This is a genomic window from Bacillus mobilis (assembly GCF_001884045.1).
In the GTDB taxonomy this organism is placed as follows: Bacteria; Bacillota; Bacilli; order Bacillales; family Bacillaceae_G; genus Bacillus_A; species Bacillus_A mobilis.
Genome location: NZ_MACF01000130.1, coordinates 57672 through 114334 on the forward strand (window position 1 = coordinate 57672; position 56663 = coordinate 114334).

Sequence of the window (56663 nt, forward strand, 5' to 3'; positions counted from 1 at the left end):
ACCTAATTCTTTTGTCCATATGTCCTGTTGTATACATTCGCTTTTATAAGAAACATTCCCTTTTTCTTACTATACCATTATTTATCTAAAAAAACAGAAAAAAGGAAACCACGACGGTTCCCCCCTGCCCTTTTATTCCATTATTTGTAGGTAGTAAAACTCACTGAATGCGAAATTTTACTGCCTCAAAAACACAATTGGTGCTGGCTAATAATCAGTGAGAGATAGCCCCTCATCTTATACTAATTCTCGTTGCTTCGTTTCTTGCCCAAGTACAATTACAGCAACTACACCAATTAAAATTGATCCACAGAAAATCGTAAATATTAGTGATAATGAAGCCTGTGAAGCAACTAAATATCCTACTAATAGCGGCCCAAGAATACCACCAATACGACCGAATGCTGCTGCCATCCCTGCACCTGTACCACGAATAGCTGTTGGATACTGTTCCGGTGTATAAGCATATAAGGCACCCCAAGCACCTAAATTAAAGAAGGATAGTAACATCCCTGCTACGATCAATACTGTTAATGACTCCGCCACTCCAAACAAGTAAGCACTACACGCTGTACCGATTAAATACGTAACTAAAACAAACTTACGACCAAGCCGTTCAATAAACCAAGCCGCTGTGAAATATCCCGGCAATTGAGCTAACGTCATAATAAGTACGTACTGGAAACTTTTTATTAAACTAAATCCTTTTAATACCATTACACTAGGTAACCAAAGGAACATCCCATAATAGGAAAAGACAACAGAAAACCATAGAATCCATAACATAATTGTTGCCCTACGATATTCTCCAGACCAAACTGACTTTATATTTTCAATAACGGATGGTCTTTTTTCAACCTTTTGGAATCTCGGTGAATCCGGTAAATTCCATCTTAAATATAAAGCATATAGTGCCGGAACCGCGCTCAACACCATTGCAACTTCCCAACCATATTTCGGAATTACAAAATACGAGATAAGAGCTGCAATTAGCCATCCACCCGCCCAAAAGCTTTCTAATAGCACAACTATTTTGCCACGTTCATGTGCCTCAACACTCTCTGATACTAATGTAGAAGCAACTGGAAGCTCTCCACCAAGCCCCATACCAATTAAAAATCGTAACACAAGGAACATCGCAAGTGTCGTCGTTAAAGCAGTTAAACCACTACCGATAGAAAATAGTAATAATGTAATAATAAAGACTGATTTCCGCCCTATTTTATCTGATAGTATTCCAAAAACGAGCGCTCCGACTGCCATACCAATTGAATTAATGCTGCCTATCCAGCCCATTTCTTGCGTACTTAATCCCCAATCTTTTTGCAATGCCACCATTACAAATGAAAGCATTCCAACATCCATTGCATCGAATAACCATCCAAGTCCCGCTATTCCAAGTAGCTTTCGCTTCGAAATTTCTTTCACCTTGCCCACAAGAAGTCCTCCTTACACAGCTGTCTTTACACATCATTTTACATGTGTGAATTGTATAAGTAAAATACTTTCGTTCAAAAAATTCTCCTTCATCATTCCCCAAAAGTAAAATACTTATCACACTATTTGAGGGATGTAAGACTTCCACTTCAAAATTTAGCTGAAGCAAAGAGGTTAGATGGAAAATCAACTGCCGTTAAACGTCCAATTGGTGAAGGTTAACAATCAGTGGTGGATGAGTAAAACCCCACTTTATCAAAAATGGACAAATAAAAAAGTAGCGATATTCCGCTACTTTTTCGAACGCATAACTTCTTTTAAAAATTCCGCTAATACTAACTGACGACGCCAGCGTGTTGGATTACTACACAATCTATAAAACCACTCTAAGTTAATCGCTTGAATCCATTTTGGTGCACGTTTTACCTCTCCAGCCCATACATCTAAACTTCCGCCCACTCCAACAGCCATTTTCGTTTCTAAACGATGCTTGTTAGTTTGGATAAAGTTTTCTTGTCTCGGGAAACCCAGTGCGACAAGTAATAGATCTGGTTTTGCTTCTTGAATACGAGAAACGATATTCTCTTCTTCGTCTTGTTTAAAATAACCATCTTGTGTACCCACAATAGATACAGCTGCATACGTCTTCGTTAAATGATCGGCTGCAGCTTGTACAACATGCGGTTTTGCACCAAGTAAGAAAACAGATACCGGTTTATTCTCCTCTGATAACTTTGCAAATAGATTACACATTAAATCAAAACCTGCTACACGTTCCTTTACAGGTGTACCTAACATCCCACTTGCTTTTACAACTCCAATACCATCAGGTGTAATTAAATCTGTATTTAATAATGTTTGATGGAATGCTTCATCCTTTTTTGCACACATAACAATTTCAGGATTTGCTGTTACTACCTGAAAAGTATGAGCGTGCTCCAATTCTAGTTGTCCCTTCAAATATTGGACTGTTTCATCCATTGTCATTGTAGAAAAAGGAACACCTAGAATATCAACCGTTTTTACTTCCATGATTAACTATCCTCTCTATTTCAGTAAAAGTTTTTTATATGCATTATAAGTATCTTCATACAAATTCTTTAGCGAGAAATGAGTAGATGCGTGATTATATAAACGATTTCCCATCGCTTCTAATTCACCATTCAACCATTTTTCATGAGCATCTTCTAATGCGTTTGCTAACGAGTTTGCATCACCAATTGGTACAATCCATCCATACGTATCATCAACTATTAACTTTTTCATATCACCTACATTTGTTGCAATAGATGTTAAACGTTGATTAGCCGCTTCTAGTAAAACAAGGGGGAAGCTTTCGCTATAAGAGGTTAACAAATTAATGTGTGCAGATGCATATAGTTCTTTTGAATCTGTACGGAAACCTAGAAACATCACCTTATCCTCTAAGCCCTTTTGTTTCACCATCTCTTTTAATTCTGCTTCTATAGGCCCATCACCCAGCAAGAGCACCTTAATATTTGGAATTTTAATTTTTTGTAATGCTTCAAATAAAATATCATGACCTTTGACAGGATGAAGACGTGCTACTTGAACGGCTGTAAATACTCCTTCATCGATGCCAAATTCACTCTTATCATAAGGTTTTGCTGGAGTACTATCATACTCAATTCCATTATAAACCGTACAAATTTTCTCTTCTGGTACACCTAGTTTTATTATGTTTCTCTTAAAGTTTTCCGTAATTGCAAAGAATAAATCTACCTTCCTGAAAGAACGTAAATTTAACTTCGTAAATACCCATCCTTTTAATCCCCTCTTCATAAAATCCAAAGTTGGATCACTGTGGACAGTCATTATCCATTTCGCTTTTATACCTTTTTTCAAGAGGGAGAGATAGAAATTTGCTCGTGCGCCATGTGTATGCACAATGTCAAATTGATTTTCATTAATAAATGCCTTTATTTTTGAAAGAATTGATAGGTCGTACCGAGATGATTGGGTAAAAACATGCACTTGAATACCAAGGTTTCTCGCCTCTCTAGCAATTGCACCTTCTTCAAATACCATTAATTCCACTTCTTCCTTTGAAAATTGAGATAAAAGTGAAATAATATGTGTTTTCCCCCCACCTTCTTCTGCACCAGCATTCATATGCAACACTTTCATTTCTTACATCCCCCATTTTTTTCTTTTTATTTACTATAACAAAATAAAAGCTAACATATGCTAGCTTTTATTTTTCTATCATTCAATTTCCAAGTCAACGATTAAATATGCCATGATTAATACTAAGAAGAAACTCACTCCAGGTGACATTAAAATATGACCAGCTATAAATGAGATACCTAATCCAAGAAGTATTGCTGCAATCACCATTGCATATTTCACGGTGAATATTTGTTTAAATTTAGTAAATATACATGCAATAAATCTAATGCCAAAGTATAGGAATGGAATTACAAATAAAATGAACCCTATAATTCCGAAAGAATAGAACCAATCGTGAAAGTCACGTTCAATTAATTTCGGCTCTGCTTTATAGTTACCAGCATAACCCATACCTAATAATTTTTGAGACATTGGGGCTTCTTTATAGAAATCTTTATACATTTGTTCAAATAATTGACGCCCACTAAAAATAATAGCTTGCGTTTCTTCTTTTTTCTCTGCAACTTTTTCTTTTTCTTTTTCTTTCACTTTTTCTTTTTCTGTAACAGGAGGTTTATGCTCTTTAGCTTCCTCTTTCTTTTTCTCTTCCTTTTTCGCTGTCTGTTGTTCTTCAATTAATTGAACATGAATCCCCATATTTTTTAGAAATGGTGAAAAAGGTGTATATGCCATGATTCCTACAAAAACAGTCATTGCAATAAAACCATTTAATAAGTATATATTTTTCTTTCCTTTTTTACCTTGTATAAAACCTTGAATAAAGCACATAACAACTGCAATAGCCATTGTTGCATAGATTGCTCCTATACCAACCTTCGTACCAACTGCAAATAATGAAAAAACAACTAAAATAGAAGGAATCCAATAGTATATTTTGCTCATACTTTTTGTTTTTTCAATTGAATATAAAATAACAATCGGACACATGATGGCTAAAATAGATCCTAACTCATTACCTGCATAAAACCAACCGCGTGATCCTAATTTTAACCATTCATAATTATTGTAATCTGTTCCAGTTGCAATCGAAGCTACCATTACTATTCCAATAATTAATGATGCATACGTAATATAGTCACGCATTTTTGAATGACCTTTTTCTTTTAAGGACTTAAATACAAATACATAACAAGTAAGCATAACAAACGGATATAAAGCTTTTGCTATAAATTTAATTTCCTCTGAAAGTACCATAGGATCTTTTGTAAGCTTATTATTTACCAATCCAATGGTGAAGACTATTCCTACTAAGATTATATACAATATATATTTTATATTTCCTTGTTTCTTCGTTTGAATTAAAATATATATCCCACTTAGGAACATAACGAATAAGCGTGTAATAACTCCAATGGTCGTATCAATTTTTAAAACCATGATACAGAATGCCGTGAGCAAGTCTAAAATTGGTTGCAACAAAATAAAGATTAATAGAAAATTTTCAAATTTATTACCTTTACTATTTTCGCTTAACATCTAGAACCTCCATAACTATTACCTAATTTCAATCTATACTGTTAATATTTTTTCTTATCTCAAATATTTATTATAACATATATTTTTTAATTAAACGTCTCACATTTCTCCCCAATCTTACCTTATAGAAAAAAGCATATTTGCATTTTCAAGCGCTTTCTTTCCTCATTTTTTCTTTTTTTCTACATGTAAAGAAAATGCATTGTTATTTACATAACTTTAGTGTATATTTTTTCTCTGGAACATCTTTAGGAGGAAGGGATTACAGCAATGTTATTAATCGATATATTTACGTTTCTTGGCATTATCGCCGCTGCTATTTCTGGTACATTAGTTGGTTTAAAAAAAGATTTAGATTTATTCGGTGTCCTTTGTTTAGCTGTAGCCACTGCGCTCGGCGGCGGTATTATTCGTGATATTATGATCGGTAACCTGCCTCCTGTCGCATTTGTTAAACCCATTTACTTTTTCGTAAGTGTATTATCAGCATTATTTACTTGTATGTTTTTTGAGCGTATCAATAAACTGCAAGTCGTTATTATGCTTTCTGATGCTGTTGGCTTAGGTGTTTTTACTGCTATTGGTGCAAATGCGGCAATGTCACATCATGTTGACGCCTCATTTTTAGTTGTTTCAATGGGAGTCATTACAGGTATTGGAGGCGGTATTTTGCGTGACATTTGCGCTCAAGATATCCCCTACGTATTCCGAAAAGAGATTTACGCAATCGCTTCTATTTTAGGAGCAATTAGTTTCCTAATCACATATGCAATGGGGGCACACGTATTAGCTTTCTATGTCTGTTTATTAGTAACATTCATTATTCGTGTTGTCACTGTAATATATAATGTACATTTCCCAGTTTTCTTTAAAACACATGCTAAAATTAATAAAGGCCATTAAGAGAATTCTGCATAGAATTCTCTTAATTTATATACTATTCTACACACTAATGTAGAGTAATTGTATATAAAAATATATAATTATATCAGAACCAAAAATTGAAAACGCTTTACAAACAGGGGGAAGAACAATGCTTGGGGTTTTTAAAAAACATACAAATAAAACAAACGCCAGTATACTTGAATTAAGTAAGGATCAACAAATCACTTTTAACGTGCCTACTAATTCTGAACTAAAAATTCAAATGGATATGCTGCATATTTCAAAAGAAGATTTACAAATCGTAAAGGTACTTCAGCCCTTTATTTATGAAGAAATTGATTGGATTACGGAAAAATTCTATGCCAATATTACAAAACAGCCTAATTTAATTACTATTATTGAACGTTATAGCTCTATTCCAAAACTAAAGCAAACTTTAAAAACGCATATAAAAGAATTATTCAGCGGAGATATGCATGAAGACTTTATTGAACAACGCGTTAGAATTGCAAAAAGGCATGTACAAATTGGGTTACATAGAAAGTGGTATACAGCTGCTTATCAAGAATTATTCCGCTCTATCATGAAGATTTTAAAAACGAAAATCACAACAATTGATGATTTTTCTTATTCTATAAACGTAATAAATAAATTATTCACCCTTGAACAAGAACTCGTTATTGCGGCTTATGAATCTGAATATGAAAGAATACAAAAAGAACATGAAAAAGAAAAAGAAATAACAGCTATGACAATTACACATATTGCAACAGAACTAGCATCTGTATCTGAAAAAACGAGCGCTTCTATTCAACAGTTAACCGCTAAATCTGAAACGATTGTAGAAATTGCCAAAACAGGTACATCATTAGCTACAACATCGGAAGAAAAAGCGAATAAAGGGAAAGAACAATTAAATCAGCAAAATAAACGAATGGAATACATTCAAACAAACATGGAAACGATTATTACAGATACTCATGAACTTCTCGATATTTCTAACAAAATTAACGAAATTATAGATATTGTAAAATCAATTGCAGAGCAAACAAATTTACTCGCACTAAATGCTGCGATTGAATCTGCGCGTGCTGGCGAATTTGGTAAAGGCTTTTCTGTTGTAGCTGGAGAAATTCGAAAGTTATCAGAGCAAACGAAAGAATCCATATTCAACGTTACAAAGCTCGTTGAAAAAACAAATGAACAAATTATTCGTGTCTCTTCTTCAGTGAAGCAGATTAGCTCCCTCGTATCTGAAGGAACGGATAGTATGTCTGCAACAGATCAATATTTCCAAGAAATTGTAAAAGACATGTCTAACTCGAAAGAACAGAATAAAAAAATTGAAAATGAGCTAGAAACCATTTCACAAGTAATGAAAGGAATTCAAGACGATTCCTCAAAAATGGCTCTAACAGCTGATAGTTTACAACTAGAACTGAATCGATAAAGTGAAGCTTATGTCAGTAGAGGTTCTTCATCTCTGCTGACTCTTAGTCCTCATCTTCCATTCATACAAAAAAGAATCCAAACTGGATTCTTTTTATTTTCTGAAGAATATTTTTTGACAATACACATAGCTCATGTAAACACCAAAGCTTTGTAAAATAAACAAAGCTGGCACCATAAGGTTGTAATATGCCATATTTACTTGGAAGAGCCTTAACAATACGTATCCGCTAATTAACAATACGAACAACATATATCCTTCGTTTTGTTGTTTCTTAATAAGAAAGTGTAATAAAGCTATAGACATAAATAACGTTACCGCTATATATATAAGTTTTTCACATTTAAATAGAATAGAATGTATTCCCTCACCTGAAAATTGATTAATTACTGGCTTTAAAAGTTTAAATCTTTCTTCTTCAATCTCTTTTAGTTTTTGATCAATATGCTCTGTTACGCTTTGATTTTTTGTTATTTTTTCCTCATTTTTACCTTTTCCAATTAAAACAGATTGAACATACGTCTCATTTGAAATTGTATATTGTGACATTCCCATCGTTTGAATTCCATAACTCACACCAAAATGAGCACTATAAAATAGAATAAGTATCCCTATCATCTTTAATAGTACTTTTTGCTTCATTGCTGATTGAAAGAGTTCAATTAACAACACATATACAGCAATAAAAATAGGAAGAAATAATCCTATTGGGAAAATCATATTACTGCATGCAAATAAAATTGCTGAAAGTACCCACATATAAGGGTGATCTAAACCTTTATATAAAAGTATGTAGCAAGCCAAATAAAATAAAAATATTGCGAGTGATTCCGGTGTTAATAAGGAACTCATAAATATATTCGGAATATATAAAGCGTAAAATACAGACGCAATACGGCCGCATTCTTCTCCAAAAATCATTGCTGCAATACGATAAATGAAAAATGCAGTCCCTGTGCAAAATAAAATATTAAATAACTGTAATGCGAATACTGTATCGCCAAATACACGAATAATAATTGATTCATAAATAATAAAAGGTAACTGCGCTACATTCTCTACGTTATTACCAATTGCAATCTGCTTTGCAGACTCAAACATTGCTTTCATATCACCGATTATCGGAACATCTACAAATAGAACCATACTAAGTCTCACAACTATAGATGTACTTATAAGAAAAATAAGAAATTGTTTATCTGTAAAACGATACTGTAAAATCGATGCCACTAACAGCATGAGAATAACAAAAATAACTAATACGATTGATACACTTGTTGTACTATCGCCAAAAAATTGTTTACTTGTTTCAAACGCAGACCAACAACTATAAACAAAAAATGCGAGCATCGCACCAATCATTATTTTACTAAAGAAAGATGAAAAATTTGTTTGTATATGATTCATATATCTATTGCACCTCTATTTCCATTCATAACAAAACGATTCTATCATGAATAGGTACACAGCTGATAGGGAATTTCTATGACAAATACAGGGGCCTAATTTTTTCACTTGCAATGTAAGCGAATCCTCTTTTACACTACATTTTATATATGATAAATTTTCTTTCAGTTACATGAATACAAATACAGAAGTTTTGCTAACCCTCTTCTGGAATTCTTTACTTCGTTAAATATCTATAGATTTTTAATACTTTTGTACTCCACTTACAATACATGTCATTCTGATTGAAAACAGAAAATAGGGGCTGACCATATGGAAAAGAAATTCATGCGAGAATCCAAAGCAATTAAAACAACACGTGTTTTTCCGAATGATTTAAATAATCATCAAACACTTTTCGGAGGGAAATTATTAGCAGAAATTGATAGTATCGCTTCAATTGCAGCTGCAAGACATAGCCGTAAACATTGTGTAACGGCATCTATCGATTCTGTTGATTTCTTAACTCCCATTCACCAAGCGGATTCTGTTTGTTACGAAGCATTCGTATGTTATACAGGAAAATCTTCAATGGAAGTGTTCGTAAAAGTAATTGCAGAGAATTTATTAGCAGGCGAGCGTAGAATAGCTGCAACATGTTTCATCACATTCGTTGCATTAAAAGATGGAAAACCTTCATCTGTTCCACAAGTACTACCGGAAACGGAAGAAGAACATTGGCTACACACAACTGGTTCTGAGCGTGCAGAAAATAGAAAAAAAGGACGCTTAAAGAGCAAAGAAATGGCTGAAGTATTAACATTGAGCAAACCTTGGAATATGTAATAATTGATTTACCTTCCTTTTTACAAATCAAAAAGGAAGGTTTTTTTATATAAAATACATAGTGTTGATTTACAAAGTTTATATGCGGTAAACTTATACAGATGTTCTTGTAATCTTCTTCCTTGCAAAAGGCCTATATAATCTACAACATAAAAAATTTGAGGAGATAATAATTATATGATGGAACAAACTCAACTCGTTTCCGTTATTGTCCCGCTGTATAATGCGGAAAAATACATTGAAGAGACGATGGAATCAATACTGAATCAAACATATAAAAATATTGAAATTGTAATTGTTGATGATGGAAGTAAAGATCAATCATCTTCTATCGTTAAAAATTTCAAGAAAAAATACCCTGAACAAATACAATATATTTTACAAGAAAATCAAGGCGTTTCCGTTGCTCGTAATACAGGAATTGAAAATGCAAATGGAGAATATATTTCTTTTCTTGATAGTGATGATTTATGGCATTCAACAAAAATTGAAAAGCAAATCGAAAGTATGCACAAAAACAATATGAACGCCTGCTATTGTGGATTTATGAACTTTTACGAGGAAACTGGTGAAAAAGTTGAAAACACGACAAACTTTGTAAAAGGGAATATGACAAAGGCTTTCTTAACACATCAAGTTTTTGCCCAAACAAGTACTTGGATTTTCAAAAAATCAATCGTGATGAATCATAATATTCGTTTTACACCAGGATGTAGTTGGGGAGAAGACTTAGAATTTCTTTTTAAATTAATGAGTGTAACAAATGTATGTTATGTGGATGAATATTTAACGTATTATCGAATCCTATCTGGAGGAAGTCTTTCTTCAAATTATAAAGATTATGAATTAAAAACAACAAAAGAATTAGAAGTATTTAATCGAATGAAAGACTGGATTCATCATAAATCAAAAGACTTAATCACAAATGATTCTACAGAATTGATTGAGATCCTTGAAACTTACCTATTCCCATATACAGTCATTAACAATGCTTGTATATATATTAAAGGACACCCTAAACTAGATAAATCCAAGGTTCAGTTAATTAAAAGCGATATAAAGAAATATTGTCGCAAAATCTATTCGAAAAATGGAAAACGAAGTAAGAAGTTATATGCTATGCTTTGGTTTGTACGCATCAAATTTTTATTTTCTTAAATAAAAGTATATGCTTTTAAACATTTTTGCCGTAAACAAATTAAATTTACAAATAGGACAAGTATGTCCTGACGAATAGAAAGGTCTTTTTCCATGAAAACAAACAAAATCCTTAAAAACGCCTCCTACCTCTTTGTAGGAAATATTACAGTTAGATTTGTACTTGCTATTGCGACAATCCTCTTTGCAAGATATGTTTCACCAGATGAGTATGGGATGTTTACAGTTGCATTAGCAGTTTCCGCTGTCATTTGTTATTTTACAGATGCAGGCTTGACACATACGTTTATGCGTGAAGGAACAAGAAGCGGTGCTAACATTAGCGTACTAATAAGTAGTTATTTACGTATTCGTTTCGTATTAGCTGTCGTAATTTCTGTACTCTTCGCTATTTTTGCTCAGTTCTTCTATACGGATGCCTACTTACGTGCCATGGTATATTGGGTCGTACTACCGACGATGTTTGGAGCCACTTTACAAGGTGTTGGGATGGCTTATTTCCAAGTAACAGAGCGTATGCAATTTACAGCAATTATTTCTGTACTACAAGGTGTGACAGCCGCTGCCGCTCTTATGCTAGGGATGTCATTTAAATGGTCACTTATGATGGTCGCTGCTATGTACGGAATATCTAGCCTTGTAACAGGGCTTATCGCTTTCTTAATGGTACTCCGCCATACAAAAGTTCATAAAGGCTGGGACAAAGGAATTTTAGATCAACTGCTTATTTTCACAATCAATGGCATTATTATTATGCTTTTACCGCAGTTAGGTCCTATTATATTAGAAAAAGTTTCAGCGAATGAGCAAGTTGGATTCTTTGGGGCTGCCTATAAAATACCTGCCGTACTTTATCAAATACCTGGTGTAATTGCAGCAGCCTTTTATCCAAAATTATTCGCTTTCGGAAATGAAAAAAATATTGAAGAACATAGAAAGCTATCTCAGTTTGAATTAAAACTTATGTCCTTCTTAGGTATGGGAATTGCTATCCCATTTATCGCTGATCCGAGTTTTTGGATTGTTACTTTATTAGGTGAAAAATATGCACCAGCTGGTGACGCTCTTGCAATTTTAGCCTTTATGGTCATTTTACAATCTATCAACTATCCACTTGCCGATAACTTAACAACAATTGGACAACAGTGGAAGCGCGCGACAATAATGGGAATTGGATTGGCTGTTGCCATCGTAAGTTACATCATCTTAGGTAGCAAATTTGGAGTGATGGGAGCTTCTATAGCAGCTGTCCTTACTGAAGTTACTTTACTAATTGGATTTACTTTATTTGTCCGTAAAGGTTTCGGGCTATTATTTAAAGGAATTATATTTAATAGTCTCGCATTTATAATTAGTTTCGTTCTATACCGTACAATATTAATTAGCTTGCCACCACTAGTAGCTTTAACGCTTACTGGTATATTGTATGGCATTATCGGTCTTGCCATTGATCCACAAATACGCGCGTTACTTTTAGGGTTTGTAAATAAAAAGCTCGGCAAAAACATAGCATAAAGTGGAACTTTAATCAGTGGAAATTTTACAGCTTGTTAATGCGAGATAAAAGTCGCTTTCTTCCTCGAATTTATGAGAAAGAAAGCGACTTTTTATTTACTATTATTATTCGTATATCAAATTGTTTCTTTTAATCCCTCATAAATATGGAATTTTAGACTGAATGCCTACATATACCTCCAGAATAATACAAAAAATTCATTTTCAAAAATATACATTTTTGAAATGATAGCATTATATCAAAGAATTTAGTATCATGATTCAAGACACTATTTAGAAATGAACGGAGGACATTATGAGCTTATTAACTGTTGAAAAATTAGGTCATACATTTGGTGATCGTACATTATTTAAAGATGTATCTATGCGCTTACTCGCAGGAGAACATGTTGGATTAGTTGGAGCAAACGGTGTTGGTAAATCAACATTTATGAATATAATTACTGGTCAGCTTATCCATGACGAAGGTCGTGTAGAATGGACACCTGGTACAAATTACGGTTACTTAGACCAACATACTATTTTAACACCTGGTCGCACGATCCGTGATGTATTAGCAGATGCGTTTTTACCTTTATTTGAAAAAGAAAAAGCTTTAAATGAAGTTACAGAAAAAATGGGAACTGCCACACCGGAAGAATTAGAGGAACTTCTTGAGCAAATGGCAGAAATTCAAGATGCCCTTGAAGCAGGTGGCTTCTATTTATTAGATATGAAAATTGAAGAAGCAGCACGTGGTCTTGGAATCGACGCAATTGGCCTAGATCGTGATGTTGCGGCGTTAAGTGGTGGACAACGTACAAAAGTATTACTTGCAAAGTTACTACTTGAACAACCAGAAGTATTACTATTAGATGAACCTACCAACTATTTAGACGTTGAACATATTCATTGGTTAACAAATTATTTAAAAGAATATCCACATGCATTCCTATTAATTTCCCATGATACGGAATTTATGAATAAATGTGTCGATGTTATTTTCCATCTAGAGTTTACAAAAATGACGCGTTATACAGCGACATATGAAAAATTCCTAGAACTAGCGGAAATTAATAAAAATCAGCATATTAATGCTTACGAAAAACAAAAAGAGTTTATTAAAAAACAAGAAGATTTTATTGCGAAAAATAAGGCTCGTTACTCAACGACAGGTCGTGCAAAGAGTCGTCAAAAACAACTCGATCGTATGGAACGTATCGATCGTCCTGAAACAGCAATTAAACCTGAATTCTCATTTAAAGAAAGTCGTGCAAGTAGTCGATTCGTCTTTGAAGGAGAAAATGTAGAGATTGGATATACACATCCATTATTACCGAAATTAACAATGACAATTGAACGCGGTGAAAAAATTGCAATTGTTGGATGTAATGGTGTCGGTAAGTCAACACTATTAAAAACGATTTTAGGTAAAATTAAACCATTAAGCGGAAAAACAAGTCTTGGTGACTTCTTAAACCCATCCTACTTCGAGCAAGAAGTAAAAGCTGATAATGTAACACCAATTGATGATGTTTGGAATACATTCCCTAGCTTGGACCAACATCAAGTACGTGCAATGTTAGCGAAATGCGGTTTAAAAAACGAACATATCTCTCGTCCACTGAATCAATTAAGCGGTGGCGAACAAGCAAAAGTTCGTTTATGTAAACTAATGGGCGAAGAAAGTAACTGGCTACTCTTTGATGAGCCAACAAACCACCTTGATGTTACAGCAAAAGATGAGCTGAAAAAAGCGATGAAAGCATACAAAGGAACAATTCTTCTTGTATGTCACGAACCAGACTTTTATGAAGATTGGATAACAAAAACTTGGGATGTAGAAAAATGGGCCCAAGAAAATTCTTAATCACCTGAAATCATCCTTTTACACACTTAGTGTGTAAAAGGATTTCCCCTTAAAATAGCAATAAAATTCAATAAGGAGTTTTTAATTATAATGCAAAGTCCATTTTTTCTAAAACTCAATACATTTTGTGTAAAGTCCTTGTTAGTACTATGTCTCATTATTTCTGCAGCTATTACATGGCAATCCGTATACATAGTTAGAGGACAATCCCAAACTCGTTTACTTATTATAGTCCCAGTTATTATTCTAATTGGCCTTCTATTTTTATTAATCGGCTATATTTCCAACAAATATATGTCAAAACTAATATTCACTATTTTACTTATCATTTTAGCTTTCTCTATTCGATGCATCTGGGTTCTTAATATCCAAACTCCTGTCGAATCGGATTTTGCTATAATGTACAATGGAGCCGTGCAAGCAACTAAAGGAGATTTTAGTTTTGCCCAAAGCACATATTATACTTCATGGGTTTACCAACTTGGATTTACAATGTACCAAGCCTTTATTATTAATTTATTTGGTGAAGGAACCTTCCTTCTAAAGTTCTTAAACGTATTATATTGCACAGGAACAACATTACTCGTTTACAAAATAACTTCTCACATATTTAATGAGTGGTCCGGACGTGTGGCTGGTTTACTATATGCAATATATATCCCAAGCATCGTATTAAGCTCAGTCCTAACAAATCAACATTTGGCTACATTCTTATTTTATCTTGGGTTTTATTTATTAATTACAAAAGGCTTGAGCCATAAATATATGTGGATTTTTATAGGGATTTCGCTTTCTTTAGGTGATATCATGCGCCCGCTTGGTGCTATCATCCTAATTGCAGTAACTATTTATGTCTTTTTACAAGGTATATTAGGGAAATCAAAACAAGATATTTTCACTTCCATTAAAAAACTTTGTGGAATTTTCGTCGTATTTTACCTTGTACATTACATTATAAGTTATTCATTTATATCTGCCGGAATTACACAATATCCACTATCTAACCGTGACCCTCTCTGGAAATTCACAGTAGGGTTTAACCATGAAACAAAGGGTGGCTATTCTGCAGCAGATGCAGAATATATTATGTCCCTTGAACTCGGTGAAGAACGTAAAGCTGCTGAAAAGAAGCTGATTCAAGAGCGACTGGCTGATCCACAAAAAGTTTTATCCTTATTTGGTGATAAGTTCACACTCATGTGGGCAGATTACGACTCCGCTCCATTATGGAGCTTGCTGACACTAGGGGACACAGATAATGATATGATTACTTTAAAAGATGACCTTACGAAATATGAAAAGTATATGTACATTACAGCTATGCTCTTTAGCACATTAGCGCTTCTTTATCTCATATTGACTAAGCAAAATAACACGCATTATACACTATTTTTATTACTGATAATTGGTTACGTCACTGTCCATTTCTTAATCGAATACCAAACAAGATACCGATACTTCATCATTCCTAGCTTTACAATTCTTCAAAGCTACGGTCTATATTTATGCTATCGATTTATATCGAACAGAAAGACTTCAAAAGTATAAATGAAAATAAAATAGAAAAAGGCATGAGCCCGGTGCAATACCGAACTCATGCCTTTTTATTTATATCTATATTTTCTTTTTTATTGTAAGCGTAATTTATACCAAAGGCAGCCAAAATTATCATCGGTATTGTAGCCGAATAATGATATCTTGATGCCACTTCTACTAATAACTGCGCCATTGTTAACCCTATTGTATATAAGCAAATCATAAATAGGACAGATTTAGTTTTATTTTTTATCATTATTAATACACCTAATATTGAAGTCACGATTAAGAAGTAATAAAAAATATTAGATGCCACGGTATACCTTACTACATTATCTAGTGCAGGCTCGGCGTAAGAAACTGCCGCACTATCTTCACTTAAAAAGACAAAGAATTTATCCGAAAATAATTTCATAAAATCGATATTGTCGTTTAGTATTCTGTTCTTCGCCTCTTCTAGCATTTTTTGTTGAGAATCCTCAGCAGTCCACCCTGGTTTATTATTATACTCAAACAACAATTCTGCATCTGGCATATTCCACTTTCCAGATTCAGCCTGATTGAACCCTACATAAACGTTATAGCCTGGCGCTGATGCTATCTCCTCACCTAAACGTAATGTTATATACTGATTGATCGCCGAAGAAAAAATAACATACCCAATAACGATAACGCCTACATATACTACCTTGTTTAATAATATTTTTTTATTTCCTATGTGCTTCGTGTTAATAATAAATAACCATATGACTAGAGCTATAATTGGAACAGCTGCAATTGGTCGTACCATATTCATTAATGCAAGTAGTGCCGCTAATAAAATCGAGTACACAAGTAATTTTTTTATACTTATATTGTGAAGCTTCTCATGAACGCTTATCATAACTACCCAAATTAATAATAGTAGTGTACAATACAACGGCTCTGACAATACAAACATGTTATAAATCGTTTGTGAAGGCAATACTATCCATAAAATACTAGCTGTTATGGCTGTTCTAACTCCACCAATTTTTCTAGCTATAACATATATTAATCCCATTGATATTGTAGTTAAAACAACATTTACGATAGGCGCTACCATATGACTAGCTCCAAATATTTTTAAGAAAATACTTAAAAATGAGGCGTAACCAAAAATATGTGGAAATAATGCAATATAATTATTATCAATAACAAATTCTTTACTCAATGCTTCTGCAGTATAATAAAATGTAGCGTAATCAACTAATGGCTGAATTTTGTATGTAAGAACCCACGTTAATTTAACTGCTAAGCAAATAATTACTAACACAAAAAAGCATTTTTTCTCATTTAATTTTTCTAGATATAAAGAACTTTTTCTAAGTACATAAAACCCAATTGTACATAAAAATACGACCCCAGTTACTATCATTGTGTAATTATATTTTTGCGTATCGGAAAAATAATCCACAACTAATATTGAGGCAAAAAAGACATATATCATGTATACTGCACGTGTAGAAAGAGTCGATAACCCTTTTAAAAATAATTTCAATACAATCTACTCCTTTAAACATTGGTACAAAAATACCGCTATATACTGTATAAAACTGAAGAACTTTATTATCTTAATAAATGTTCACGTATCCCCGATAATAACGTACAAACCACATCACACATCACTATACATGAATCAGGTTGATATTTCCATATTCAATTCTTCACATTTAATCAGTTGAATAAACTATTATACATATATATCCGATTATACGTTTAAATTACAAAAACATTGGATTTACTCAATTTCATTAACACTTCAATATAAACTATGCTATAATTGATAGTTGTTATGTACGAATAACTTTTCTACATTTCCTGTTTTATTTATATATTTTATAAAGATGAGGATACTATTATGGAGAAACTCTTAAAGTTTGGTTTAGTAGGAATCTTTAATACGCTCATTACAATTATTAGCTTTTGGATATTATTAAAATTTGGGATGAACTACCTTATTGCGAATACCATTGCCTATTCAATTGGTGTTGCCAATAGCTACTATTGGAATAAAAATTGGGTGTTTAAACCTAATAATAAAAGCACGTCAATGTTCTTTAAATTTCTAACTGTAAATTTAATTGTATTTGCTTTTAATACATTATGTTTATTTATATTAGTAACTAAACTTACCTTTAATGCGTCAATCGCACAGATTTTCGCAATTGGTGTCGGAATGGTTATCAATTTTGTCCTTAATAAAATTTGGACATTCAACCAAACAGAAAAAGCTACTAATTAAACTTAAACAACTTATTAAAACTACGGAGGATACAACATGCAAAAATTAATTTCGGTTGTAGTTCCTATGTACTTCGAGGAAGAAGTAGCACAGGAATGCTATAACCGTTTAAAGTCCGTTATGCTTCAAAATGATATTAATTACGAGTTTGTCTTTGTAAACGACGGTAGCACAGACCGTACAATGGAAATCTTGTCTGAGATTGCAGCAAATGATTACCGTACAAAAATCGTTAATTTCGCACGTAACTTTGGACACCAAATAGCCGTTACAGCTGGTATTGCTGCTGCAAAAGGTGACGCTATTGTAATTATCGATGCAGACTTACAAGATCCACCTGAAGTTATTCCTGAACTTATTGCAAAATGGGAAGAAGGATATGAAGTTGTTTATGCGAAACGTAAACAACGTAAAGGTGAAACTTGGTTTAAACTTTTAACAGCTAAATATTTCTATAAATTCTTAAACTACATGTCTGATATCGATATCCCAAAAGATACTGGTGATTTCCGAATCATCGATCGTAAAGTAGCTGATGTTTTCAATCAAATGACTGAGCGTAATCGCTTCATCCGCGGTATGATGTCTTGGGTTGGCTTCCGCCAAACATATGTTGAATATGAACGCGATGAGCGCTTTGCTGGTGAAACAAAATATCCATTGAAGAAAATGATTAAATTTGCATCTGACGGCATTATTGCGTTTTCAACAAAACCGTTACGTATCGTTATGACTTTAGGCTTATTATCAGTTCTCGTTTCAATAATTGTCTTACTATATACAATTACTGTGAAAATTATTGGCTCTGGTACGCAAACGGGTTGGGCATCTATTATGGTTGCTATTACATTCTTTAGCGGTATTCAGTTACTTGGTCTTGGAATCGTTGGCCAATATATTGCTCGTATTTACGACGAAAGCAAAAATCGTCCGATTTATATTGTGAAAGAAACAATCAATATCGAGCAAGAAGAGACTACACAAACAAAAGAAAAAGTGAATGCATAATAAAAAAGGTAACAATGAAAACTATCATTGTTACCTTTTTATATTGTAATACCCCATAAGCCTCAAACGAAATTCTTTTAAATTTGGATATATCTCTAAATTAGATAACATCCCTTGAATGACCGGAATTCTTGGATTTTGCAACCTCATTTCCGCCTCCAAAACATCTAATGTAACAAGTAATTCCTCATCTTCTAATTGATCTGCTAATGTGCGTTTAAAAACGATAATTTCTTTTAAAAAGTGTTCCTTAACCTGCTCTTTAATAAGCTCTGATTTGCAAAGGAATTCTCCCAGCCTTTCTTCATGTAACACAGGTTCTTCCGAAGATTCTACCAATCCATCTACTAAATCATCTACTCTTTTCAAAATAAAAGCAGAAACATAAGATAAGTCAATTTCTGGTGCTTGTAAAATGATTAGTTCTAAGTATCCACGGCATATGCCTTCTACCATAATGACTAAATCTAATAAATAAGGCATAACCTTTTCACCATAAATAGACAGTAAACTATTCCGATAGAATGCATGCGACTCTAACTTCATCCGCATCATAAACTCTTCCACTTCTTTATTAAAAGGAATAGCATTTTCCCTTGCATGCATAATAATAAATTCTTTATGCTTTTGTATATCATTAAATTGGCAATGCAATTGTTTTGCAAATTTTTCACGTGGCAATAACGATTCTTTTTCAATATCCATCATTTTATTTTGAATCTTGTCATAGTAATATCGAAGTGTTGCTAATAAAAGCTCCTCTTTCGATTTAAAGTATAAATAGAAAGCTCCCTTAGATATGCCACAAGCGGTCACAATTTCCTGTACTGATGTCGCATTTACACCCTTAGTCGCAAATAACTTCATAGCCATTTCTATAATTAAACGCTCTTTTTCTTTCATATCATGTCTCTCCTAAATTTAATCTCGCATCTTATTATGAATTTATTATACCATCCCTTTTCATTGACGGCTGACCAATCAGTCAGTTATATTATGTATTAGACTGACCAGTTGGTCAATACAATACAAAGGGAGCGCAAACATGAACAAAATCATTAATTTCTCGTTAAAAAATAAGTTCGCAGTTTGGCTACTAACCATTATTGTTACCATTGCAGGTATTTATTCTGGGCTGAACATGAAGCTGGAAACAATTCCTGATATTACAACACCGATTGTAACAGTAACCACGGTTTATCCTGGTGCTACACCAGAAGAAGTAGCTGACAAAGTTTCAAAACCGATGGAAGAGCAACTGCAAAATTTAAGTGGTGTAAACGTTGTTAGTTCATCATCTTTTCAAAACGCATCTTCTATTCAGGTAGAATATGATTTTGATAAAAATATGGAAAAGGCTGAAACAGAAATTAAAGAAGCTCTCGCAAATGTGAAACTGCCAGAAGGTGTAAAAGACCCGAAAGTTTCACGTGTAAACTTTAATGCCTTTCCAGTTATTTCATTAAGCGTCGCAAGTAAAAATGAATCTTTAGCTACCTTGACTGAAAATGTAGAGAAGAATGTGGTACCAGGATTAAAAGGACTTGATGGTGTTGCATCTGTTCAAATTTCAGGTCAACAAGTAGATGAAGTTCAACTTGTCTTCAAGAAAGATAAGATGAAAGAATTAGGTTTAAGTGAAGATACTGTAAAAAATGTAATTAAAGGATCGGACGTATCTTTGCCACTTGGCTTATATACATTTAAAGACACAGAAAAATCAGTTGTTGTAGATGGAAATATTACAACAATTAAAGCATTAAAAGAATTAAAGATCCCGGCTATACCTTCATCACCGAGCGGTCAAGGTAGTGCAAACGCTGGAGCCGGTGCACAAACGTCGCAAATGAATCCAGCCGCCATGAACGGAATTCCGACAGTTACATTAGACGAAATCGCTGACATTAAAGAAGTCGGAAAAGCAGAGTCAATTTCTCGAACAAACGGAAAAGAAGCAATAGGAATTCAAATTGTAAAAGCTGCTGACGCGAATACAGTTGATGTTGTCAATGCAGTGAAAGATAAAGTAAAAGAACTTGAAAAAAAATATAAAGACTTAGAGATTATTTCAACATTCGACCAAGGTGCACCGATTGAAAAATCAGTAGAAACAATGCTGAGCAAAGCCATTTTTGGTGCTATCTTTGCGATTGTTATTATTATGCTGTTCCTACGAAATATCCGAACAACATTAATCTCTGTCGTTTCCATACCACTTTCTTTATTAATTGCTGTATTAGTCATAAAGCAAATGGATATTACGCTTAACATTATGACGCTTGGAGCAATGACAGTCGCTATTGGACGCGTTGTTGATGACTCCATTGTTGTTATTGAAAATATTTACCGACGAATGTCCTTATCAGAAGAGAAACTGCGCGGAAAAGATTTAATTCGTGAAGCTACGAAGGAAATGTTCATTCCAATTATGTCTTCTACCATTGTAACAATTGCTGTATTCTTACCGCTTGGACTAGTAAAAGGTATGATTGGTGAAATGTTCTTACCATTTGCCTTAACTATCGTCTTCGCTTTATTAGCATCGTTACTAGTAGCAGTTACGATCGTGCCGATGTTAGCTCACTCTTTATTTAAGAAAGAGAGCATGAGGGAAAAAGAAGTACATCATGAAGAAAAACCAAGTAAATTAGCAAACGGGTATAAACGCATACTTGCATGGGCTTTAAATCATAAAATCATTACATCAAGTATCGCTGTCCTTCTATTAGTTGGTAGTCTTGCACTTGTTCCAGTTATCGGTGTAAGTTTCTTACCATCTGAAGAAGAAAAAATGATCATTGCAACGTACAACCCTGAACCAGGGCAAACGTTAGAAGATGTTGAAAAAATTGCAACGAAAGCTGAGAAGCACTTCCAAGATAATAAAGACGTCAAAACAATTCAATTCTCATTAGGTGGAGAAAACCCAATGAGTCCTGGTCAATCCAACCAGGCAATGTTCTTCGTGCAATATGATAACGACACGAAAAACTTCGAAAAAGAAAAAGAACAAGTCGTTAAAGATTTACAGAAGATGTCTGGAAAAGGCGAATGGAAAAACCAAGATTTCGGAGCAAGTGGCGGTAGTAATGAAATTAAACTATACGTTTACGGAGATAGCTCGGAAGACATTAAGCCTGTCGTAAAAGATATTCAAAATATCATGAAGAAAAATAAAGACTTAAAAGATATAGACTCTAGTATTGCTAAAACGTACGCAGAGTACACTTTAGTCGCAGATCAGGAAAAACTAAGTAAAATGGGTCTAACGGCTGCGCAAATTGGAATGGGACTTTCTAATCAACATGATCGCCCTGTTCTGACAACAATTAAAAAAGACGGTAAAGATGTCAATGTATATGTAGAAGCTGAAAAACAAAATTATGAAACAATCGATGACTTAACAAATCGAAAAATTACAACACCACTTGGTACTGAAGTGGCTGTGAAAGATGTTATGACTGTAAAAGAAGATGAAACTTCGAATACAGTAAAACACCGCGATGGCCGTGTTTATGCGGAAGTAAGCGCAAAACTAATATCTGATGACGTTTCAAAAGCATCTGCCGCTGTTCAAAAAGAAGTAGATAAAATGGATCTTCCTTCTGGCGTAGATGTTTCTATGGGCGGTGTTACAAAAGATATTGAAGAATCATTCAAGCAACTTGGCTTAGCGATGTTAGCTGCGATTGCCATTGTATACTTCGTTCTTGTCGTTACATTTGGCGGTGCCCTTGCACCATTCGCAATTTTATTCTCGCTACCATTTACAATTATCGGAGCTCTTGTCGCCTTATTAATCTCTGGCGAGACATTAAGCGTATCTGCAATGATCGGGGCGCTTATGTTAATTGGTATCGTTGTAACAAACGCTATCGTGCTTATCGACCGCGTTATTCATAAAGAAAATGAAGGTCTATCAACACGTGAAGCTTTATTAGAGGCTGGTGCAACACGCCTTCGTCCGATTTTAATGACTGCCATTGCAACAATCGGGGCCCTTATCCCACTTGCATTAGGATTTGAAGGTAGCGGCTTAATTTCTAAAGGACTTGGTGTAACAGTAATTGGTGGATTAACAAGTTCAACGTTATTAACACTTCTTATTGTTCCAATCGTTTATGAAGTATTAAGCAAGTTCAAAAAGAAAAAAGCAAAATAACAAAAAAATAACCTCGCAAACTGCGAGGTTATTTTTTATTTCCGAATAAGATTAGGAAATCACCATATCCTTCTTTCTCTAATTCCTCTTTTGGAATAAATCGAAGGGCTGCGGAATTAATACAGTAACGAAGTCCATTCGGTCCTGGACCGTCTGGAAACACATGCCCAAGATGTGAATCTCCTTCCTTACTTCTCACTTCTGTGCGCGTCATATTATGACTCACATCCATTTTTTCTTTCACACTAGCTGACATAACTGGCTTCGTAAAACTAGGCCATCCACACCCGCTATCAAACTTATCTAAAGAAGTAAATAACGGTTCTCCTGAAACGATGTCTACATAAAGACCTTCTTCTTTATGGTTCCAATACTCATTTCGAAATGGTGGCTCAGTTCCATTTTCCTGCGTTACATAAAACTGCATCTCATTTAGTTTTTCTTTTAAATGATCATTATTTTTTGGCCAATGTTGTTTAATAAACGCATCTCGTCCTGAGCCCTTACGGTATAACTCATAGCGGAATGTATTTTTCTTATGATATCCTTGGTGATATTCCTCAGCCGGATAAAACGTAGTAGCTGGTAATATTTTTGTCGCAATCGGCTTTGAAAAGCGTCCGCTCATTGCAAGCTCTTCTTTTGAAGCTTTTGCTTTTTTATGTTGTTCTTCATTCTGATAAAAAATCACTGTTTCGTAAGACTGTCCGCGGTCGTGGAATTGCCCACCTATATCAGTCGGATCAATTTGTCTCCAGTATATATTTAATAACTCCTCATACGGCATTTTATTTGCATCAAATGTAATTTGTACTGCCTCATAATGTCCCGTCGTCTCTGAACATACTTCTTTATACGTTGGATTCTCTTTATGACCACCCGTATAGCCAGAAACAACCTGTATAATCCCTTCCATCTCTTCAAATGGCGAAACCATACACCAGAAGCATCCTCCAGCAAATGTAGCTTGCTCTACCTTTTCATTTACAGCCATTCTTTCACCCCTATTCTATGTTCTTCTTACAGTATGGCATAAGGAACATCATGTTATAAAAGAAAAAGCACCGAACATCGATGCTTTTTCTTTACTTCACTTTATTTTGTTCCAACATCCTTCTCCATTTCATCACTTGTCACATCTAAGACATCTAATAAGAAAATGAAGATTGGAATACCGATAATTAATCCCCATACACCTAAGAAGTGTTCTGAGAAGATTAATACCATAAACGTATAGAAAATTGGTAAGTTTGTTTTTTGCGACATAAACTTCGGATTTAGCACGTAACTTTCAAGCGCATGAATGACTGTTACGATAACTAAAATATAAACAACGTACATAATACCGCCGATATTGTAAGCAATCATACAAAGCGGGAATAACGAAATGATAACCCCAGCTACTGGAATTAAGCCGAGTAAGAAGATCATTAACGCTAAACCTAATAATTGCGGGAATCCTAATATCCATAGTGCAATCACGGATAAAACACAGTTAACAACTGCAATTAAAAATTGTGCTTCGATTACTTTTCCGAATGAACGTGCAAATTTCTTACCGAAGTACTCAATTTCAGTATAGAAAATTGCCAGTCGGCTTTCTTTAAATTTTGCAGTAAAAGCAACGATACGAGCTTTTTCCAATAAGAAAAATAAACTTAAAATTAAAGAAAGTAACACTTGAAGACCAAATTTCCCAACATTCGTAATTGATTTATACAAAATGTCGACGCCTTGTCCTACATATTTTGAAAGTTCCATATGGTTGACAGCATTAACTGCATACTTAATTAATTCACTATCTGGTGGGTTTCTTAAAAATACGTTAAATTGATAAATCAATTGTGAAATTTGTATCGTTAATACTGGTAAATATTTAAATAGCGTAATAGCAATTCCACCAATTAACATGACATATAGAAATGCTATAATAATTTTTCGATTAATGGGCATGAAATGATCTAATTTACGAGAAATAAACTTTTGGAATCGATCCATTAAATACGTGAGAATAAACGTAATTAAAATTAAATTCAACATACTTTGCAGCCCGTATAACACGAGAGCAAGTATTACTAATACGAGTAACCTCTGAAATCCTTTGCTTTGAAACAGGTTTTTTATTTGCATAATCGACGAGTACTCTCTCCTGTCCTATAAAGTAAAACGTTAATAAGTAGATTTTTTCTCTCTTCTCTACCTTTAATTATTTATTCATATGAAGATCTTTATAAGCTTATTATATATCTCCCTTAGTAGATCCTATAGTAGCTTACTTCTTATTTTACAATACAATGACCTAATTCAAAACGTATTCTACACAGTATTAATGAAGATTTAAGGAAACTTACATTTTATTTAAATAGGTCTTACCACTACTGTAACATAAAAAGCAAGCTATCAGTAGAAATCTGTCCTACAAATAGCTTGCTTTTCTCATTTTTTAAGTAAGTTTTCCTAGCCGATGAATGGCATAAACATCGGTATGACAACTACAGTTACAACCCCAACTACTGTTACAGCAATACTTGCCATAGCTGCCTCTACTTCACCCATTTCAATTCCTACTGCCACTCCTAATGCGTGACCTGCTGTTCCAAGAGCTAAGCCTTTTGCAATTGGATGTTTTACTCTAAATGTTTTTAAGAATAATGCTCCTAATGCATATACAATAACCGCGTTAAAAATAACTGCAAATGATGTAATTGCTGGTATACCACCAATACTTTCGGAGATCGGTAACGCAATTGCTGTTGTTGCTGCTTGTGGTAACATTGAATTCATTACCGCTGTATCTAGACCAATTGCTTTGGCAACAATGAACACGACAATTACTGAGCAAATGGATCCAACTACGATAGCCGATAAAATTTGCCACCAATATTTTTTCAGCTTGTCCACTTGTTTATATAATGGAATTGCAAACGCGATTGTTGCTGGTTCTAAGAAGAAGCTAATCATTTTTCCGCCAGTATTATATTCTTCAAAAGTAAAATTACCTACTTTTAGAAAGACAATCCCTAACACCATCGCTACAAATAATGGTGTGAATAAGAAGAAGCCTTTTGAATGCTTAAATAATAATGTTCCGATTCCGTATGCGATTAATGAAACGACGATTCCGAAATATGGAGTCATTGTGCTTGCCATGTTCATTCCCTCCTAACAATATATACTAAATTAGTTATGCAACTTTTCCGTGCTTGCGCCCTTTATTTACTACTTTCAATTCTTTCGTATCTTCTATTTCTTTATCATCTTTTCCTAAGATAAATTGTGCAAATAATCCTGTTACAGCAAGTAAAATAATTGTTGCTACAACAATTACAGTTAAAATTTGTACAAAATATTGTCCCATTACACCGAGAGAATTAATAACTGAAATACCTGATGGGACGAAAAGGAATCCGATAATACCTGTTAAAGCTGTTCCAAGTGATTCAACTTGTTCCAATTTAATAACTTTTAAACATAATAGGCTAAATAAAATAACTAATCCGATCACCGATGAAGGCATCGGAATTGGTAAATGTGTTGCAATAATATTAGAAACTAACATAATAGCTGAAAATATGAATGCTTGTGATAAGAAACTATATACTTTTTTCGTACTCATTTTGGCCACCTCTTTCGATTTGGTACCTTAATTGTATAAGATACAAACAAAACTGTAAGCGTTTACACAACAGAACGTCAAATATACAAAATTAATTACAGAAATAGGCAGATGAAATACAAAAAGCTACTTCTTAAATACGAAGCAGCTTTTTGAGTTCTTTTGCATATGTACGGCTAACAGGTACTTTTGATCCTTCTTTCATAATTAAATTATATGTAGAATTGAACCATGGTTGTATTTCTGTAATATGATTAATATTTGCAATAAAACTGCGATGAACACGCATGAAACTTGCCTGCGGCAACTTCTTTTCCAAAATGACAAGTGTATCATGTGTTACATATGTTTCTCTCATCGTTTTTACTGTCACTTTTCCGTCCACAAGTCCTACATATATAATATCTTCAATATTCACAAGTACAATCGATTCTTCAATTGGTAATGCTAATTTATGCATCTCGGTCGTTACGTCTACACCCTTTACTTCTTGTTTTGTTTCTAATTTTATTTGTTTTTGCTTTTTATATTTCTTTAATGTCTGTATGATACGTTCTTCATCGAAAGGCTTTAAAATGTAATCTAACGCATCTACTTCAAATGCTTGCAGCGCATATTGATCATAGGCCGTAGCAAACACAATTGCAGGTGGATTTTTCATCTTCTTTAATATATTTGCGATTTCAAATCCGTTATCATCAGATAGCTGAATATCTAAGAACACAATATCTGGTTTATTTTGCATTAGCTCTTCTAATGCATCCTCTACACAATCCGCCTCACCAATTATCTCTACTTCTTTCGTTTGCTCTAATAGATATTTCAATTCATCACGCGCTAACATTTCATCATCAACTACTAATACTTTTAACACTCCGTTTTTCCTCCCCTACTTTTTTCGGAATTACAAAGAGGAACTTTGTCCCTCGCTCTAATTCACTTTCAATTTGAAGCATTGTCTCTTTCCCAAATAGCCCGATAAGTCGTTCATTAATATTATATAAAGCTGTTCCAGTCCCTTTCTTTGATGGAACTACCATTTTTCCTAATTGTCCTAGACGCTCACTCTCAATTCCTTGTCCATTATCTTGGACTTCAAAATGCACCATTCCCTCTTTTTCAAACACATGTACTTCAACTTCGCACACCGGTTGCTTTTTCGGAAAAGCATGGCGCAATGCATTTTCAACTAATAGCTGCAGTACAAATGGTGGAACTAAGGTCGTCTTTAACTCTTCCTCAATGTACATCTTCACTTCATACTTATTCGGAAACCTCGCTTGTTCTAACGATAAGTATGCATGTACATGATTTAACTCTTGTTCTAATGGAATAAGCAATTGGCGTGCCCCTTGCAAATTACAACGAAAATACACGCTAAGCTGCAATAATAATTTTCTCGCTTTTTCTACATCTGTTCGGCATAAAGCCGATACAGTATTAATTGCATTAAATAAAAAATGCGGATTGATTTGTGCTTGTAACGCTTTTATTTCGGCATCTTGCAATAACTTACTTTGTAACTCTGCTTCACCTAATTCAAGCTGTGTAGAGAATATTTTCGCTAGCCCTTCCGCTAGCTCTTCTTCCACACGACTTAATTGATTAGAGTTTTTAAAATAAAGCTTTAATGTTCCTATCGTATTTCCATGTGAAGTTAGTGGAATAACAACTGCCGCTTGTAATGGACACCCTTCATGTTGACAATTAATAACCTCACGCGATTTCGCTTTCATTATTTTTCCTGTGTTCAACACTTCTTTCGATAAACCCGTTATTAAACTATGTGAAGGAATATGGTGATCTGATGCTAATCCAACGTGAGCTAATATTTTCTCTGTATCTGTTAAGGATACCGCATCTGTTCCCGTAAAGCGGTGAATAATTTGTGCCACATGTTTACAAGAATCCTCTGTTAATCCTCTGCGAAAATACGGCAATGTTTTGTCAGCAATTCGTAATACTTTATGCGTTTGTAAAGCTTTCGCATTTTCTTCCTGGCGCAAAATAGCTTGTATCATAGAAAGTAAAATAAAACTTCCGAAACTATTTACAAGGATCATTGGTATCGCAATTGTTTTCACGATACTAATTCCATCCTCTACGATTAATAGGATCATAATCATTTCTAAAGAAACGATAAACACGCTTAAAACTGCCGAAAACTTAGGCGTAATTGCACGATTATATTTTTTGAAAATGTATCCAATATAACCCGTTATAACACCTGCTAAAATTGACGAGATTGCACAACTTAGCGCTGTTGTCCCGCCAAGCATATAACGGTGAATACCAGCAATCGATCCTACTCCAATTCCGACGATAGGCCCACCAAGCAATCCACTAATTCCAACACCCATAATACGTGTATTCGCAATTGTACTAGATGACGAAACACCTTGTAGCCAATTTTCTTTCATAATTGTATTCCCGGCAATTTCAATTCCTGTGTAATTGCTTACAATTGTAAACACTGAAAAAATACAAATAAGCTTAAGCTTATCTACATACCCATCTTGTCTATGAAGAAGGCGCCTGAACGTTTTAATATGAGAAAGTAAAAATCCTAAAATAACAATAAGTCCGACACGTTCAATCATCATAAGTACTAAATTTAGCATCTGTGATTCATTCCTTTTTATATGAGTTAGTTTTATTATGGGAAAATAATGAAGTAGGCGTCAAGAAGAATGAAATATCTTTTGAAACATTTTACACATAACAATTCACTCTTTATTTGACAATCTAATAGAAGAGTGCTAAAAATAAGGTAATATAATACAGTCCTTTAACCCAACCCCGTGAGGTTGAGAAGGAAGTCGGAATATACTATACGTATGGTCTTTTTTAGGGATACGTATGCTTTTTTGGCCTTCTCATCATATCAGGTGAGAAGGCCTTTTGTTATTCTTCCATAGCGACTGTAGAAGAAAATAAGGAGGAGTAATGATGAACGTTACTACTGATGTACAATCAACAACAGAGGAGACGAAAGAAAAAAGATATAAAACATTGTTTGGTTCTGCGCTAGGATATGCAGCAGAAGGTTTAGATATGTTGCTCTTATCTTTCGTACTCGTCTACATTTTAAAAGAATTTCATTTAAGCCCAGTTGAAGGTGGAAACTTAACATTAGCTACCACAATAGGAATGCTAATTGGGTCTTATTTATTTGGATTTATCGCTGATTTATTTGGTCGTATCCGTACGATGGCCTTCACAATCTTACTATTCTCACTCGCAACAGCACTTATTTATTTCGCAACAGATTATTGGCAATTATTAATTCTTCGTTTTTTAGTTGGAATGGGAGTTGGTGGTGAATTCGGGATTGGGATGGCCATCGTAACTGAAACATGGTCTAAAGAAATGCGCGCTAAGGCAACATCCGTTGTTGCACTTGGATGGCAATTTGGCGTACTAGTCGCTTCACTCCTTCCAGCATTTATCGTCCCGCATTTCGGATGGAGAGCTGTTTTCTTATTTGGGCTCATTCCCGCTCTACTAGCTGTCTATGTACGCAAAAGTTTAAGTGAACCGAAAATATGGGAACAAAAACAAAGATACAAAAAAGAGTTGTTACAAAAAGAAGCTGAAGGTAATTTAACAACTACCGAGGCAGAACAACTAAAGCAAATGAAAAAGTTCCCACTTCGAAAGTTATTTGCCAATAAAAAAGTAACGATAACAACAATCGGTCTTATTATTATGTCATTCATCCAAAACTTCGGATATTATGGAATTTTTACATGGATGCCAACTATTTTGGCAAATAAATATAACTACACGTTAGCAAAAGCGAGCGGTTGGATGTTCATCTCTACGATCGGCATGCTAATTGGAATTGCAACTTTCGGTATTCTAGCCGATAAAATTGGCCGCCGTAAAACTTTTACAATCTATTATGTCGGTGGTACTATATACTGTCTCATTTACTTCTTCTTATTCACAGATTCAACATTATTGTTATGGGGAAGTGCATTGCTTGGATTCTTTGCAAATGGCATGATGGGAGGATTCGGAGCAGTTTTAGCTGAAAACTATCCTGCTGAAGCTCGCTCGACAGCAGAGAACTTTATTTTCGGTACAGGACGTGGGTTAGCTGGATTTGGACCTGTTATTATCGGCTTACTTGCTGCAGGTGGCAATTTAATGGGAGCACTATCTCTCATCTTCATTATCTATCCAATCGGTTTAGTTACAATGCTATTATGTGTCCCAGAGACGAAAGATAAAGTATTAGAATAGATTGAAACTGTATCCTTCAAGAAAAGTAGTTGGATAAATAAGAAAGAGGAAGTATCTCAAATGAGATGCTTCCTCTTTTTATATAAATACAATTATTTATTTTGATTTACTAGCTTTTTGAAACAAGAAGGAAGTTTTCTCTTCTTCTTTTACAATACCTTGCTTTAAAGCTAATTCCCCTGCAACTTTAGGCGCTAGCCATAGCATTGGGAATAACAGAATAGATACTGGGACAGCTGTTACTACGATGAATGATTGCAATGCATTAATACTTCCCTCACCCATGTATAAAAGAATCGCTGCAACTGTTCCCATAATAAGCGACCAAAACACTCGCAAACTAATTCTAGGATCTCCATCTCCAGTCACTGCCATTGAAATCGAATAAGCCATTGAATCTCCTGTTGTCACTACAAATAAGATTGTTAATAAAAGAAATGCAGGTCCAATGATATGAGAGAGTGGCAGTTGCTCTGTAATAGCAATCATAGCCGCTGGCATACCAGATTCACTTAATGCGGTCGAAATAGAACCAGGATTCATTAACTCGTAAAATACACCTGATCCCCCCAAAATCGTAAACCAAAACGTTGTAATAATAGGTGCAATAATTCCAATTGCAACGATGATTTCTCGGATTGTTCTTCCTCTTGAAATACGGCTCACTAAAATTGCCATCATCGGTCCGTATCCAATAAACCATCCCCAGAAAAAGATTGTCCATGATCCTAACCAAGTTGTATCACCACGATATGTGCTCATTGGAATAAATTCATTTATATAAAATCCAAATGAAGAAACAAATGAATCAATAATAAATCCACCTGGTCCAAACAGTAATACGAATGCCATTAATAAAACTGCTAGCCTAACATTTAAATTACTTATAATTTGGATCCCTTTATCAATTCCCGTTACCGCAGATATAGTAGAAACAGCTACTACACAAACAATAATGGCTAATTGAGTAGTAAACACATCAGGAATGTTAAACAATGCTTGTAATCCATAACTTGCTTGTAGTCCTAAAAATCCGATTGGACCAATCGTCCCTGCAGCTACCGCAATAATGGCAAATACGTCAATCATTGTTCCAAGCCAACTCTTTCGCAATTTCTCCCCAAAAATAGGATATAAAAGCGTTCGAGGTTTTAACGGCATACCTTTATGATAGTGTCCGTACATCATAACTACCGCACTAATTGTACCTAAAATCGTCCAAGCGAGGAAACCCCAGTGCATATAACTTTGTGCTAAAGCAGGCATGACTGCTTCTTGCGTTCCAGCAGTTATACCTTCATGTATTGGTGGCACCGTCATCAAGTGGTACATCGGCTCTGCGGCTGCCCAAAAAACGCCACCTCCGGCAAGTAATGTAGACATAATAATAGCGAGCCATTTTGTCGTACTAATCTCAGGTTTTTCTAGCCCCCCAAGTTTAACTCTTCCATATTTTGAAAACGCCATACACATTGCCACAATAAACGTACCAATTAATAAAACCTGCCAAAAGGCACCAAAATATTTAATCGAAGCTGCAAAACTTCTATTAATGACTCCCTCTACATAACTTTTATTTAAAATAACTGCAATTACAAATAATAAAAGTGAGCCACCACTAATAAGAAATACAGGCCAATCTGTTTTTCGATTCTTCATTCTCATTTACACTTCCTCCTTCCTCAGCAATCTAAAAAAACAACTTTATTATGTTTTACTGTTTACAACCAAAACATAACGATTATATAAGCATAATAATTCATCGATTTTCTACACACTTATGTTGTCCCTAAAAACATGCTAAATCCCTTATTTAAAAGAAAATTTCTATTCCTATTACATAAAAAAGCAAAACAAAAGACCTTATATTTCTATAAGGTCTTCGAAACAGAAATTTGATTATAACATAAGGAACTCCTTGGTTCAAAAAGCCCCTTCCAAAAATAACCGATAGTAAAGGCTTCCATTTGCTACGTAACAGTAATTAAAAAAAATTATATTTTACATAAAAAAACTATACTAAATATCATTTATGAAAGAAATTCGGCTTCAAAATTTCATTCGGATACGGTTTATGATAAATATGAGTGGTAGCTGGCGAAAGCGGTGGAATAAGCCACACCCAATTGCCAGTGACAACCCGTCCACATGCGGCTTCTTGCTTCTCAAATTGTTGAAACTGTTGTGCAGCTGTATGGTGATCCACAATACTAACTCCTTGTTTTTTGAAGGAATGTAATACAGCAATATTCAACTCAATGAGTGCCTTATCTTTCCATAACGTACCGTTTCTCGATGTATCTAACTCCATCATCTCCGCAACTGCCGGAAGTAAATTATAGCGATCATGATCCGCTAAATTACGAGCCCCAATTTCCGTACCCATATACCATCCATTGAACGGAGCGGCTGTATAGGAAATACCGCCAATTTCTAAGCGCATATCTGAAATCATTGGAACCCCATACCATTTTGCTCCTAAAGATGAGATTGGGTACTCTGGATGTTCAATTGGTACTTCTTTCACTTCTCTTTTAGGAATTTCTTTATATACAGGTTCTTTTCCATCGACAGAAAATACAAGCGGCAATACATCGAAATTCGTACCTTCCCCCTGCCAGCCAAGTTCCTGACAAAAATCCGTAAACGCAGTGGAATGAGAGTCACCGATCACTCCCATTTCTGTTTTATATCCTGCATACCGAATCAATTGGTGATTATAAATTCGTATATTATTTCCTTCACCTTGATATTGCTTAAAAATCGTAATTGTCGGTTTCACTTTCCCATCGTTCGTTGCATATTTAATATGATGAATTAATGCATTATATACACCTTCTTCATCACTTACTTCACGTGCATCTAATATGTGCATCTTACTCCAAAATAGTCTTCCGATACATCGATTACTATTGCGCCATGCCATTCGTGATCCATGAACAAGTTCTTCAAATGTATGCTCATACGTCCCCGTCTTCTCTATCTCAACTCGAATTTCTTTCACACGTTCTTCTATGAATTTCTCTTTATTAAGCTCTTTATAGCAAATCGTAATAAACTGACTCGCTTCCTCTATTAATTGTTTCGTTTTACTCATAAACGATCTCCTTCTATTTCAACAAAACGTTCTACTTTACAGTATAAGCAAAAAGAATAAGAGTCACAAATGAAAGTGGAAGTGTTACTTTTATTGTAATATTTTTCAGAAAATTAAAGACATTACTATTGACTTACATAAAAAATAGGTGTATTTTTGACTCAGGTAAAGTTTTTTTACCTAGACCAACTTTTAAAAAGAAAGGAGGTAATGTTATGTCTTCATTTCAATTGCCAAAACTTTCATATGACTATGATGAACTAGAGCCATATATCGATAGCAATACGCTTTCCATTCATCATGGAAAGCACCATGCGACATACGTAAACAATTTAAATGCTACTTTAGAAAACTATACGGAATTACATAATAAGTCTTTAGAAGAGTTACTATGTAATTTAGACGTTTTACCAAAGGAAATTGTTACAGCTGTAAGAAATAACGGTGGTGGTCACTATTGTCATAGTCTTTTTTGGGAAGTAATGAGCCCACGAGGTGGCGGTGAGCCTAATGGAGACGTTGCAAAAGTCATTGATTATTATTTCAATACCTTTGACAACTTAAAAGATCAACTTTCCAAAGCAGCTATTAGTCGTTTTGGAAGTGGCTATGGATGGCTTGTCCTGGATGGTGAAGAACTTTCCGTTATGAGTACACCAAATCAAGATACACCTTTGCAAGAAGGTAAGATTCCATTACTCGTCATCGATGTATGGGAACACGCCTATTATTTAAAGTATCAAAATCGGCGCCCAGAATTTGTTACCAATTGGTGGCATACAGTGAACTGGGACCAGGTAAATGAAAAGTATTTACAAGCAATTCAATCACAAAAACATTAGTCGTGCGTATAAGGTAAGTTTGGTAATGTAAAATTAGTATTGTCGAAATCCTCCAGAATCCCCCGGATTGCCACCGGGGGATTTATGATTATTTCATTGCATGTATGTAATAACGTAATACTTGTTCTATGTCTATTTTCAACTCTCGGAACGGGAATCCTAATTTACTAGCTTTTCCATTATGTAATGTACAATTAATCACTTCATTATAAGGTGCTACATTATCTCCTTCTTCTTGAACGAGTGCTTTTATTCCCGTATTTTCTTCTATGAAATGAATAACTTCGCCAGTAGAAACTACCCCGTTGCTACAAGCATTAATTGGCCCTTCTATATCCTTCATCCCGCACCAAGCTAAAAATTCTCCTGCTTCTTTCTCATGTATAAATGACAACTCTCCATCTAAATGCTTCACCGCGACAGGCTCTTGCTTCACAATATGCTCAACGTAAAATTGTAACCTTTTCGTATAATCGTTTTCTCCAATAACAACTGGAAAACGTACTGCAACAACTGGAAATGTTGCTTGTTCGAATACAGCAGCTTCAGCTAATCGCTTGCCTTCACCATAATTAAAATCCTTCCTATCCCCATACGTAATAGCATACTCATACGGATTAAAGTTCTCTTCTAACAAGCTTATTGCTGGCTCGTAAACAGCCATTGAAGATGTCATAACGTATTTCTTCGTTTTTCCTCTTAACACTTCACATACCATCTTCGCTGCATTTGAGCTATAGCATAAATTATCGTATACGATATCATAACTTTTATCTTCTAGACGCTCTGCTAATTGCTTTTCATCTTCTCTATCTACAATAAGTCTTTTTACTGTACTTCCAAAAGGGTCTTCTGTAATCCCTCTCGTCGCAATCGTCACATCATGTCCATCTTGCAAAAGTGCTTCTACCAAATGTTTACCAAAAAATCTTGTTCCCCCTAGTACCAATACTTTTTTCAACTTCATCATCCCCATTTTGATAAAATGTAAAATACTACCTCCCTATTATAAATGCTCATATATAAAAAGCATGGAATTCGTTTAACGATTCCATGCTTTGCTACAGAAAATATATTAACGTACTCGGTATTTATAAATACAATAACAGAAGTATAAAATAGAAATTACGGATACATAAACCCATAGATCATATACAAATCCCTCACCCCATACTCCCATAAAATAAAAGAGTGAAGGCAACGTCAATGTTACCCATGACTGTACGAAGGCAATTCTTCCAAGATATTGATTGATATTCTTTTTTTGTGTATTTAATACAAAGAATAAATACCAAAGTAATGCCCACATAAACCACGTTAATGCATTCACAACATCGTGGAATTGAACAAATGAAACAACCATATAGAATAAAGCAATAATTGCTACCCACATACAAAACCAGCCTAGACCGCTACTATCCATTCCTTTTATAAAGGTAACACCTACATATAAATAGGTTAATCCAAATAAGAAAGTAGCTGCATATGAATACACTGTCCAATTACTTTGGTCAGAAATCATGATCAAATAGAACGGAATAATAATTTGTAGTGCACCTACAAATAAATTAAAAACACCCGCACTTTTCATCTCTGCTTTTCCTAATATAACAAGACTATTTAAAAATAAAGCTGCACCCGAAAGTAATAATCCTACATATCCCATATATATTCGTGTGAAAATCTTTCCCTTTCACACCTTTAACCTCCCCGCACTATAAAGTGATACCTATATTATTTTTCTTCCTATTTAAAACTACACACATAATTTTACATCCGAATAAGTCAGACTTCCTACCTTAAAAAACAATAAAAAAATCCCCTCAATACATACCATACAGTAATCATATCAATCAAAATGCATCGCGTTATAAAAACGCTTTCAATAATGCGTGACTCAATTAAAAGCTAATAGGATTATTTGATTATAAACGTACTTTAACAATGATACAAGTACTAGAATACTCTTCCATATTACATTTTTTATTTCTATAAAAAATTGATAGAATGATGCATCCTCCCTATCTCCTTCTATTAATAGTTCGCATAGAATATCGTACAACCATATTAATTTAGAAAGGTTTGATATTTATGTCCCCTCATTGTTCAAAGCCATCCGTTCTTCATTCCACAGGTGTATTAACAAGAGAACCTGCAACGGTCTCAGCAGTAATAAACATTGTAAATTTAGATGCATATGGCACACAATATGTAAATATAGAAGTGTGGGATTGGTCTAACTATTCTAATCCGGTAAAATTACCTGTATTAATTGGTGAAGATATACCAGTAGAATTCCCATATCTTTTAAAAGGCAACAACCTAGCAGTATTTTATGCTGATATAGGTGAATCTAGTGATTTGTATGAAATTTGTATTTCTTACCCTACCCAATCCAATATTATTGCAAATTGTTTTGGACGAAGCTTGCCACCTTATACAAGCCAAGAAGGTAATACTGTGTATCATAAACAACTTGTCCGCATTTATTAAGGGGTTTTCTTTTATGGAAGCAGTTGCTATTTAAACGCTATGGTCAGTAATATGTTCTCTTTACTAAAGTGAACATATTACTGATTTCAAACAATATAATAGGGGAATACCTTGCTAACTATCCTAAATCATTTGATAGCCGTTTTTATTATTTACCTGCCATCTCCAAGAATCTACACACATCTCTTCTAACCCATATTCCGCTTCCCATCCTAATTCCCGTTTCGCTTTAGATACATCAGCAAAACATATTGCTACATCACCAGGACGACGCCCTATTACTTTATAAGGTATTTTCTTACCTGAAACCTTCTCAAAAGCCTTTACCATCTCCAATACACTATATCCTTTACCTGTGCCAAGATTGTATGCCTCGATTCCTTTCGTCTCAAGTACTTTCTCAAGTGCCTTTACATGTCCTTTTGCAAGATCAACAACGTGAATATAATCACGGACACCTGTCCCGTCTTTCGTTGGATAATCATTTCCGAATATATTTAGCTCTTTTAACTTACCTACCGCCACCTGCGTTACATATGGCATTAAATTATTCGGAACTCCATTTGGGTCTTCTCCAATACGGCCACTTTTATGTGCTCCAAATGGATTAAAATAACGAAGTAACGCAATACTCCATTCATCATCAGCTTTTGCTACATCACGCATAATTTGCTCAATCATTAATTTTGTTTGTCCATATGGATTTGTCACACTCAGCGGAAATTCTTCTGTAATTGGTGATGTTTTTGGAATTCCATATACAGTTGCAGATGAACTAAAAATAAATTTTTTAACATTATGTTTCTGCATCACATCACATAGTATGATCGTGCTTATTATATTATTATAATAATATGTAAGAGGAATTGTAGTTGATTCCCCCACCGCTTTAAATCCAGCAAAATGTATAACCGCTTCAATGTTATTTCTCAAAAAAATCTCATTCATTTTTTCACGATTTAAAACACTTTCTTTATAAAATTCGAATTGTTTTCCTGTTATCTCTTTTACTCGGTTTAAAGACTCGATTGAACTATTTGAAAGATTATCTACGACTATAATTTTATAATTACTATTTAATAATTCTATACACGTATGACTACCAATATATCCTGCTCCACCCGTTATAAGTATCGCCATATATATAGTCCCCCACTAATTATTAATTATAAAATTTTATAACCTCAATACATATCTATCCTATCACAAAATAGACTGATAATTTCAAAAAATTATTTTTAATTATTATTCATAAAAAAGAGTTGCATAACCTTTACATTATGCAACTCTTTAACATACATATGTGTCTATATCTTTATTTATTAATCAAGAAAAATAAAACTTACTCAGAAATTTCATCTTGTTAAATTACGTAATAATATACACTTAAAAAGTGGGCAAGGCTTCCCAATAACACGAACACGTGAAAAATTTCATGATGCCCCATATGTTTAAACTCTAACCATTTTGGCTTTGTTCCATAAATAAATCCACCAATCGTATAAAAAATGCCCCCAAGCACTAGAAGCACGATACCTCCTGGACTTAAGTTAGCAGCTAACGGTGCAAAGAACAGAACAATTAACCAGCCCATTGTAATATAAATTGCTGTTGATAACCATCTCGGACAACTAAACCAAAACATTTTAAAAACAATACCACAAATGGCTGTTGCATACACTAAACAAAATAATAATAAACCGTTTGCGGAATGTAATGTAATTAAACAAAATGGTGCATATGTACCTGCAATCAATATAAAAATCATAGAATGATCAAGCTTCCGAAAGAAATAAATAACACGCTCACTGGCTACAACACTATGATATACAGCTGATGCTGTATACAGAACCATCATTCCGATGCCAAACAAAATAACAGCTGTAATTGCCGCAAAAGATGGCGTCTTAATAGAAACTTTTACAAGCATAGCTAATAATGCAACAAATGATAATACAGCTCCTCCCAAATGGGTAAAAGCATTAACCGGTTCTCTTATATACGCATTCATATAAACACCCCTTATATAATTACATGTAGTTTTGATAACTACATGTAATTATATACACATCATTATTATAGGTCAACATTTACAATTCATTTGTTTCGTAATACCATATTTAAAGATAAACTAAACATTATGCTCCACTAAGTTATAAAAGCGAGGGGTTCTACGTGGAAAATATAAATAAATTACTTGAAGCATTACATTTAGAAAAAAATATTACGCTTGAGGATATTCCAAATGTCGACTTGTATGTAGACCAGGTTGTCCAACTATTTGAAAATACTTATGCGGATACAACAAGAACCGATGATGAAAAAGTATTAACAAAAACAATGATTAACAATTACGCAAAAGGTAAACTGTTTATTCCAATCAAAAATAAAAAATACTCAAAAGATCATATGATTTTAATTAGCTTAATTTATCAATTAAAAGGGGCCCTTTCCATTAATGACATAAAAAGCTCCTTAAAAAATATAAATGAATCCTTATTAAGCGAGGATTCATTCGAATTAAATACGCTATATAAAGATTACCTTTCTCTTACCGAAAATAACGTCGAAAGCTTTACACAAGACGTAAATAACCGTGTTTCAGAAGTAAGTGAAATTTCTTCTTTAGAAGATCCGAACCTAGAGAAGTTTTTATTACTAACATCATTTGTGTCGATGAGTAATATGTATAGGCGCTTAGCTGAGAAGTTGATTGATGATTTAGAAGAAGCCTAATAATTATAAAGTGAAACTTTAATCAGTGGGGGGCTTACTGCCCATTAAAGCGGGATAAAAATGAACTTCCACTATCCGATATGATTGTATTATTTTCTATTTAGATTTTACTCTTTCAAAAAAAAAAGTACATTTTGCATACTGGCAAAATGTACTTTTTTCTAACATTATAATTTTTATTGTTTCTTTATTAGCAATTCAAAGCGATCACAATACTCTTTTACTAATAATTTACACATAGCATAAAAAATAAAAACATTAATAGTAACGATAAACATTCCCATATTCGTATTAAAGCCCGCATACAAGACCATTACTATATTTAAAAAGATTGTTAACGTTAATCCTAAAGCTATTCCTGTCCATTTCATTTCATATAGCAGTAAAAAGAGTACAAATACTAACGCTGGGAAAGCATATCTCTCATGTATTTGCGTAGGTAACATAAAGAACGCAAAACTTATAAAAGTCGCGGCTTTCAGTAGAACTGCCGTATTCATATGACGATGGAAAAAGACATATAAGCAAGTTAATGCCGCTGCAATAGACAAGAGTATTAACCCAACTGTTTTCAATGTAATATGTGGTACAACTTGAATCGTATCCACCATATTAGGATCCGTACCAATCGCATAATACCAAATATTCATAGCAAATACAGTTACCGTTGGGAAAGTACCCACCGCATTTAAATATGCTTGTGTTAACATAGTAATAAATGTTCCATGGGCTGCGAAATAAAGACCGAATAGTAATAACGGGATACAGAACCCTATTATAAATTTAATTAATTGCTTACCTTCCCTTTTTTCAAAAATGACTTTTAGGAAATACATAGCAAATACAGGCGCAATTACAATTGATTGAAATTTAGCTAGTAACGCTATAGCGTAAATAGCACCAGACCAAGTTGGCTTAGACATTAGTAATAAAATAGAACTAACCATCAATATACTATGTAGCATATCTACTTGACCCCAAATAGTCCCATCCACTATAATCGCTGGGCTAAATGCAAAAAATGTCACTAATGCTGCTCTCACAATCGAATTGTCTATCCTTTTAGAAACTATAGCAAAAATAATTATGGCTACTATTTCAAATGCAATGGATGGGACTCGAATTAAAACACCCGCGGCTTCCACATATGTATTAAAAAACGACAATATCCCTCCATAAATACCTAAAAGAGCTAAGAAAAATGGCGGATAGTTTACTAAATCCCCATGTGCATACACATCACCTAGTCCATATTTACCTACTGTATTCATCCAATCCACAAAAAATAGTTGATCTCGTTCATATCCTTCTAAATAAAATGCTAAATATAAACGTAATAACAGAGATGCAACAACTACTACAACCAAATAGAAATGAAGCCATTTTAAACTCCACCTATCTTGAGTAAAATTCATTAAACAAAACACCGTCCTTACTTTTTATAGCTTACAACAATTGAATTAAAAATCGAATTGCTTATATAAAAACATCTCCCTAAACGAATTAATAAATTCCCATTCAATGGTATAAAAAATCAAATGAATATACTAACATACAAAAAAAACATCGTCAATCACGTATTAGTTGAGGTCCATTCAAATTATCCGCTCTATAAATAAGCCTCAAAAAAATATCCACCTTTAAAGTGGATATTTTCATTTATTTAATTGCCTCATGAACTTTTAATTGTTTACCTTTTATCGTTGTATTTCTCATAACCTTTAAAACAAGCGGTCCTTTTCCGTTTAATATTTCAACATATGAAACATTATCTTGTATTGTAATAATACCTATATCATCGGCAGAAACACCTTGAATTTTAGCAATTGTCCCAACGAAATCTACGGCTCTAATTTTCTTTTTCTTTCCACCATTAAAGTACAATTTCATAATTCCTTTGTTTAGATCTGCATTTTTATCTTTCTTTATAATTGGTTTAGCATATATCTTTTCTTCAAATACTGCTTTCCCTTTCATAACTTCTTCTTTTGAGGGTCCCAGTTCCTTTGGAATTTCAAATCCAATATATTCCTCAATCTCTTCTAAAAATCTATTTTCATAAGGCGTTATAAATGTAATAGCTTTTCCACTATTACCAGCTCGTCCCGTTCTTCCCGTACGGTGTACATAGCTTTCTTTTTCTAATGGAATATCATAATTAATAACATGTGTAATATTATCAATGTCAATTCCTCTCGCAGCTACATCAGTTGCTACTAAATAACGGAACTTTCCTTTTCTAAAATCATCCATAACTTCAAAACGATCTTCTTGTACCATACCACCGTGTATTTTGTCACAAGGATAATTAACTCGTTTTAGCTGTCTATATACATGATCTACGTTTTCTTGTGTACGACAAAAAATAATACAACTGTCTGGATTTTCAATCATAGTTACATCCTTAAGAAGTGAAAGCTTCTCTTCTTCCCTTACTTCAAAAAGGGTATGTTCAATTTTTTCTGTTGTAATCCCAGCTGCTTTAATTTCAATATGAGTTGGTGCATTCATATATGTACGGGATAACTTTTCAACATCTTCCGGTAAGGTTGCTGAAAATAGCATTGTCATTCTTTTTGTAGGTAATTCATCAATAATTGCCTCTACTTGATCGATAAAGCCCATATTTAGCATTTCATCTGCTTCATCAATCACTAAATACTTCAATCGCTCTAAAGACAGAGTCCCTTTTTCAATATGATCCAACACACGTCCTGGAGTCCCTACTACAATATGCGTCTTTTGCTTTAACTCTAATTTTTGACGCGCAAATGGAGATTTACCATAAATTGCAGCAGCTTTAATTCTTTTGAATCGCCCTATATTCGTAATATCTTCTTTCACTTGAACAGCAAGTTCCCTCGTTGGTGTTAAAACTAATGCTTGTGGTTTATTCTCTTCCCACTCTACCATTTCACAAAGTGGTATCCCGAACGAAGCCGTTTTTCCACTTCCCGTTTGCGACTTTACAACAAGATCCTTCTTTTGCAATGCAACTGGAATAACTTCTCCTTGTACTTCTGTTGGATGCTCATATCCTAAACCAGTAAGTGCTCGTCTTACTTCTTTACTTAATGCATAATTGCTAAAGCTTTTTTTACTCATATATTAACCTCATTTGATTTTATATTTAACTTATTCTGTTCTTCATGCCTCACTTTAGACTATAGTAAGATACTATATTAATCCACTGTTTTTAATTCGTTTATATCTAAATTTATTTAAAGATAATTTTAAAATAGTAAAGGGCAGCCTTAATTATAAGTCTGCCCTATCTATACCATATTCATTTTTTACGGAACCAATTTTTTCACAACTGGTATTCTTTGCAATACTAACGTGATTATCAGACTAAGAACAATTGTAATCGTTACATTAATAGGTATTGCCAATATTGCATGTACACGTTCATTTACTTTAGGGAAAACCATGTACAACAAGTTATTTAATAAGAAGAAGTGAAGAATATAGATTCCAAGGCTTGCTTGATTTATAAAACGGAATAACAATGGCAATTCTCTTTCTGATTTTTGGAAAGCGTATTTGAAAAATACAAATAATCCAATCGCCATCAGCACAACGCCTGGCGCAAAATATCCGTACCAAAACTGCTCTAACTGTCCATTTGCTTTTACCGTATAGTAATAAGTAATAAAGAATGTACTAATAAATCCTACAAGTCCTCCAATGTAAGAAATACTTCTCCACTTTTTTGAAATATCAAAATTAGATAAATAGTAGCCCAGTAGGAAATACCCTACATAATTTGTAACGTAAAATAATTCAATATTAAAATTGATAGGATAATAATATTTAACTAAATTGACTATAACAGACGCATATAACCATAAAATTAAAAAGTATTCTATCTCCCTTTTGTTAGCGTTCTTCACAAAAATTTTCAGTAGAGGTGTAATTAAATATATCCCTACAATCATGTATAAGAACCATAAATGTCCCCCTATAGTATCCGTTAAAAAGTGCTTTATCCCTTGCTTTAAAGATGCCGGGAAATATCCTGCATATGCTCCATATACATAAAATATAGCACTCCAAGCTACAAAAGGTATAATCACTTTACTTGCACGCTTCTGTAAAAATTCCCCGACTGAAATATCTTTTGTCCCCTTTAACAATAAGGCTCCACTAATCATTACAAAAATCGGAACACTCGCACGTGAAATCGATTCAAATAGATTACCAGCCATCCAGCGTGAAACATTATTTGCATCTAAAACCGCAACATAACCAGCAGAAACGTGAATTGTAACAACCGCGATTGTCGCTAATACTCGCAACCAGTCCATATACATTAATCGCTTCATTAAAATCTCTCCCAAATTTGTATATTTAATTTTTTTCTTTGCCACACATAATTTTATATCAGAAAATTCCATATTAAAACATTTTTTCAACAATAAAAACCTATAATTTACTTAAATAAACTTAATTTTTAAATACAAACATGAAAACCTTTGACTTATGAGTGAAAATAATGTAAATTATCCTTTGGACGAACATTTTTTAAAAAACTAAATAAAATATTCGTATTTTAGGGGTGTAAATGATGGAAAACGTATTCGACTATGAAGATATTCAATTAATTCCTGCAAAATGTATTGTGAACAGCCGCTCTGAATGTGATACAACTGTCACTTTAGGTAAACATAAATTTAAATTACCTGTCGTACCTGCAAATATGCAAACGATTATTGATGAAAGAATCGCAACTTATTTAGCTGAAAACAATTACTTCTATATCATGCATCGTTTCCAACCAGAGAAACGTATCTCATTCATTAGAGATATGCAATCACGTGGATTAATCGCTTCTATCAGCGTTGGTGTAAAAGAGGACGAGTATGAATTCGTACAACAATTAGCTGCTGAGCAACTTACACCTGAATACATTACGATTGATATCGCACACGGACATTCTAATGCTGTAATCAACATGATCCAGCATATTAAAAAGCATTTACCAGAAAGCTTCGTTATCGCTGGAAATGTTGGAACTCCAGAAGCGGTAAGAGAATTAGAAAACGCTGGTGCTGACGCAACAAAAGTCGGTATTGGACCTGGTAAAGTTTGTATTACTAAAATTAAAACAGGCTTTGGAACTGGCGGTTGGCAACTAGCTGCACTTCGCTGGTGTGCAAAAGCTGCAAGTAAGCCAATTATCGCTGACGGTGGTATTCGTACACACGGCGACGTAGCTAAATCTATTCGATTTGGGGCGACTATGGTTATGATCGGTTCTCTATTCGCTGGTCATGAAGAGTCTCCAGGGGAAACAATCGAAAAAGACGGCAAACTTTATAAAGAGTACTTCGGTTCAGCTTCTGAATTCCAAAAAGGCGAGAAGAAAAACGTTGAAGGTAAGAAAATGTTCGTTGAGCATAAAGGTTCTTTAGAAGACACTTTGATCGAAATGGAACAAGATCTTCAATCTTCTATCTCTTACGCTGGTGGAACAAAATTAGACTCAATTCGTACTGTAGATTATGTAGTAGTGAAAAACTCTATTTTCAACGGCGATAAAGTATATTAATTTTTAAATTTAACTCGAAGGACAAGCATTTTTATGCTTGTCCTTCTTTTATATATAGAAATGCGAAATATTTTTATTTTACTGAATTTTCTAGTATCATGTTTTTAGATACTTATAATAAGGGGGATACAATAAATGAAAAATATAATTGAGAAACGCCATATTCGCGCGGAAGTCCCTACTGAACTAACATGGGACCTCTCTGATTTATACGAATCTGATAAAGAGTGGGAAACTGCATTACGTGTATTAACAGATGATATAAAAAAACTTGATGCGTTTAAAGGACAATTACACACTAGCTCCACTACCTTATTACATGGGCTACTTTTAGAAGAAGAGCTTTTAATGAAGTTAACAAAACTATACTCCTACGCAAATTTAAAAGAATCTACTGACCGTACAAATCCAGTTGTTCAAGCGAACTCTTCCAAAATTGCTGCTTTATGGACGAAAGTACATACTGCATTATCCTTTATCCATAATGAAATCCTCTCATTCGACGAAGACACAATTGAGAAATATTTAGCTGAAGAAACAAAACTTGAACCTTTCCGTAAATCATTACTAGACATCCTACAAAAAAGGCCGCACACGCTCTCTCCTGAAACAGAAGAAGCTCTTGCTGCACTTGGCGAAGTACATAGTTCTCCATACAAAATTTACGGTATGACTAAATTAGCCGATATGGATTTTACCTCTATACAAGACGAACAAGGAAACGAACTCCCTGTATCATTTGCATTATTTGAAAGTAAATATGAGTTTTCTCCAAGCGTAGACATACGTAGAAAAGCGTACTCATCATTTGTTTCCACCTTGAAACGATATAAAAATACAGTGGCAACAACATATGCGACTGAAGTAAAAAAACAAGTAACACTCTCTCGTTTACGCAAATTTGAATCTGTTACTCATATGCTTTTGGAACCTCAAAAAGTTCCACTTGAAATGTATGACAATCAACTTGATATTATATACAAGGAATTAGCACCTCATATGCGCCGTTTTGCAGATTTAAAAAAGAAAGTACTAGGACTCGATCAAATGCTGTTCTGCGACTTACATGCACCTTTAGATCCCGAATTTAATCCAAGCATCACATACGAAGAAGCTGGAAAACTCATTCAAGACTCTTTACAAGTATTGGGCGATGAATATGGTTCCATTATCGAAAAGGGATTTAAAGAGAGATGGGTCGATCTTGCAGATAATGTAGGGAAATCAACAGGGGCATTTTGTTCAAGTCCATATGGTTCTCATCCATACATTTTAATTACATGGCAAAATACGATGCGTGGATGCTTCACATTAGCCCATGAATTTGGGCATGCTGGTCATTTTTATTTAGCAAATAAAAACCAGCGTATTATGAATGTACGTCCATCTATGTACTTTGTCGAAGCACCATCTACGATGAACGAATTACTATTAGCCCAGCATTTATTAGCGACGACTGACGATAAGAGAATGCGCAGATGGGTGATTCTGCAACTACTCGGCACATATTATCATAACTTTGTTACTCACTTACTTGAGGGAGAATATCAAAGAAGAGTATACACGCTAGCAGAAGAAGGAGGAGCACTTACAGCTACAACCTTAACTGAAATAAAAACAAATGTACTTTCGACATTCTGGGGAAATTCTGTAGAAATTGACGAAGGCGCTGGCTTAACTTGGATGCGTCAACCTCATTATTATATGGGCTTGTATTCTTACACCTATTCTGCAGGCCTCACTGCATCTACTGCGGTAGCTCAAATGATTAAAGAGGAAGGACAACCCGCCGTTGATCGCTGGTTAGATGTACTTCGCGCTGGTGGTACGATGAAACCACTTGAATTAATGAAACATGCCGGAGTCGATATGTCAAAACCAGATGCAATACGTAAAGCTGTTTCTTACGTTGGTTCCTTAATTGATGAATTGGAGCGCTCTTATCAAGAATAAAAAACAAGCCCTCGCTTGATGAGGGCTTGTTTCATATTTATTTTCCAAATCTTTTACGGTATCCACATTTCCTGCATAGCTCTTCGACTGCAACTCTTTTCGAAAATCCATCGACAATGTTTGTTGCTCTTTCACCTTCTATAATGTTAGAAAATGAGTCATTATTAATATTCCCAAGGTTAATAATCCCCTCACCATCTAAACAGCAAGGAATAACTGTCCCGTTTGCTAAAATACCAGCTTGATTTCGAAGACCATGACAGAATCCTTTTCCATCATCCTCTTCTTCATGTAATGCCGGCCACTGGAATTCATAGTCTTGATTAATAAAGACACGTTCCGCAATTTTTATACCTTTTCCTGGTGTAAGCTTCTCTTCGATTTGATAAGATAGACCAAACTCATTTTCAATAATGGATAATAAATCTCTATTTTTCTGGATTTCAGCATTCGTTTTATTATCCTGAGTTAAATTCCATAATCGTAGTGAAACAATTAAATCCGATTGACTTGTCGCCTCTCTAATAAAGGAAAGTATACTTCTTACATAACCCTCTTTATCTTGCGAACCTGGATGTCCATCAAAACTGTGTAATGAAAAATTCATTTGTCTTAACGCAGGTTTATTTAACAGTCTATGCCTTCTCTTATTAATTAACGTTCCGTTCGTTGTAATATTAACTTTAAACCCTTTTTCATGGCTTAAATCTAACAATTGATCTATTTTTGGATGGAGCAATGGCTCACCCTTCACGTGCAAATAAATGTAGTCTGTGTGAGGTTTAATTTGGTCTAATCTTTTCGCAAAATCCTCCACAGAAATGAACTGCTTCTGCCTTTCCGTCGGCGGACAAAAGCTGCACGCAAGATTACATACACTCGTAATCTCCAAGTAAAACTTTTTAAACTTCTTCACCTTTAATTCCTCACTTCTATGACTACTTATACTTTTTTCCTCTTCATATTACATCACACTTTTTTAGAAATAGAAACATACTTATTTTAGGAAATATATAAAACGGCCACATCTGTAGCCGTTTGAATGTACTATTACTATTTATGATACGGTTCACCACGATTAATACGAAATGCCCTATACACTTGCTCAAGCAATACTAATCGCATTAATTGGTGTGGTAATGTCATCTTTGAAAAAGAAAGAGATTCGTTTGAACGCTTCATTACTTCTGAACTTAGTCCAAGTGATCCACCAATCACGAATGCAACTTTACTCTTTCCATATGTAGCAAGACGATCTAAGCTTACTGCAAATTCTTCTGATGATTTTTGCTTTCCTTCTATCGCTAACGCAATGACATGCGTATCGTCAGAAATTTTATCCAGTATACGTATACCTTCTTTTTCTTTTACAATTAACATTTCTGCTTCACTTAAATTTTCTGGTGCCTTTTCATCTGGCAATTCAATTACTTCTACTTTTGCGTATGCAGATAATCGTTTTAAGTATTCTGCTATACCTTGTTTTAAATATTTTTCTTTTAATTTCCCAATTGAAATAATCGAGATATTCACACGTATTCCCCACCTTACAAACATGTTATCCACATAACTTATCCACATATCCACAAATGTTACCCACATATTGTGTGGGAATCTGTGTTCGATACAACATATGTCGCCTCGTTTTGACAAAATTCACATGTTTTTTTCTCTTTTTCCGAGTTATCCACATTGTTAATAACTGGCGCAACTTCACACTCATCCACAATAATATCTAAAGCTAATTCCACATGTTCTAAACAACAAGGTAAATTCATATTCTTCACCTCACTTTTCTACAATAGAAAACAGGAGGTAGGCCCTCCTGTTTTTAATACTTTTGAACGCCTAGTTTAACCGTTGTTGTTGCTCGTTTTGTACCACGATAAAACGTAAGAGTCATTTTATCATTAATTTTTTTATCATATAAGGCCGTACGGAATCCGATAATATCGCGAACCGGTTTTCCATCTACTGCTACAATCACATCGTGTTCTCGTAAACCAGCATCTACACCTGGCGAAGGACTTTTCACATCTAAAATGCAAACTCCCTCTGTTACATTGCCCGGTAAATGCAATGTTTTTGACCAATGATAGTTTGGAATCTCATTTAACGATCTAAGTTCAATTCCAACATATGGTCTCCTTACTTTTCCGTACTTCTCTAATTCATTCATAATTGGAACAGCCCTAGTAACTGGAATAGCTAGTCCAATTCCTTCTACTTCTTTTGCTGCAATTTTCATTGAGTTAATGCCAATTAATTGACCTGCCGCATTTACAAGTGCACCACCACTATTACCTGGATTAATTGCTGCATCTGTTTGCAATACTTCTACTTGCCAATCGTAATGTCCATCTTGATCCAAGTCTACAGGAACAATACGTTCCTTAGCCGAAATAATGCCTTGTGTAACGGTTCCAGAAAATTGTAGCCCGAGTGGGTTTCCAATCGCAATGACTGGTTCCCCTCTACGAACAGTATTAGAATCGCCAATCTCAATTACTTTTTTCACATGCTTTGCATCTATTTCTAGTACAGCCAAATCTGTGACTACATCCGTTCCTAATACTTTTCCCGGAACCTTCTTACCATCACTTAAACTTACTTCAATGCGATTTGCTCCAGCAACAACATGATTATTCGTTACAATATAAGCTTGGCCATCTGCTTTTTTATAAATTACACCTGATCCTGTACCAGCTTCTGAATCTGCCTCTGAAAAATTATCTCGTTGAATATTAATAACGCCAACAACAGCTTCAGACGCACGATCAACAGCATCAACAAAACTAATCTGTTTAATTCCTTGAGCTTCGGCCATATTACTTCCACTTGCTTCAGCTTGCGGAAGCGCGCCCGCATCATTCGCAAATAAAGGAGCTCCAAATGCAAATAACGAAGCTCCTACAATTGTTCCTGCTATGCTAGAAATAACAATACCTTTATGCTTCTTTTTTCTTGCACGTTTCATACGATAATTTTCTTCATCAATAAAGGACATATTTGTTCACCTATCTTCCTGAAAACAACTATATTCACCTTTATTGTTTACTAAAATGAAGAATTATACGTATTGAATTTTTGTAGGCATTTTCGGATCTGTATCATGAATTTCGAAGGCTTCTCCCACTCCAAATCCTTTTTCCTCTAATACTTGTGATACTGACATACGTGCTAGTTCTTTCATGTTATTATCTAAACTTAAATGGGCTAAATAAATATGTTTTGTCTCATCTGTAATTACATCCGCCATCGCTAATGCAGCATCTTCATTACAAACGTGCCCCACATCACTTAAAATACGTCGCTTAATACTCCATGGATAACGTCCCATACGAAGCATTTCCACGTCATGATTACTTTCAAACACGAAAGCATTCGCACCCTTAATAACACCTTTCATACGGTCACTCACGTATCCCGTATCCGTAATAAGGGCTAACTTTCTATTATTGTTATGAAAAGCATAAAACATCGGCTCTGCCGCATCATGAGAAACCCCAAATGACTCGACCTCAATATCACCGAATGTTTTCACATCCCCAACTGAGAAAATAAACTTTTGCTCAGTTGGGATATTTCCAATTAAATGTTCCATTGCATTCCATGTTTTCTCATTTGCATAAACAGGTAAATCATATTTACGTGCCAATACACCTAACCCTTTAATATGGTCACTATGTTCATGTGTTACAAGAATACCTGATACATCATTTATATTTAGTTCTGCCTGTTTAAATAAAGCCTCTGTTGCTTTACCACTTAAACCTGCATCGACAAGTAATTTTTTTTCATCTGTTCCTACATATAGCATATTCCCTGTACTTCCACTTGCAAGTACGCTAAAATGCAACCCCATTCTTTCTCACTCCAGTATGTTCATCAACCACTTGATTTTCCCTTTCCCCTAATTCCATAACTTGTCCTTCAATTGCATTTACAAAGAAGTCCTGCTTCTGCTCCGTTTTTAAATTCCACGTCGGAGCAAGTACTTGGTTATTAGAAGTAGCTGCGGTAAGGGTGGCATAACCAATTTGTGCTTCTTTTACATGTGTATTCCCATGAACTTTATTTTTTAAATACAGATTCTCTAAAGCCGTTTGAGCAGTAATAATTTCTTGCTGTTTCGTTTTTTCACTTTCGCCCATTTCTTTTAAATCAGTTAGCATCGTCTGTGTGTACGAAACAAGTTCATTTTTTTCATTTAATTCCACAACAATCATTGCCTGATCGTTATAGAAAATAGGCTTATCTTTATACTTTTGGAAGAAGTAGATTTTAGAGTCTTTCATCGCCCCATACTCATACTTTTGTCCATCCAATACATAGTTCTTCAAAAAATCACTATACTTATCTTTGGATAATGATTTTGTATTCAAAAAGGGCTCTTTTAGCTTACTTTCTATCTTGTACATATTTTGTATATGCGCTGTTTGATTTTTTAAAGACTGTACATCTTCTTCTTTAAATGCCTTGTTTTCCGCCCTAATAAATGACTCTTTTTTCGGTTCTTTAGGGAAATTACCCATAGTAATTTTGTTTGCTTTTAATTCTTGATCTATCTTTGTTTCTGCAATAAGCTCCAATTGATTACTATCTTGCTTTTGAATGAATTGAAAAATGAGAAAGAGGTCCAAAACAAAAAAGGTCACAATAAATATGGTTTTAATCCGATCCCAATCCATTTAGTCCTCCCTCACTCCACTCATATATTTTTTGTTTGCCAGCTTCATCTTCAACAAACTTTACATACCAAATTGGCTGTAGCCTAGCTACTTGCCCATCTAGTGATAATTTGTATCCAATACCAACGTCTTTAATGAATCGTTTATCTACCGCGGCATTATTTTCTAAGGATGCCATTACAACGTGACCTGATGGAAGAGTAACCTTCTGTTCTATGCCTTTCGTATTTAAAGACAACAACGGTCTTTCATATTCCATTACTTCTTCTGATCCCCATACTTGTCTCAGTTCAGCTAATCCATCTGTATTGAATACGGAGTATCCATCTTCGTGTAAACGGAATACGGTCTGTCCTTTATTCATATAGTCCAAACGATATGAATCCAAACTCCCACTGTGACCATTTACAAAATCAAAGCTTTTTTGTAAAAGCATTAAATTATCTGTCGTTTTCTCACTTGAAACAGAAGAATTTTTATACTTTAACATATGCTGATCGTTTTCAATCTCCATGGATCTAATACCATCTGTAAATGTTTCTTTTGATTTCTCAGTAATAGGGCTTAAATAACGTGGGTCACTAAAAAGGGCATTCTTAAATGTATCCACCGCTAAATTAGATGAAATATATGTTATATTACTTAATTCTGTCGTTCCATCTGGTAAAAATAGCTTTTTCATATCATTAATTTGATAGTCAAAATAAGGTTTTGCCGATACTATAAATTGATTTTGTGCATTTACAATATCTTTTAAATACACACCACTTAATTTTGCTTCATATATTCTAGAGTTATCACCATCAGAAACAAAATTAATTTTAATTTCTTGATCTCTACTTCTAGACGGATCAAGAATAATTCGATTAAAATGTTTAGGTTTATCTATACTTTTTCCTTTCATATTAAACATAGATTTAACTGCATCAAATGGGATGTTGGTAGGAAAAATAAGTTCAATTTTCCCTTCACCATGCACATAAGAAAGGAAATCAGCTTTAGCAATCGATATCTCTTTGAAATCATATAATTCCCCTGCTTCCAAAGGTTTATAGATTGATTCTATATCTCCCTCTCTTTTGCTCCCGTAATGATTTTTATCTTTATGCACGATGATAGAAGTAGGACGGACAACATCAGCGATTTTAGTTTGAGTAGTTCCTTCATTACCCTGCACAAATTTTGCGTTTTGCATAGACGTGGAATCTGGCACATACGTCCATAAGTTAAAAGTAAGAAATAGACTAATTACAACTAAATTAATTAAAACTATCGTTTTAACATTTTCCATACTCATTCCCAATCGTCCTCTTCATCCGCTGCCATTGGCAATGTGAAGTAAATAGTTGTCCCTTTTCCTTCCTCACTCTTCGCCCAAATCGAGCCACCATGTGCCTCAATCATTTCTTTCGCAATTGCTAATCCAAGTCCTGTACCACCCATTTGTCTTGAACGTGCTTTATCTACGCGATAAAAACGTTCAAAGATTTTATCGACGTTTTCTTTTGGAATACCCATTCCTTGGTCACTTACACTAATCTCTAATAATTCCCCGCGATCACGTAAGCGATATGTTACTGTTCCACCTTCTGGTGAATACTTTAATGCATTCGAAATAATGTTATACAATACTTGCGTAATTTTATCCGTATCCATATCAATAAATCGGGATTTCTTAGAGAAAGATCGTTTGAAACTTACGTTTTGCTCTTTAGACATTTCAAAACGATCAATAATGTTATTAAAGAAGTCAGTAAAGTCGACCCATTCTTTCATTAAACGATGCTCTGTACTATCGAGTTTAGAAAGTTGCAATAACGCATTTACAAGTCTAATCATTCTTTCTGTTTCTTCTTGTGTAACTGTTAAAAATTGCGGTGCAATATTCGGATCTTGCCACGCACCATCCGTAAGTGCCTCTAAGTAACTGCGCATCGTTGTTAATGGCGTTCTTAATTCATGGGAAACGTTTGCTACAAACTCACGGCGTTCCCTTTCTATACGCTCCTGCTCAGTTACGTCATATAATACGGCTATTAAACCATTTGCTTTCCCTGTCTCTTTTTGAATAACAGAGAAACTAGCACGTAAAATATATGGTTCATTTCTCGTACTAAAATCTAATAACACAGAATCAGGCTCTTCGTATAAATGATCAAGCGTAAATTCTTCTTGTATCCCTAATACTTCTAAAACAGATTGATCGAGCGCCGTTTCACGCGAAACATTTAGCATCTTTTCCGCAGGATCATTTAATAAAATAATGTCCCCTTTTCGGTCAGTAGCAATTACTCCATCTGTCATATGTGATAAAACGGATGATAATTTACGTCTTTCACTTTCCGTTGAAGAACGAGCTTGTTGTAATTTTTTTGATAAATTATTGAAAGATAATGCTAATTGTCCAATTTCATCATGGCTATGCACTTTTACTTTTCTTGAATAGTTCCCTTTTGCCATTTCAATCGCTTGTCTTCGCATATCTGAGATTGGTCTCGTAATCGTTTGAGCTAACAAAATTCCAAGTACAGCTGTTACGAGTAATGCAATAACGGTTCCAGTCGCAAAAATTTGATTAATATCCTTCATCTGTTTATAAACATCTTCCATAGATGCAACAATGTAAATAACACCAAGTGCATCTTTGCCGTTATCATCTAGAATAGGAGTAATCATAACTTGTACACGATGGCCTGTACGACCATCCTTCTCAATTTTCACTTCTGGCTTTTTCTGTACCAATACCCGCTGAACAGCTATATCAGTTGATGTTCTATTTACCTTGTTTTGCTTTGACTCATCTGAAATAGCAAGTAACTTTCTATTCGAATCAAATACTCTTACTTCTTGGATATCTTTCTTTCGATCAGAGGCAAATTTTCGAATTGAAGTTTTAATCGTTTCATCTGTTGATTCTGTTTCTGCTTTTGTATGACTTTTTTTAAACTCTTGTTTCAAGTTATACGCTAATAAGTTCGTTTGCTGCGTTAAAGAATCTCTAAAGCCCTGTACAAGACTCTTTTCTAATTCCCTTACGAAATATACCCCAATAACTTGCATAGCTATTAATATTAATAGCATATATATGAGTACAAATTTTAAATGAATAGATTGAAAAAAACCGACTTTCTTCATATACTATTCCTGCTCTGGGTCACGCAAGTAATACCCTACTCCACGTCTAGTTACAATTAAAGTAGGATGACTCGGATTATCTTCAATTTTTTCACGTAAACGACGTACTGTTACATCCACTGTACGTACATCTCCAAAATAGTCATAACCCCAAACCGTTTGCAATAAATGTTCGCGAGTCATAACTTGACCTAAATGTTTTGCTAAATAATGCAGTAGCTCAAATTCACGATGCGTAAGTTCAATATTTTCCTCACGTTTCGTTACACTATACGCATTTGGATTGATAACAATTGGTCCAATAACCATTTCCGTATTTTCTTCTTTTTCTGCAGCACCACCTTGTTGATGGCGGCGTAAATTCGCCTTCACACGAGCAAGTAATTCCCTCGTACTAAATGGCTTCGTTACATAATCATCTGCACCAAGCTCAAGCCCTAATACTTTATCAATTTCAGAATCCTTTGCTGTAAGCATAATAATCGGCATTTCTGAGCTTTTACGTATTTCACGACAAACCTCTAAGCCATCCTTACCTGGTAGCATAATATCTAATAAAACCATATCTGGCTGCTCTTCATTCGCTTTTTCAATCGCTTCATCACCGTCATGCGCCATTACAATTTCAAAACCTTCTTTTTCTAGGTTGAACTTCAAAATATCCGCAATCGGCTTTTCATCATCAACTACTAAAATTTTCTTTCCCATCATCGTCTATTTCCTCCTTATAAAGTGAAACTTTAATCAGTGGGTGTTTTCTTCATCATCCACTGATTATTAGCCCTCACTAATCGGGCTTTTACGGGAAGTTGATCCCACACCTAACTTCTTTGCTTTCGTTGAATTTTAAGGTGGGGGCTTACTGCCCGGTAAATAGCGGGTAAAAATATGGTCAATATCCCTAAACACATTGATGTCTACATAGTATGTCCCTATATGACCGCATCTTTTGCTTAAGTACTTTCTCCTCTATTCTCACAGACTCATGTATGATCCACTTTTACACGGAATCCTATACGATCTATAGAAAAACCTCTAGCTTCAACTGCTAGAGGCTCCTCATTCTATTTTAAAATAACTACTCAATTTTGTAAAATTACACAAATAAAAAGGATATTAAGTGGGCCCACTTAATATCCTGAGAGTGGCTCGGGACGGAATCGAACCGCCGACACGAGG

At 34.4% G+C, this 56663-nt stretch carries 47 protein-coding genes and 2 pseudogenes; 17 read left to right on the forward strand and 32 right to left on the reverse strand.

Annotated elements, in window-relative coordinates:
• Positions 1 to 237: 237 nt before the first annotated feature.
• The 4 genes from BAQ44_RS25360 to BAQ44_RS25375 all read right to left on the reverse strand — a co-directional run bounded on the left by BAQ44_RS25360 (position 238) and on the right by BAQ44_RS25375 (position 5064).
• Positions 238 to 1437, reverse strand: a complete 1200-nt coding sequence (locus BAQ44_RS25360) for an MFS transporter (RefSeq protein ID WP_071724461.1) — start codon at positions 1435 to 1437, stop codon at positions 238 to 240.
• A 291-nt stretch (positions 1438 to 1728) separates the two neighbouring features.
• On the reverse strand, positions 1729 to 2469 hold the full coding sequence (locus BAQ44_RS25365) for a WecB/TagA/CpsF family glycosyltransferase (RefSeq protein WP_071724462.1): 741 nt from the start codon (positions 2467 to 2469) through the stop codon (positions 1729 to 1731).
• Between the two features lie 15 nt (positions 2470 to 2484).
• The gene (locus BAQ44_RS25370) at positions 2485 to 3585 is read right to left on the reverse strand and encodes a glycosyltransferase family 4 protein (protein ID WP_063262388.1); all 1101 of its coding nucleotides are present in this window, start codon (positions 3583 to 3585) and stop codon (positions 2485 to 2487) included.
• A gap of 78 nt (positions 3586 to 3663) precedes the next feature.
• Positions 3664 to 5064, reverse strand: coding sequence for an O-antigen ligase family protein (locus tag BAQ44_RS25375; protein WP_071724464.1), 1401 nt, complete (start codon positions 5062 to 5064; stop codon positions 3664 to 3666).
• A gap of 270 nt (positions 5065 to 5334) precedes the next feature.
• Between BAQ44_RS25375 and BAQ44_RS25380 the strand changes: the two genes are divergently transcribed.
• The 3 genes and pseudogenes from BAQ44_RS25380 (at position 5335) to BAQ44_RS31860 (ending at position 7399) form a co-directional block, all read left to right on the forward strand.
• Positions 5335 to 5967, forward strand: a complete 633-nt coding sequence (locus BAQ44_RS25380) for a trimeric intracellular cation channel family protein (protein WP_000924376.1) — start codon at positions 5335 to 5337, stop codon at positions 5965 to 5967.
• Between the two features lie 250 nt (positions 5968 to 6217).
• A pseudogene (locus tag BAQ44_RS31855) lies at positions 6218 to 6595 on the forward strand (protoglobin family protein); the annotation flags it as partial.
• A complete protein-coding gene (locus BAQ44_RS31860) occupies positions 6593 to 7399 on the forward strand; it encodes a methyl-accepting chemotaxis protein (RefSeq protein ID WP_376749150.1) in 807 nt (268 codons plus the stop codon). The pseudogene BAQ44_RS31855 and the gene BAQ44_RS31860, both read left to right, overlap by 3 nt.
• Before the next feature lie 93 nt (positions 7400 to 7492).
• On the opposite strand, the gene BAQ44_RS25390 is transcribed toward BAQ44_RS31860, so the two are convergent.
• The gene (locus BAQ44_RS25390) at positions 7493 to 8806 is read right to left on the reverse strand and encodes an ArnT family glycosyltransferase (protein ID WP_071724468.1); all 1314 of its coding nucleotides are present in this window, start codon (positions 8804 to 8806) and stop codon (positions 7493 to 7495) included.
• A 312-nt stretch (positions 8807 to 9118) separates the two neighbouring features.
• Here BAQ44_RS25390 and BAQ44_RS25395 point away from each other — a divergent pair, with 312 nt between their 5' ends.
• From BAQ44_RS25395 to BAQ44_RS25415, 5 genes are all read left to right on the forward strand, one after another.
• A complete protein-coding gene (locus tag BAQ44_RS25395; protein WP_000412134.1) occupies positions 9119 to 9631 on the forward strand; it encodes an acyl-CoA thioesterase in 513 nt (170 codons plus the stop codon).
• 177 nt (positions 9632 to 9808) lie between these two features.
• Complete coding sequence (locus BAQ44_RS25400) at positions 9809 to 10789, forward strand: glycosyltransferase family 2 protein (protein WP_063262392.1); 981 nt, start codon at positions 9809 to 9811, stop codon at positions 10787 to 10789.
• Positions 10790 to 10882: 93 nt separating this feature from the next.
• Positions 10883 to 12304, forward strand: coding sequence for an oligosaccharide flippase family protein (locus BAQ44_RS25405; RefSeq protein ID WP_071724470.1), 1422 nt, complete (start codon positions 10883 to 10885; stop codon positions 12302 to 12304).
• 295 nt (positions 12305 to 12599) lie between these two features.
• Positions 12600 to 14153, forward strand: a complete 1554-nt coding sequence (locus BAQ44_RS25410; RefSeq protein WP_000055399.1) for an ABC-F family ATP-binding cassette domain-containing protein — start codon at positions 12600 to 12602, stop codon at positions 14151 to 14153.
• Positions 14154 to 14243: 90 nt separating this feature from the next.
• Positions 14244 to 15701 (forward strand): ArnT family glycosyltransferase, encoded by a 1458-nt coding sequence (locus tag BAQ44_RS25415; RefSeq protein WP_071724472.1) that lies wholly within the window; start codon positions 14244 to 14246, stop codon positions 15699 to 15701.
• Between the two features lie 46 nt (positions 15702 to 15747).
• On the opposite strand, the gene BAQ44_RS25420 is transcribed toward BAQ44_RS25415, so the two are convergent.
• Positions 15748 to 17208 carry a glycosyltransferase family 39 protein gene (locus tag BAQ44_RS25420; protein WP_071724474.1) on the reverse strand — a complete coding sequence of 487 codons (1461 nt, stop codon included), beginning with the start codon at positions 17206 to 17208 and terminating at the stop codon, positions 15748 to 15750.
• Between the two features lie 360 nt (positions 17209 to 17568).
• On the opposite strand from BAQ44_RS25420, the gene BAQ44_RS25425 reads away from it, so the two are divergent.
• Positions 17569 to 17952: a GtrA family protein gene (locus BAQ44_RS25425; protein WP_071724476.1), complete on the forward strand. Its 384-nt coding sequence runs from the start codon at positions 17569 to 17571 to the stop codon at positions 17950 to 17952.
• A 36-nt stretch (positions 17953 to 17988) separates the two neighbouring features.
• Positions 17989 to 18960, forward strand: coding sequence for a glycosyltransferase family 2 protein (locus BAQ44_RS25430; RefSeq protein WP_071724478.1), 972 nt, complete (start codon positions 17989 to 17991; stop codon positions 18958 to 18960).
• 30 nt (positions 18961 to 18990) lie between these two features.
• Here the strand turns inward: BAQ44_RS25430 and BAQ44_RS25435 are convergent, their stop codons facing one another.
• Positions 18991 to 19863 carry a TetR/AcrR family transcriptional regulator gene (locus BAQ44_RS25435; RefSeq protein WP_071724481.1) on the reverse strand — a complete coding sequence of 291 codons (873 nt, stop codon included), beginning with the start codon at positions 19861 to 19863 and terminating at the stop codon, positions 18991 to 18993.
• Between the two features lie 142 nt (positions 19864 to 20005).
• Here BAQ44_RS25435 and BAQ44_RS25440 point away from each other — a divergent pair, with 142 nt between their 5' ends.
• Entirely contained in the window at positions 20006 to 23122 is a 3117-nt protein-coding gene (locus tag BAQ44_RS25440; RefSeq protein ID WP_071724482.1) for an efflux RND transporter permease subunit, read from the forward strand.
• Between the two features lie 28 nt (positions 23123 to 23150).
• Here BAQ44_RS25440 and msrB read toward each other — a convergent pair whose 3' ends face one another.
• The 7 genes and pseudogenes from msrB to lytS form a co-directional block, all read right to left on the reverse strand.
• Complete coding sequence (gene msrB, locus BAQ44_RS31865; protein ID WP_374702069.1) at positions 23151 to 23603, reverse strand: peptide-methionine (R)-S-oxide reductase MsrB; 453 nt, start codon at positions 23601 to 23603, stop codon at positions 23151 to 23153.
• A 45-nt stretch (positions 23604 to 23648) separates the two neighbouring features.
• Positions 23649 to 24116, reverse strand: a pseudogene (gene msrA / locus BAQ44_RS31870) (peptide-methionine (S)-S-oxide reductase MsrA); the annotation flags it as partial.
• 101 nt (positions 24117 to 24217) lie between these two features.
• Positions 24218 to 25252, reverse strand: a complete 1035-nt coding sequence (locus tag BAQ44_RS25450) for an AI-2E family transporter (RefSeq protein ID WP_063262399.1) — start codon at positions 25250 to 25252, stop codon at positions 24218 to 24220.
• Between the two features lie 327 nt (positions 25253 to 25579).
• Positions 25580 to 26272, reverse strand: a complete 693-nt coding sequence (gene lrgB, locus BAQ44_RS25455; RefSeq protein WP_000168869.1) for an antiholin-like protein LrgB — start codon at positions 26270 to 26272, stop codon at positions 25580 to 25582.
• Between the two features lie 34 nt (positions 26273 to 26306).
• A complete protein-coding gene (gene lrgA, locus BAQ44_RS25460; protein ID WP_000104908.1) occupies positions 26307 to 26738 on the reverse strand; it encodes an antiholin-like murein hydrolase modulator LrgA in 432 nt (143 codons plus the stop codon).
• A 133-nt stretch (positions 26739 to 26871) separates the two neighbouring features.
• A complete protein-coding gene (locus BAQ44_RS25465) occupies positions 26872 to 27612 on the reverse strand; it encodes a LytR/AlgR family response regulator transcription factor (RefSeq protein WP_063262400.1) in 741 nt (246 codons plus the stop codon).
• Positions 27590 to 29359 (reverse strand): two-component system sensor histidine kinase LytS, encoded by a 1770-nt coding sequence (gene lytS, locus BAQ44_RS25470; RefSeq protein WP_063262401.1) that lies wholly within the window; start codon positions 29357 to 29359, stop codon positions 27590 to 27592. Before lytS ends, BAQ44_RS25465 begins: the two co-directional genes overlap by 23 nt.
• Before the next feature lie 328 nt (positions 29360 to 29687).
• Between lytS and BAQ44_RS25475 the strand changes: the two genes are divergently transcribed.
• Entirely contained in the window at positions 29688 to 30986 is a 1299-nt protein-coding gene (locus BAQ44_RS25475; RefSeq protein ID WP_001103428.1) for an MFS transporter, read from the forward strand.
• A 96-nt stretch (positions 30987 to 31082) separates the two neighbouring features.
• On the opposite strand, the gene BAQ44_RS25480 is transcribed toward BAQ44_RS25475, so the two are convergent.
• Positions 31083 to 32651, reverse strand: a complete 1569-nt coding sequence (locus BAQ44_RS25480; RefSeq protein WP_071724484.1) for a BCCT family transporter — start codon at positions 32649 to 32651, stop codon at positions 31083 to 31085.
• A 361-nt stretch (positions 32652 to 33012) separates the two neighbouring features.
• On the reverse strand, positions 33013 to 34083 hold the full coding sequence (locus BAQ44_RS25485) for a nitric oxide synthase oxygenase (protein WP_071724485.1): 1071 nt from the start codon (positions 34081 to 34083) through the stop codon (positions 33013 to 33015).
• 215 nt (positions 34084 to 34298) lie between these two features.
• Between BAQ44_RS25485 and sodA the strand changes: the two genes are divergently transcribed.
• The gene (sodA, locus tag BAQ44_RS25495; protein WP_063262403.1) at positions 34299 to 34925 is read left to right on the forward strand and encodes a superoxide dismutase [Mn]; all 627 of its coding nucleotides are present in this window, start codon (positions 34299 to 34301) and stop codon (positions 34923 to 34925) included.
• 88 nt (positions 34926 to 35013) lie between these two features.
• Here sodA and BAQ44_RS25500 read toward each other — a convergent pair whose 3' ends face one another.
• A complete protein-coding gene (locus tag BAQ44_RS25500; RefSeq protein ID WP_080467752.1) occupies positions 35014 to 35895 on the reverse strand; it encodes an NAD-dependent epimerase/dehydratase family protein in 882 nt (293 codons plus the stop codon).
• Positions 35896 to 36000: 105 nt separating this feature from the next.
• Positions 36001 to 36591, reverse strand: a complete 591-nt coding sequence (locus BAQ44_RS25505; protein WP_063262405.1) for an AmiS/UreI family transporter — start codon at positions 36589 to 36591, stop codon at positions 36001 to 36003.
• A 425-nt stretch (positions 36592 to 37016) separates the two neighbouring features.
• On the opposite strand from BAQ44_RS25505, the gene BAQ44_RS25510 reads away from it, so the two are divergent.
• Positions 37017 to 37418 carry a hypothetical protein gene (locus BAQ44_RS25510; protein WP_063262406.1) on the forward strand — a complete coding sequence of 134 codons (402 nt, stop codon included), beginning with the start codon at positions 37017 to 37019 and terminating at the stop codon, positions 37416 to 37418.
• A 123-nt stretch (positions 37419 to 37541) separates the two neighbouring features.
• On the opposite strand, the gene galE is transcribed toward BAQ44_RS25510, so the two are convergent.
• Positions 37542 to 38558 carry a UDP-glucose 4-epimerase GalE gene (gene galE / locus BAQ44_RS25515; protein ID WP_063262407.1) on the reverse strand — a complete coding sequence of 339 codons (1017 nt, stop codon included), beginning with the start codon at positions 38556 to 38558 and terminating at the stop codon, positions 37542 to 37544.
• 223 nt (positions 38559 to 38781) lie between these two features.
• On the reverse strand, positions 38782 to 39429 hold the full coding sequence (gene trhA / locus BAQ44_RS25520; RefSeq protein WP_071724487.1) for a PAQR family membrane homeostasis protein TrhA: 648 nt from the start codon (positions 39427 to 39429) through the stop codon (positions 38782 to 38784).
• 164 nt (positions 39430 to 39593) lie between these two features.
• Here trhA and BAQ44_RS25525 point away from each other — a divergent pair, with 164 nt between their 5' ends.
• Positions 39594 to 40154: a DUF1836 domain-containing protein gene (locus BAQ44_RS25525; protein WP_061680111.1), complete on the forward strand. Its 561-nt coding sequence runs from the start codon at positions 39594 to 39596 to the stop codon at positions 40152 to 40154.
• Positions 40155 to 40330: 176 nt separating this feature from the next.
• Here BAQ44_RS25525 and BAQ44_RS25530 read toward each other — a convergent pair whose 3' ends face one another.
• From BAQ44_RS25530 to BAQ44_RS25540, 3 genes are all read right to left on the reverse strand, one after another.
• Positions 40331 to 41569, reverse strand: a complete 1239-nt coding sequence (locus BAQ44_RS25530) for a putative hexosyltransferase (protein ID WP_071724489.1) — start codon at positions 41567 to 41569, stop codon at positions 40331 to 40333.
• 244 nt (positions 41570 to 41813) lie between these two features.
• Positions 41814 to 43259: an ATP-dependent RNA helicase DbpA gene (gene dbpA / locus BAQ44_RS25535; protein WP_071724490.1), complete on the reverse strand. Its 1446-nt coding sequence runs from the start codon at positions 43257 to 43259 to the stop codon at positions 41814 to 41816.
• Between the two features lie 188 nt (positions 43260 to 43447).
• Entirely contained in the window at positions 43448 to 44479 is a 1032-nt protein-coding gene (locus tag BAQ44_RS25540) for an acyltransferase (RefSeq protein WP_071724491.1), read from the reverse strand.
• A 242-nt stretch (positions 44480 to 44721) separates the two neighbouring features.
• Between BAQ44_RS25540 and guaC the strand changes: the two genes are divergently transcribed.
• Together guaC and pepF are read left to right on the forward strand one after the other, a co-directional pair.
• Positions 44722 to 45705 carry a GMP reductase gene (gene guaC / locus BAQ44_RS25545; RefSeq protein ID WP_000432444.1) on the forward strand — a complete coding sequence of 328 codons (984 nt, stop codon included), beginning with the start codon at positions 44722 to 44724 and terminating at the stop codon, positions 45703 to 45705.
• Between the two features lie 135 nt (positions 45706 to 45840).
• On the forward strand, positions 45841 to 47658 hold the full coding sequence (gene pepF / locus BAQ44_RS25550) for an oligoendopeptidase F (protein ID WP_071724493.1): 1818 nt from the start codon (positions 45841 to 45843) through the stop codon (positions 47656 to 47658).
• 37 nt (positions 47659 to 47695) lie between these two features.
• On the opposite strand, the gene BAQ44_RS25555 is transcribed toward pepF, so the two are convergent.
• The 9 genes from BAQ44_RS25555 to walR all read right to left on the reverse strand — a co-directional run bounded on the left by BAQ44_RS25555 (position 47696) and on the right by walR (position 56195).
• Positions 47696 to 48574 carry a radical SAM/SPASM domain-containing protein gene (locus BAQ44_RS25555; RefSeq protein ID WP_000713629.1) on the reverse strand — a complete coding sequence of 293 codons (879 nt, stop codon included), beginning with the start codon at positions 48572 to 48574 and terminating at the stop codon, positions 47696 to 47698.
• Positions 48575 to 48711: 137 nt separating this feature from the next.
• Positions 48712 to 49191 carry a 23S rRNA (pseudouridine(1915)-N(3))-methyltransferase RlmH gene (rlmH, locus tag BAQ44_RS25560; protein ID WP_001027003.1) on the reverse strand — a complete coding sequence of 160 codons (480 nt, stop codon included), beginning with the start codon at positions 49189 to 49191 and terminating at the stop codon, positions 48712 to 48714.
• A gap of 59 nt (positions 49192 to 49250) precedes the next feature.
• Positions 49251 to 49436: a CxxH/CxxC protein gene (locus BAQ44_RS25565; RefSeq protein ID WP_001052827.1), complete on the reverse strand. Its 186-nt coding sequence runs from the start codon at positions 49434 to 49436 to the stop codon at positions 49251 to 49253.
• Between the two features lie 53 nt (positions 49437 to 49489).
• Positions 49490 to 50665, reverse strand: coding sequence for a S1C family serine protease (locus tag BAQ44_RS25570; protein WP_063262413.1), 1176 nt, complete (start codon positions 50663 to 50665; stop codon positions 49490 to 49492).
• Positions 50666 to 50728: 63 nt separating this feature from the next.
• The gene (locus tag BAQ44_RS25575) at positions 50729 to 51523 is read right to left on the reverse strand and encodes an exodeoxyribonuclease YycJ (RefSeq protein WP_000522836.1); all 795 of its coding nucleotides are present in this window, start codon (positions 51521 to 51523) and stop codon (positions 50729 to 50731) included.
• Entirely contained in the window at positions 51507 to 52349 is an 843-nt protein-coding gene (locus BAQ44_RS25580) for a two-component system regulatory protein YycI (protein WP_063262414.1), read from the reverse strand. The genes BAQ44_RS25575 and BAQ44_RS25580 overlap by 17 nt, the downstream gene beginning before the upstream one ends.
• A complete protein-coding gene (locus BAQ44_RS25585; RefSeq protein WP_061680120.1) occupies positions 52330 to 53646 on the reverse strand; it encodes a YycH family regulatory protein in 1317 nt (438 codons plus the stop codon). The genes BAQ44_RS25580 and BAQ44_RS25585 overlap by 20 nt, the downstream gene beginning before the upstream one ends.
• Positions 53643 to 55484, reverse strand: a complete 1842-nt coding sequence (walK, locus tag BAQ44_RS25590) for a cell wall metabolism sensor histidine kinase WalK (RefSeq protein WP_061680121.1) — start codon at positions 55482 to 55484, stop codon at positions 53643 to 53645. The genes BAQ44_RS25585 and walK overlap by 4 nt, the downstream gene beginning before the upstream one ends.
• A gap of 3 nt (positions 55485 to 55487) precedes the next feature.
• Complete coding sequence (gene walR / locus BAQ44_RS25595) at positions 55488 to 56195, reverse strand: cell wall metabolism DNA-binding response regulator WalR (protein WP_000971865.1); 708 nt, start codon at positions 56193 to 56195, stop codon at positions 55488 to 55490.
• Positions 56196 to 56663: the final 468 nt, after the last annotated feature.

Coding starts and splice junctions, on each gene's coding strand:
- BAQ44_RS25365 (WP_071724462.1), bottom strand. CDS start 2,469: ATGGAAGTAAAAACGGTTGATATTCTAGGTGTTCCTTTTTCTACAATG.
- BAQ44_RS25370 (WP_063262388.1), bottom strand. CDS start 3,585: ATGAAAGTGTTGCATATGAATGCTGGTGCAGAAGAAGGTGGGGGGAAA.
- BAQ44_RS25375 (WP_071724464.1), bottom strand. CDS start 5,064: ATGTTAAGCGAAAATAGTAAAGGTAATAAATTTGAAAATTTTCTATTA.
- BAQ44_RS25380 (WP_000924376.1), top strand. CDS start 5,335: ATGTTATTAATCGATATATTTACGTTTCTTGGCATTATCGCCGCTGCT.
- BAQ44_RS25390 (WP_071724468.1), bottom strand. CDS start 8,806: ATGAATCATATACAAACAAATTTTTCATCTTTCTTTAGTAAAATAATG.
- BAQ44_RS25395 (WP_000412134.1), top strand. CDS start 9,119: ATGGAAAAGAAATTCATGCGAGAATCCAAAGCAATTAAAACAACACGT.
- BAQ44_RS25400 (WP_063262392.1), top strand. CDS start 9,809: ATGATGGAACAAACTCAACTCGTTTCCGTTATTGTCCCGCTGTATAAT.
- BAQ44_RS25405 (WP_071724470.1), top strand. CDS start 10,883: ATGAAAACAAACAAAATCCTTAAAAACGCCTCCTACCTCTTTGTAGGA.
- BAQ44_RS25410 (WP_000055399.1), top strand. CDS start 12,600: ATGAGCTTATTAACTGTTGAAAAATTAGGTCATACATTTGGTGATCGT.
- BAQ44_RS25415 (WP_071724472.1), top strand. CDS start 14,244: ATGCAAAGTCCATTTTTTCTAAAACTCAATACATTTTGTGTAAAGTCC.
- BAQ44_RS25425 (WP_071724476.1), top strand. CDS start 17,569: ATGGAGAAACTCTTAAAGTTTGGTTTAGTAGGAATCTTTAATACGCTC.
- BAQ44_RS25430 (WP_071724478.1), top strand. CDS start 17,989: ATGCAAAAATTAATTTCGGTTGTAGTTCCTATGTACTTCGAGGAAGAA.
- BAQ44_RS25435 (WP_071724481.1), bottom strand. CDS start 19,863: ATGAAAGAAAAAGAGCGTTTAATTATAGAAATGGCTATGAAGTTATTT.
- BAQ44_RS25440 (WP_071724482.1), top strand. CDS start 20,006: ATGAACAAAATCATTAATTTCTCGTTAAAAAATAAGTTCGCAGTTTGG.
- BAQ44_RS25450 (WP_063262399.1), bottom strand. CDS start 25,252: ATGCAAATAAAAAACCTGTTTCAAAGCAAAGGATTTCAGAGGTTACTC.
- lrgB (WP_000168869.1), bottom strand. CDS start 26,272: ATGGCAAGCACAATGACTCCATATTTCGGAATCGTCGTTTCATTAATC.
- lrgA (WP_000104908.1), bottom strand. CDS start 26,738: ATGAGTACGAAAAAAGTATATAGTTTCTTATCACAAGCATTCATATTT.
- lytS (WP_063262401.1), bottom strand. CDS start 29,359: ATGCTAAATTTAGTACTTATGATGATTGAACGTGTCGGACTTATTGTT.
- BAQ44_RS25475 (WP_001103428.1), top strand. CDS start 29,688: ATGAACGTTACTACTGATGTACAATCAACAACAGAGGAGACGAAAGAA.
- BAQ44_RS25480 (WP_071724484.1), bottom strand. CDS start 32,651: ATGAGAATGAAGAATCGAAAAACAGATTGGCCTGTATTTCTTATTAGT.
- BAQ44_RS25485 (WP_071724485.1), bottom strand. CDS start 34,083: ATGAGTAAAACGAAACAATTAATAGAGGAAGCGAGTCAGTTTATTACG.
- sodA (WP_063262403.1), top strand. CDS start 34,299: ATGTCTTCATTTCAATTGCCAAAACTTTCATATGACTATGATGAACTA.
- BAQ44_RS25500 (WP_080467752.1), bottom strand. CDS start 35,895: ATGATGAAGTTGAAAAAAGTATTGGTACTAGGGGGAACAAGATTTTTT.
- BAQ44_RS25505 (WP_063262405.1), bottom strand. CDS start 36,591: ATGGGATATGTAGGATTATTACTTTCGGGTGCAGCTTTATTTTTAAAT.
- BAQ44_RS25510 (WP_063262406.1), top strand. CDS start 37,017: ATGTCCCCTCATTGTTCAAAGCCATCCGTTCTTCATTCCACAGGTGTA.
- galE (WP_063262407.1), bottom strand. CDS start 38,558: ATGGCGATACTTATAACGGGTGGAGCAGGATATATTGGTAGTCATACG.
- trhA (WP_071724487.1), bottom strand. CDS start 39,429: ATGAATGCGTATATAAGAGAACCGGTTAATGCTTTTACCCATTTGGGA.
- BAQ44_RS25530 (WP_071724489.1), bottom strand. CDS start 41,569: ATGAATTTTACTCAAGATAGGTGGAGTTTAAAATGGCTTCATTTCTAT.
- dbpA (WP_071724490.1), bottom strand. CDS start 43,259: ATGAGTAAAAAAAGCTTTAGCAATTATGCATTAAGTAAAGAAGTAAGA.
- BAQ44_RS25540 (WP_071724491.1), bottom strand. CDS start 44,479: ATGAAGCGATTAATGTATATGGACTGGTTGCGAGTATTAGCGACAATC.
- guaC (WP_000432444.1), top strand. CDS start 44,722: ATGGAAAACGTATTCGACTATGAAGATATTCAATTAATTCCTGCAAAA.
- pepF (WP_071724493.1), top strand. CDS start 45,841: ATGAAAAATATAATTGAGAAACGCCATATTCGCGCGGAAGTCCCTACT.
- BAQ44_RS25565 (WP_001052827.1), bottom strand. CDS start 49,436: ATGAATTTACCTTGTTGTTTAGAACATGTGGAATTAGCTTTAGATATT.
- BAQ44_RS25570 (WP_063262413.1), bottom strand. CDS start 50,665: ATGTCCTTTATTGATGAAGAAAATTATCGTATGAAACGTGCAAGAAAA.
- BAQ44_RS25575 (WP_000522836.1), bottom strand. CDS start 51,523: ATGGGGTTGCATTTTAGCGTACTTGCAAGTGGAAGTACAGGGAATATG.
- BAQ44_RS25580 (WP_063262414.1), bottom strand. CDS start 52,349: ATGGATTGGGATCGGATTAAAACCATATTTATTGTGACCTTTTTTGTT.
- BAQ44_RS25585 (WP_061680120.1), bottom strand. CDS start 53,646: ATGAGTATGGAAAATGTTAAAACGATAGTTTTAATTAATTTAGTTGTA.
- walK (WP_061680121.1), bottom strand. CDS start 55,484: ATGAAGAAAGTCGGTTTTTTTCAATCTATTCATTTAAAATTTGTACTC.
- walR (WP_000971865.1), bottom strand. CDS start 56,195: ATGATGGGAAAGAAAATTTTAGTAGTTGATGATGAAAAGCCGATTGCG.